Origin of the sequence: Shewanella sp. POL2, assembly GCF_000282755.1 — a bacterium.
Lineage (GTDB): Bacteria > Pseudomonadota > Gammaproteobacteria > Enterobacterales > Shewanellaceae > Shewanella > Shewanella xiamenensis.
The window spans coordinates 1-57,671 of sequence record NZ_AKZL01000018.1; the positions used below are offsets into that span (position 1 = coordinate 1).

The 57,671-nt window shown below is 45.8% G+C and carries 52 protein-coding genes and 4 pseudogenes (1 of these 56 running past the window's edge); 22 read left to right on the plus strand and 34 right to left on the minus strand.

What is annotated here, in order from left to right; all coding sequences use genetic code 11:
* Positions 1–343: pseudogene (locus SHEWPOL2_RS06675) on the plus strand (IS4 family transposase); the annotation flags it as partial.
* A gap of 130 nt (positions 344–473) precedes the next feature.
* Here SHEWPOL2_RS06675 and SHEWPOL2_RS06680 read toward each other — a convergent pair.
* The 3 genes and pseudogenes from SHEWPOL2_RS06680 to SHEWPOL2_RS06690 form a co-directional block, all read right to left on the minus strand.
* Positions 474–1,482 (minus strand): annotated as a pseudogene (locus SHEWPOL2_RS06680) (patatin family protein).
* Between the two features lie 264 nt (positions 1,483–1,746).
* A complete protein-coding gene (locus tag SHEWPOL2_RS06685; protein WP_037427238.1) occupies positions 1,747–3,975 on the minus strand; it encodes a TonB-dependent siderophore receptor in 2,229 nt (742 codons plus the stop codon).
* A 292-nt stretch (positions 3,976–4,267) separates the two neighbouring features.
* Positions 4,268–6,058 (minus strand): acyl-CoA dehydrogenase C-terminal domain-containing protein, encoded by a 1,791-nt coding sequence (locus SHEWPOL2_RS06690; RefSeq protein ID WP_037427239.1) that lies wholly within the window; start codon positions 6,056–6,058, stop codon positions 4,268–4,270.
* 227 nt (positions 6,059–6,285) lie between these two features.
* Here SHEWPOL2_RS06690 and SHEWPOL2_RS06695 point away from each other — a divergent pair, with 227 nt between their 5' ends.
* Positions 6,286–7,134 (plus strand): D-hexose-6-phosphate mutarotase, encoded by an 849-nt coding sequence (locus SHEWPOL2_RS06695; protein ID WP_037427240.1) that lies wholly within the window; start codon positions 6,286–6,288, stop codon positions 7,132–7,134.
* A gap of 96 nt (positions 7,135–7,230) precedes the next feature.
* Here the strand turns inward: SHEWPOL2_RS06695 and SHEWPOL2_RS06700 are convergent, their stop codons facing one another.
* The 11 genes and pseudogenes from SHEWPOL2_RS06700 to yceD form a co-directional block, all read right to left on the minus strand.
* Positions 7,231–8,106 carry an NAD(P)-dependent oxidoreductase gene (locus SHEWPOL2_RS06700; RefSeq protein ID WP_037427241.1) on the minus strand — a complete coding sequence of 292 codons (876 nt, stop codon included), beginning with the start codon at positions 8,104–8,106 and terminating at the stop codon, positions 7,231–7,233.
* 326 nt (positions 8,107–8,432) lie between these two features.
* A complete protein-coding gene (locus tag SHEWPOL2_RS06705) occupies positions 8,433–8,912 on the minus strand; it encodes an acyl-CoA thioesterase (protein WP_037419717.1) in 480 nt (159 codons plus the stop codon).
* 116 nt (positions 8,913–9,028) lie between these two features.
* On the minus strand, positions 9,029–9,397 hold the full coding sequence (locus tag SHEWPOL2_RS06710) for a hypothetical protein (RefSeq protein WP_037419714.1): 369 nt from the start codon (positions 9,395–9,397) through the stop codon (positions 9,029–9,031).
* 178 nt (positions 9,398–9,575) lie between these two features.
* Complete coding sequence (gene fabF, locus SHEWPOL2_RS06715; protein WP_037427243.1) at positions 9,576–10,814, minus strand: beta-ketoacyl-ACP synthase II; 1,239 nt, start codon at positions 10,812–10,814, stop codon at positions 9,576–9,578.
* Positions 10,815–11,023: 209 nt separating this feature from the next.
* Positions 11,024–11,257 carry an acyl carrier protein gene (gene acpP, locus SHEWPOL2_RS06720; RefSeq protein ID WP_006081231.1) on the minus strand — a complete coding sequence of 78 codons (234 nt, stop codon included), beginning with the start codon at positions 11,255–11,257 and terminating at the stop codon, positions 11,024–11,026.
* 163 nt (positions 11,258–11,420) lie between these two features.
* Positions 11,421–12,167 carry a 3-oxoacyl-ACP reductase FabG gene (gene fabG, locus SHEWPOL2_RS06725; protein WP_037427245.1) on the minus strand — a complete coding sequence of 249 codons (747 nt, stop codon included), beginning with the start codon at positions 12,165–12,167 and terminating at the stop codon, positions 11,421–11,423.
* A gap of 9 nt (positions 12,168–12,176) precedes the next feature.
* Positions 12,177–13,103, minus strand: a complete 927-nt coding sequence (gene fabD, locus SHEWPOL2_RS06730) for an ACP S-malonyltransferase (RefSeq protein WP_037427248.1) — start codon at positions 13,101–13,103, stop codon at positions 12,177–12,179.
* Between the two features lie 104 nt (positions 13,104–13,207).
* Positions 13,208–14,166: pseudogene (locus SHEWPOL2_RS06735) on the minus strand (beta-ketoacyl-ACP synthase III).
* Positions 14,167–14,175: 9 nt separating this feature from the next.
* On the minus strand, positions 14,176–15,204 hold the full coding sequence (plsX, locus tag SHEWPOL2_RS06740) for a phosphate acyltransferase PlsX (protein ID WP_037427251.1): 1,029 nt from the start codon (positions 15,202–15,204) through the stop codon (positions 14,176–14,178).
* Positions 15,205–15,219: 15 nt separating this feature from the next.
* Positions 15,220–15,390: a 50S ribosomal protein L32 gene (gene rpmF, locus SHEWPOL2_RS06745; RefSeq protein WP_011072715.1), complete on the minus strand. Its 171-nt coding sequence runs from the start codon at positions 15,388–15,390 to the stop codon at positions 15,220–15,222.
* 17 nt (positions 15,391–15,407) lie between these two features.
* The gene (gene yceD, locus SHEWPOL2_RS06750; protein ID WP_011072716.1) at positions 15,408–15,932 is read right to left on the minus strand and encodes a 23S rRNA accumulation protein YceD; all 525 of its coding nucleotides are present in this window, start codon (positions 15,930–15,932) and stop codon (positions 15,408–15,410) included.
* A 284-nt stretch (positions 15,933–16,216) separates the two neighbouring features.
* On the opposite strand from yceD, the gene SHEWPOL2_RS06755 reads away from it, so the two are divergent.
* Positions 16,217–16,801 carry a nucleoside triphosphate pyrophosphatase gene (locus SHEWPOL2_RS06755; protein WP_082389611.1) on the plus strand — a complete coding sequence of 195 codons (585 nt, stop codon included), beginning with the start codon at positions 16,217–16,219 and terminating at the stop codon, positions 16,799–16,801.
* Positions 16,802–16,804: 3 nt separating this feature from the next.
* On the opposite strand, the gene SHEWPOL2_RS06760 is transcribed toward SHEWPOL2_RS06755, so the two are convergent.
* Positions 16,805–17,548 carry an HAD-IA family hydrolase gene (locus SHEWPOL2_RS06760; RefSeq protein ID WP_037427255.1) on the minus strand — a complete coding sequence of 248 codons (744 nt, stop codon included), beginning with the start codon at positions 17,546–17,548 and terminating at the stop codon, positions 16,805–16,807.
* Positions 17,549–17,586: 38 nt separating this feature from the next.
* Positions 17,587–18,546 carry a 23S rRNA pseudouridine(955/2504/2580) synthase RluC gene (gene rluC, locus SHEWPOL2_RS06765; RefSeq protein ID WP_037427257.1) on the minus strand — a complete coding sequence of 320 codons (960 nt, stop codon included), beginning with the start codon at positions 18,544–18,546 and terminating at the stop codon, positions 17,587–17,589.
* Positions 18,547–19,141: 595 nt separating this feature from the next.
* On the opposite strand from rluC, the gene rne reads away from it, so the two are divergent.
* The gene (gene rne, locus SHEWPOL2_RS06770) at positions 19,142–22,426 is read left to right on the plus strand and encodes a ribonuclease E (protein ID WP_050991321.1); all 3,285 of its coding nucleotides are present in this window, start codon (positions 19,142–19,144) and stop codon (positions 22,424–22,426) included.
* Positions 22,427–22,568: 142 nt separating this feature from the next.
* Entirely contained in the window at positions 22,569–24,128 is a 1,560-nt protein-coding gene (locus tag SHEWPOL2_RS06775) for a SulP family inorganic anion transporter (protein WP_037427309.1), read from the plus strand.
* A 337-nt stretch (positions 24,129–24,465) separates the two neighbouring features.
* Here SHEWPOL2_RS06775 and SHEWPOL2_RS06780 read toward each other — a convergent pair whose 3' ends face one another.
* The 3 genes from SHEWPOL2_RS06780 to SHEWPOL2_RS06790 all read right to left on the minus strand — a co-directional run bounded on the left by SHEWPOL2_RS06780 (position 24,466) and on the right by SHEWPOL2_RS06790 (position 26,634).
* A complete protein-coding gene (locus tag SHEWPOL2_RS06780) occupies positions 24,466–24,675 on the minus strand; it encodes a cold-shock protein (RefSeq protein WP_011072720.1) in 210 nt (69 codons plus the stop codon).
* A gap of 305 nt (positions 24,676–24,980) precedes the next feature.
* Positions 24,981–25,796 carry a 23S rRNA (guanine(745)-N(1))-methyltransferase gene (gene rlmA, locus SHEWPOL2_RS06785; RefSeq protein ID WP_037427260.1) on the minus strand — a complete coding sequence of 272 codons (816 nt, stop codon included), beginning with the start codon at positions 25,794–25,796 and terminating at the stop codon, positions 24,981–24,983.
* Between the two features lie 34 nt (positions 25,797–25,830).
* Entirely contained in the window at positions 25,831–26,634 is an 804-nt protein-coding gene (locus SHEWPOL2_RS06790; protein WP_037427311.1) for a hypothetical protein, read from the minus strand.
* A gap of 174 nt (positions 26,635–26,808) precedes the next feature.
* Here SHEWPOL2_RS06790 and sbcB point away from each other — a divergent pair.
* Both sbcB and cdd read left to right on the plus strand, forming a co-directional pair.
* Positions 26,809–28,222, plus strand: a pseudogene (gene sbcB / locus SHEWPOL2_RS06795) (exodeoxyribonuclease I).
* A 173-nt stretch (positions 28,223–28,395) separates the two neighbouring features.
* Complete coding sequence (gene cdd, locus SHEWPOL2_RS06800; RefSeq protein WP_037419666.1) at positions 28,396–29,286, plus strand: cytidine deaminase; 891 nt, start codon at positions 28,396–28,398, stop codon at positions 29,284–29,286.
* A 72-nt stretch (positions 29,287–29,358) separates the two neighbouring features.
* Here cdd and SHEWPOL2_RS06805 read toward each other — a convergent pair whose 3' ends face one another.
* From SHEWPOL2_RS06805 to SHEWPOL2_RS06815, 3 genes are all read right to left on the minus strand, one after another.
* Positions 29,359–29,568 carry a DUF1289 domain-containing protein gene (locus SHEWPOL2_RS06805; protein WP_037427261.1) on the minus strand — a complete coding sequence of 70 codons (210 nt, stop codon included), beginning with the start codon at positions 29,566–29,568 and terminating at the stop codon, positions 29,359–29,361.
* Positions 29,543–29,893 (minus strand): VOC family protein, encoded by a 351-nt coding sequence (locus SHEWPOL2_RS06810; protein WP_037427263.1) that lies wholly within the window; start codon positions 29,891–29,893, stop codon positions 29,543–29,545. The genes SHEWPOL2_RS06805 and SHEWPOL2_RS06810 overlap by 26 nt, the downstream gene beginning before the upstream one ends.
* A 79-nt stretch (positions 29,894–29,972) precedes the next feature.
* Entirely contained in the window at positions 29,973–30,677 is a 705-nt protein-coding gene (locus SHEWPOL2_RS06815) for a hypothetical protein (protein WP_037419658.1), read from the minus strand.
* Between the two features lie 348 nt (positions 30,678–31,025).
* On the opposite strand from SHEWPOL2_RS06815, the gene SHEWPOL2_RS06820 reads away from it, so the two are divergent.
* From SHEWPOL2_RS06820 to SHEWPOL2_RS06830, 3 genes are all read left to right on the plus strand, one after another.
* A complete protein-coding gene (locus tag SHEWPOL2_RS06820) occupies positions 31,026–31,406 on the plus strand; it encodes a VOC family protein (protein ID WP_037419655.1) in 381 nt (126 codons plus the stop codon).
* A gap of 249 nt (positions 31,407–31,655) precedes the next feature.
* Complete coding sequence (locus SHEWPOL2_RS06825) at positions 31,656–34,892, plus strand: DUF748 domain-containing protein (protein WP_037427265.1); 3,237 nt, start codon at positions 31,656–31,658, stop codon at positions 34,890–34,892.
* Positions 34,893–35,109: 217 nt separating this feature from the next.
* Positions 35,110–35,466 (plus strand): glutathione S-transferase N-terminal domain-containing protein, encoded by a 357-nt coding sequence (locus SHEWPOL2_RS06830; RefSeq protein ID WP_037427267.1) that lies wholly within the window; start codon positions 35,110–35,112, stop codon positions 35,464–35,466.
* Between the two features lie 30 nt (positions 35,467–35,496).
* On the opposite strand, the gene SHEWPOL2_RS06835 is transcribed toward SHEWPOL2_RS06830, so the two are convergent.
* On the minus strand, positions 35,497–36,186 hold the full coding sequence (locus tag SHEWPOL2_RS06835) for an energy-coupling factor ABC transporter permease (protein ID WP_037427312.1): 690 nt from the start codon (positions 36,184–36,186) through the stop codon (positions 35,497–35,499).
* Between the two features lie 212 nt (positions 36,187–36,398).
* On the opposite strand from SHEWPOL2_RS06835, the gene SHEWPOL2_RS06840 reads away from it, so the two are divergent.
* Complete coding sequence (locus SHEWPOL2_RS06840; protein ID WP_037419646.1) at positions 36,399–36,863, plus strand: hypothetical protein; 465 nt, start codon at positions 36,399–36,401, stop codon at positions 36,861–36,863.
* Between the two features lie 117 nt (positions 36,864–36,980).
* Here SHEWPOL2_RS06840 and SHEWPOL2_RS06845 read toward each other — a convergent pair whose 3' ends face one another.
* The 4 genes from SHEWPOL2_RS06845 to SHEWPOL2_RS06860 are packed head-to-tail and all read right to left on the minus strand — an operon-like array spanning position 36,981 to position 42,317.
* Positions 36,981–37,160 carry a Trm112 family protein gene (locus SHEWPOL2_RS06845; RefSeq protein ID WP_037419644.1) on the minus strand — a complete coding sequence of 60 codons (180 nt, stop codon included), beginning with the start codon at positions 37,158–37,160 and terminating at the stop codon, positions 36,981–36,983.
* Complete coding sequence (gene lpxK, locus SHEWPOL2_RS06850) at positions 37,150–38,157, minus strand: tetraacyldisaccharide 4'-kinase (RefSeq protein ID WP_037427268.1); 1,008 nt, start codon at positions 38,155–38,157, stop codon at positions 37,150–37,152. The genes SHEWPOL2_RS06845 and lpxK overlap by 11 nt, the downstream gene beginning before the upstream one ends.
* Positions 38,158–39,963 (minus strand): lipid A export permease/ATP-binding protein MsbA, encoded by a 1,806-nt coding sequence (msbA, locus tag SHEWPOL2_RS06855; RefSeq protein WP_037427269.1) that lies wholly within the window; start codon positions 39,961–39,963, stop codon positions 38,158–38,160. It lies immediately after the preceding gene.
* A 32-nt stretch (positions 39,964–39,995) separates the two neighbouring features.
* Positions 39,996–42,317: a DNA internalization-related competence protein ComEC/Rec2 gene (locus SHEWPOL2_RS06860; protein WP_037427271.1), complete on the minus strand. Its 2,322-nt coding sequence runs from the start codon at positions 42,315–42,317 to the stop codon at positions 39,996–39,998.
* Between the two features lie 32 nt (positions 42,318–42,349).
* Between SHEWPOL2_RS06860 and SHEWPOL2_RS06865 the strand changes: the two genes are divergently transcribed.
* The 6 genes from SHEWPOL2_RS06865 (at position 42,350) to SHEWPOL2_RS06890 (ending at position 46,407) form a co-directional block, all read left to right on the plus strand.
* Complete coding sequence (locus SHEWPOL2_RS06865; RefSeq protein WP_037419631.1) at positions 42,350–42,859, plus strand: DUF2062 domain-containing protein; 510 nt, start codon at positions 42,350–42,352, stop codon at positions 42,857–42,859.
* Between the two features lie 288 nt (positions 42,860–43,147).
* Positions 43,148–44,323: an NnrS family protein gene (locus SHEWPOL2_RS06870; RefSeq protein WP_037427273.1), complete on the plus strand. Its 1,176-nt coding sequence runs from the start codon at positions 43,148–43,150 to the stop codon at positions 44,321–44,323.
* Between the two features lie 152 nt (positions 44,324–44,475).
* Positions 44,476–44,880: a phosphate-starvation-inducible PsiE family protein gene (locus SHEWPOL2_RS06875; protein WP_011623180.1), complete on the plus strand. Its 405-nt coding sequence runs from the start codon at positions 44,476–44,478 to the stop codon at positions 44,878–44,880.
* Positions 44,881–45,030: 150 nt separating this feature from the next.
* Positions 45,031–45,333 (plus strand): PilZ domain-containing protein, encoded by a 303-nt coding sequence (locus tag SHEWPOL2_RS06880; RefSeq protein ID WP_037419625.1) that lies wholly within the window; start codon positions 45,031–45,033, stop codon positions 45,331–45,333.
* 77 nt (positions 45,334–45,410) lie between these two features.
* Positions 45,411–46,079, plus strand: a complete 669-nt coding sequence (locus SHEWPOL2_RS06885; protein WP_011623182.1) for an AAA family ATPase — start codon at positions 45,411–45,413, stop codon at positions 46,077–46,079.
* The gene (locus SHEWPOL2_RS06890) at positions 46,066–46,407 is read left to right on the plus strand and encodes a hypothetical protein (RefSeq protein ID WP_037427275.1); all 342 of its coding nucleotides are present in this window, start codon (positions 46,066–46,068) and stop codon (positions 46,405–46,407) included. Before SHEWPOL2_RS06885 ends, SHEWPOL2_RS06890 begins: the two co-directional genes overlap by 14 nt.
* Positions 46,408–46,516: 109 nt before the next feature.
* Here SHEWPOL2_RS06890 and SHEWPOL2_RS06895 read toward each other — a convergent pair whose 3' ends face one another.
* On the minus strand, positions 46,517–46,768 hold the full coding sequence (locus SHEWPOL2_RS06895) for a YecH family metal-binding protein (RefSeq protein WP_037427277.1): 252 nt from the start codon (positions 46,766–46,768) through the stop codon (positions 46,517–46,519).
* A gap of 128 nt (positions 46,769–46,896) precedes the next feature.
* On the opposite strand from SHEWPOL2_RS06895, the gene SHEWPOL2_RS06900 reads away from it, so the two are divergent.
* The 4 genes from SHEWPOL2_RS06900 to SHEWPOL2_RS06915 all read left to right on the plus strand — a co-directional run bounded on the left by SHEWPOL2_RS06900 (position 46,897) and on the right by SHEWPOL2_RS06915 (position 51,424).
* The gene (locus tag SHEWPOL2_RS06900) at positions 46,897–48,579 is read left to right on the plus strand and encodes a sensor histidine kinase (protein WP_037427279.1); all 1,683 of its coding nucleotides are present in this window, start codon (positions 46,897–46,899) and stop codon (positions 48,577–48,579) included.
* Entirely contained in the window at positions 48,576–49,286 is a 711-nt protein-coding gene (btsR, locus tag SHEWPOL2_RS06905; RefSeq protein WP_037427280.1) for a two-component system response regulator BtsR, read from the plus strand. Before SHEWPOL2_RS06900 ends, btsR begins: the two co-directional genes overlap by 4 nt.
* A gap of 195 nt (positions 49,287–49,481) precedes the next feature.
* A complete protein-coding gene (locus SHEWPOL2_RS06910) occupies positions 49,482–50,930 on the plus strand; it encodes a carbon starvation protein A (RefSeq protein WP_037427281.1) in 1,449 nt (482 codons plus the stop codon).
* Positions 50,931–51,055: 125 nt separating this feature from the next.
* Positions 51,056–51,424 (plus strand): VF530 family protein, encoded by a 369-nt coding sequence (locus SHEWPOL2_RS06915; RefSeq protein ID WP_037427282.1) that lies wholly within the window; start codon positions 51,056–51,058, stop codon positions 51,422–51,424.
* Between the two features lie 211 nt (positions 51,425–51,635).
* Here SHEWPOL2_RS06915 and SHEWPOL2_RS06920 read toward each other — a convergent pair whose 3' ends face one another.
* Positions 51,636–52,745, minus strand: coding sequence for a PQQ-dependent sugar dehydrogenase (locus SHEWPOL2_RS06920; protein WP_082389610.1), 1,110 nt, complete (start codon positions 52,743–52,745; stop codon positions 51,636–51,638).
* 164 nt (positions 52,746–52,909) lie between these two features.
* Here SHEWPOL2_RS06920 and SHEWPOL2_RS06925 point away from each other — a divergent pair, with 164 nt between their 5' ends.
* The gene (locus SHEWPOL2_RS06925; protein ID WP_037427284.1) at positions 52,910–53,362 is read left to right on the plus strand and encodes a FlxA-like family protein; all 453 of its coding nucleotides are present in this window, start codon (positions 52,910–52,912) and stop codon (positions 53,360–53,362) included.
* 39 nt (positions 53,363–53,401) lie between these two features.
* On the opposite strand, the gene SHEWPOL2_RS06930 is transcribed toward SHEWPOL2_RS06925, so the two are convergent.
* The 5 genes from SHEWPOL2_RS06930 to nrdD all read right to left on the minus strand — a co-directional run.
* Positions 53,402–54,286: a hypothetical protein gene (locus SHEWPOL2_RS06930; RefSeq protein ID WP_037427286.1), complete on the minus strand. Its 885-nt coding sequence runs from the start codon at positions 54,284–54,286 to the stop codon at positions 53,402–53,404.
* 113 nt (positions 54,287–54,399) lie between these two features.
* Positions 54,400–55,011, minus strand: a complete 612-nt coding sequence (ribA, locus tag SHEWPOL2_RS06935; protein ID WP_037427288.1) for a GTP cyclohydrolase II — start codon at positions 55,009–55,011, stop codon at positions 54,400–54,402.
* A 263-nt stretch (positions 55,012–55,274) separates the two neighbouring features.
* Entirely contained in the window at positions 55,275–55,631 is a 357-nt protein-coding gene (locus SHEWPOL2_RS06940; protein WP_037427290.1) for a YibL family ribosome-associated protein, read from the minus strand.
* Between the two features lie 125 nt (positions 55,632–55,756).
* Positions 55,757–56,218, minus strand: a complete 462-nt coding sequence (gene nrdG / locus SHEWPOL2_RS06945) for an anaerobic ribonucleoside-triphosphate reductase-activating protein (RefSeq protein ID WP_037427292.1) — start codon at positions 56,216–56,218, stop codon at positions 55,757–55,759.
* A gap of 115 nt (positions 56,219–56,333) precedes the next feature.
* Positions 56,334–57,671 carry the 3' portion of an anaerobic ribonucleoside-triphosphate reductase gene (nrdD, locus tag SHEWPOL2_RS06950; RefSeq protein ID WP_037427295.1) on the minus strand. The gene runs 780 nt beyond the window's last position, so 1,338 of the gene's 2,118 nt are visible here — the last part of the coding sequence; its start codon lies beyond the right edge, outside the window — the gene reads right to left on this strand; its stop codon occupies positions 56,334–56,336.

Here is a 57,671-nt window from a genome sequence, read left to right on the forward strand (position 1 = left end):
TCTGGAGCGTATGAGTGTGATACTGGCTTTTATCGCCACACGCTTACTCCAGCTTCGCTTTATGAAGGTATCCAAAGCGGAAGTGGCAGCACAATGTTGTGAAACGCTATTGGGTCAGAAAGCGTGGAAATTACTTTGGCTGAAAATGGAGGGACGTCCGTTACCTCAACAGGCACCCGATATGCAGTGGGCGTACGAGCGTCTGGCCAGATTAGGGGGTTGGAAAGATACCAAGCGGACAGGTCGAGCTTGTGTAGAGGTATTGTGGGAAGGATGGTTTAGGTTACAAACCATCCTTGAGGGTTACGAATTGGCCATGTCTCTCAATCACGAAGACTTGTGATCAAGAGACAGCCCTCGGGTGGCTTTATTACCTTTAACGCTTTGCCCCATTCATTTAGCTTTGCCAAGCAAGCTAAAATACGGCCGAGCAATAATACCTTGAGTGATTCAAGAAGAAGCGAACCAATGACCTAGGCCGATATTGCCAATGGTAAAACTGGCGTCACATCTTTAGCCTTAGAGATTTGCCAAGAGAACCCAGCAAGAAACGCCTTTCCCGCCTTTATTCCTTGCAGGTAATCAATCCGTAAATCCGCATCTGTGCTACCTAACAGCTTACTCTGTAATGGTGACTTCGCAAAAATCTGCACAATTTCAACATCATCGGGAGGATTGGCAATAAAGTCTAGCTCGGCCTGATAGGCCTCTTCATGCTGCACTAAGTAATCAATGGTCTTAGGGCAAAAACCTGAGACGCAGATCCACGACTTGAGTTTATGTACCCAAGCGGATTGGGCTTGAAAATCCTCATTCACCGTTCTGACCACCACAATTTTACGGGCGCCGCGTCGATACGCCTCACGCACAGGTAGCGGCGCAGCTAAACCACCATCGAGATAAAAATCCTGCTCTGGCTCAGCCATAACTTCGGCATGATTAGCAGATTCAATCGCTAACCAAGGTGTTAACTTCACCCCTTGTTTATATAAAAAAGGCAATGCGCTAGAGGCTTTAAGTAGTTCACGCCAGTGTTCGTGGTTGGTTGGGCTCAAGAAATACCCTTGGCGATCGCTGACTCGCGTGGTGGTGATAAGAAGTTCTCGCCCACGGAGGGATTGACTCGCCGCGGCTAAATCTAGCTTAAAGCTGCCACGTTGAATCTGGTCAAAATACCAGTCGAGATCGATCACATTGGCGCCAATCAGACCTCGTCCTAATTGATAGAAGCGTTTATGACGCGTTAAGCCACGGATAAGTTTTTTAGCGTATCCCTTTTGCCTAGCTAAGAAACTCGTCAAGTTTTGCGAGCCAGCGGAGGTACCAATCAATAAATCGAAAAGGGTCGAACTCCGCATCAAGCCAAGCATCGAGTACGCCTGCGGTAAAAATACCGCGCTGACCACCACCCTCTGCAATTAACGCCACTTTAGGCGCGGTAACAGATTGAGAAGCTGAGGATAAATGGTTAATCGGCGGCATAACTGACCTTATCGCAATGGAGAATAGATAAGCCCAGTCTAAACAAAGAAAGTCATAGTAAAAAACGGATAGAATCTATTGTTGTAATCGATAAATAAATATAAGAAGCGTTTTGCGTGAATTAAAGCACTTTAGCAACGATGCAATACTCGCATACATAGTTAAAAGCTATAGGTAAAGTTGCTTGTAGATACAATGCGTTGCATATGCAATCTACGCCCGCGAATCGTCACGCTGGCTTAGATTGCACTTGGTTTCTTAACGTTAGAACTTATGGGTTAATTCAAGCGTGACATTGCGCGGCTCACCGGGGAAATGGCCATTGCGCTCACTAAACCCGCTGACAGCATATTCCTTATCGAAGATATTCTTCAGATTTACGCGCACTTGGGTTTGGTCCCACTGGGTCGTCCAGCTCATATCAAACACTGTATGGGGTTTTACCGTTTGACCATTGAGGCTAAATTGCTCACCCACATAGTCCATCCCAAAAGCAATGGCGGAATCAATCGCTTGAATATCGTAGCGCGTCCATAGCCCTGCTTGATGGCGCGGCGCATTGGCAAAGTGTTTGCCGTCGCCAAAGGTGTTGGTTAGGCTGTCGTTGGTCACGCCCTTGATCACTTCCGTATCGTTATAGGCATAGTTAGCCGTTACGGTAAGGTTATCTGTGAGATCACCCACCAGCGTCCATTCCACCCCTTGGCTACGTACTTCGCCAAAATTAACTAAATTCGGAATACCATCGTCATCCCCAGTATCTAAAGGGTTAGCCTGGGCCACATTTTGTTTTTCAATGCGATAGAGTGCAAGCGTGGTCATAAACTGGCCATCGAGCCACTCGTTTTTCATCCCAAGTTCTATTTGATTACCAGTTTCGGGATCGAGTGCGCCGTCACTTTTGATGCTCTCTTGATCAGACAATGCTGCCGGATTGAAACTCTCTGAGTAGTTCAAGTAGAAAGACATCGCATCGATTGGACGATAATTCAATCCAGCCCTTGGGGTAATGGCATTATCGCTAAAGGAGAATCCGGTCTTTTTATCGTAATCATCAAACTGGCTAAAGCGTAGACCTGCAATTAAAGACCACTGCTCGTTGAAATGCAGATGCTCTTGCAAATAGAGGCCAAAACGGTTGGCACGGGTACCGTCGGTATCCATGTCTTTTAACTGATAAGCACTTGGGTTTGTTTCACCGTAATTCAGCTCAAAGATATTCAGATTACCCACGCCTTCCTTACTGGTCGCCAACTTGTAATGGTATTCGGTTTCGACGTAGTGATAATCACCACCAAACAGGAACTCATGCTCAAAACCTAAGGCATTAAAACGATAGACAAAATCATTGGTTAAACTGATTTCGTCATTGGCACGGGATTGGACACGATATTCACGTTTGATCGTACCATCTGCGCTGTTTGCCTTGCCATCACCATTCACATCGACCCAACCACGGGATTCGTGATATTGCTGATCGGATTCATTATTCAGGTAACGAATTTGAGTTTTTACCGAAAAATCATCACTAAATTGATGATCGAGAATCGCTTGCAGCACCAAGGCATCCATTTTCTGGAAATCGCTTTTCTCGTTGGCATTGTAGGAAGGATCGACAAGGAAATTACCCGCATCATCCACGGGTACACCACGGAGTCGATTGCCACCCAAATCCTGCCTTATCAGATCGAAGGTGGTGGTGACCTTGGTATCTTCACTGATTTCATAGAGTAAACCACCTGCCACTTCGGCATTTAAGCTATCGGCATTGTTACGAAAGCTATCTTCCTGCTGATAGTAGCCCCCCAATCGATAGGCTAAATCCTCAGTTAAACCGCCAGTGAAATCCAGCGAGCCGCCCATCATATCGTAGCTACCCGTGCTTAAGGTGAGCTCTTTACGCTCGACAAAGGTCGGTTTCTTCGTCACATAGTTAATCATTCCGCCGGGTTCACCGCCGCCATAGAGTGCCGATGCAGGGCCTTTTAATACTTCAACCCGCTGTACATTGAACAGTTGTGGCACCGAAAATCCCGAATACGGGTCGCCACGTACACCATCGTAAAACACGTTTGCATCATCGCGAAAGCCACGAAAGGTCACGCCGGAATAGCTAAATTCACTCACACCGGCAATGGAGCGGTATAAGTCAGTGATGTTACGAGCGGCTTGATCGTCAATCAGTTGCTCGGTCAGCACTTGTACAGACTGCGGCAATTCCATCACATTGATTGCCGTTTTAGTGCCGATTTCAGTCTCTTTATCAACATACATTTGCATGGCGCGACCACGCACGACAATTCGCTCTGGCGCCTTAGTCTCAGCTTGTGTGCTGGCTTGCGCTTCGGCCTGTGTGTTGGTTTGTATATCGGCTTGTGCCGTTGAAGCACTTTCTTGCTCGGGTTTACTCTCTTGAGCGTTAGGCGCAACCGCAAAGACCAAATGCGGCATCAGGGCAAGCGTTAGTATTGAATAGGCAAAACGTGATTTCACAAAGTCCCCCAACCTTGAGCAAACCTATGGTTTACCCATGTCATCTAAAATGTGCCGTCATTATAAAGTTTGATTGTTAGATGACAATAATTCTCATTTAAATTTACATCGGTCAGGATTTGTAACAATTGTAAAGAGAGTCTACTCGTTATGTGTGGATATAGCGGCATGACTCTTAGTGCATAGCACTTACTGAATGGCGTTTAACGAAAGCCATCTCCAATAAAAAAGCCAGCATCACGCTGCTGGCTTTTTACTGTTTTTAGTGGCTATACGCTTTGAATATAAAAACTTAAAAAACAGCCTCATCAAGCGTGGTTAGCATCTCACTCGCCTGCTCCAACTGTTTACGCAGGCTGCGGCTCTGCACAGCCCAATACGCCATATAAAAGTCCGCCGTTTTTAGTTTAGCCTGGTAAAACTCCGCCTCTTGCGTGCCATTTGCGAGCGCAGTTAGCGCAATCTTGGCCATACGCGCCCACATCCATGCCAGAGCCGTAATGCCAAATAACTCCAGATACGCCATCGATGCCGCGCCGATAATGTCGGGATTGCTGGCTGCATGGCTCGCTAAATAACCGCTCGCCTTTTGTAAATCGGTGGCGCAATCCATTAGCCCGCTCACATAGGGCTGCATTTGCGCATCTTTGCCCTGTGATTGAATAAATTCAGTGACCAGCGTTGACCATTGCTGCATTGCGGCGCCGCGATCGCTCAGCAGTTTACGTCCAACTAAATCGAGCGCCTGAATGCCGTTAGTCCCTTCATAAATCAGTGCAATACGGCTATCACGCACAAATTGCTCCATCCCCCACTCGTGGATATAACCATGACCACCAAACACTTGCTGCGCATCCACGCAGGCATTAAAGCCTCGGTTTGTGATAAACCCCTTCACCACTGGCGTAAACAAGGCCGCTAATTGCGAGGCCGCTTTAGCTTTTGCAGGATCACTATGGCGCTCAGCCTCATCAAGCCACAGCGCCTGCTGGCCAACAAGTGCACGGGCACCTTCATTGAAGGCTTTTTGCGATAACAACATCCGGCGCACATCACCGTGTACCAAAATCGGGTCGGCAGCTTTTTCAGGCGCTTTAGCGCCACTAATGGCGCGGCTCTGCAATCTGTCCTTGGCATAGGCTAAGGCATTTTGATAGGCGATTTCGGACACGCCTAATCCCTGCATTCCAACCCCCAAACGCGCTTGGTTCATCATGGTAAACATGGCGCGCAGCCCTTGGTGGGGTTCTCCCACTAACTCACCGAGTGCATCCTCAAATACCATCACACAGGTTGAGTTGCCGTGGATGCCCATTTTATGCTCAAGCCCACTGGCATAGAGGCTGTTCGCCTCACCTAAACTGCCATCACTGTTCACTAACACTTTGGGCACAGCAAACAGCGAAATGCCCTTAACCCCTTCGGGCGCATCGGGCAAGCGTGCTAACACTAAGTGCACTATGTTATCGGTAAATTGATGGTCGCCCGAGGAGATAAAAATCTTCTCACCTGTTATCGCAAAGTAGCCGTCCGCCGCAGGCACGGCCTTAGTACGCAATAGTGCTAAGTCGGTTCCGGCATGGGATTCGGTTAGGTTCATGGTGCCAGTCCATTCACCACTCACTAATTTGGCTAAGTATTTCTGTTTAAGTGCCTCACTGCCGTGGGCATGAATGGCCGCATAGGCGCCGTGGGTAAGGCCGGGATACATGGCAAAGGCCATATTAGTCGAGGTTTGCATCTCGGTGGCGAAAATCCCGACTACTTCGGGCAGCCCTTGGCCACCGTATGCAGGATCGCAGGTCAGTGTCGGCCAACCATTGTCGACAAACTGCTGATAGGCGTAGGCAAAACCTTCGGGGGTAACCACTTTGCCATCCACGAGTTTGCAGCCCTGCACATCCCCCACGCTATTTAACGGCAACATCACCTCAGTACTGAAATCCGCCATACCCTGTAGGATGGCATCAACCAGATCGGGGTCGATCTCATCGAAGCCTTTTAGGGCATCTTGCTGATAAATATGCAACATTTCATCGAGGATAAATTGATAGTCACGCAGTGGTGCTTGATAGACTGGCATAATCGCTTCCCTTTCTTGTTTTATGGCAATGGACTAAGTGCTCTGACCACTTTAGCTAAATCTGTTGAAAAAGGAAGCATCTGAGCCTCTGTGCAGTGACTTTTGTTTGCACAATCGAACAGCAAAACCGTAAATTGATCGCAACAAAGGCTTATGCTCAAGTGCAAAAGTTTGTAAGCTAAGTGTCTGTATTGCTGATACGTCATCAGGTTGAGGATATTGTTACTATGGGTTCTGTTACCACCAAAAAACACGCAAACGGGCTCGATTATGTCGAAGTGAACACTGCGTTATGCCAAGCAAGAATTTTTTTACAGGGCGCGCAAATCGATCATTTTCAACCCGTAGGTAAGCCCCCCTTGTTATGGGTGTCTTCAGCGGATGACTATCAACCCGGTAATGGGATCCGTGGCGGAGTGCCCGTCTGCTGGCCTTGGTTTGGTATGAGCAATCAAGCTAATTTCCCACAACATGGTTTTGCCCGTACCCGTATTTGGACACTCGAGTCGGTTGAGATGCGTAATCAACTGGTGGATTTACGTTTTAGCTTAGCCATCAGCGAAGAAGACAAGGTCTTTTGGCCGCACCATACCCAAGTCAACGTACTCTTTACCTTAGGTGAAACCTTAAGTATCAGCTTAGTTAACACTAACCTTGGCGATGTGCCGGTTACACTCACCCAAGCGCTACACAGCTATTTTCCGATTGAAGATATTCACCAGCTTAAAGCCACTGGTTTTAGCGGTGCTCAATATATTGAGTTTTCCGAAGGGCCTTACCCGCAAACGACGGATGACGTGCTATTTGACCGCGAAACCGACCGCGTTTACACCAACCTAGGTCCAGTACAACACTTACATACGCCCAAAGGTGTGATTGAAGTGAGCCGTGAAAATAGCCACTCGGCCGTGCTGTGGAACCCTTGGATTGAAAAATCGATCCGTCTTGCCCGCTTTAATGACGATGACTATCTCACCATGGTGTGTCTCGAAGCTGCCAATGTGCTTGAAGATAAGTTAACGCTGGCTCCCGGCGAGAGCCACAGCTTAGTTACCCATATTCGCTGGGCAGACTAATCGGTCTTTATCACCTCATCAATGAAAAGCCCTGTGCATGACTGGGCTTTTTTATGCCATCAAATCCACGATGGCCAGCTGTTTGGCAATAACCGCCTACTTAGGGTTTTTCTCAAAACGGGCTAACAAGCTTGAGGTGTCCCAGCGATTACCGCCCATGGCTTGAACTTCTGAGTAAAACTGATCCACAAGCGCGGTTAAGGGTAAGTGCGAGCCATTGCGGCGAGCTTCTTCTAGGGCAATGCCTAAATCCTTACGCATCCAATCGACAGCAAAACCAAAATCATAGCTTTGGCCCCACATGGTCTTGTAGCGATTTTCCATCTGCCAGCTTTGCGCCGCACCTTTACTGATCACTTCCACCACTTTTTCACCGTCAAGACCGGCCTTACGAGCAAATTGCAGCGCTTCGGCAAGGCCTTGAACCACACCTGCGATACAAATTTGATTGACCATCTTAGTGAGTTGGCCGGCACCAACCTCACCTAAGCGCTCAGCGCAACGCGCAAACGCTTCGATAACGGGCTTAACACGCTCGAACACGGTTTGATCGCCCCCAACCATCACGGTCAGTACGCCATTTTCGGCACCAGCTTGGCCACCCGATACAGGTGCATCGAGAAAATCGACGCCTTTTTCGGCCAGCATTTTATGTAATTCACGGGCCACATCGGCTGAAGCCGTCGTATGGTCAACCAATACAGTGCCTTGAGCCATACCATGAATGACGCCATCATTGCCTAATACCACTTCGCGCAAGTCGTTATCGTTGCCTACGCAGGTAAAAACAATATCTTGGCCGATTGCCGCCTCTTTAGGCGTTGGGCAGCAGCGACCGCCGTAGTTCTCGACCCAGGTTTGTGCCTTGGCAAAAGTGCGGTTATACACAGTAACCTCATGGCCCTTGTTGAGTAAGTGTCTTGCCATGGGGTAACCCATTACGCCTAAACCAATAAATGCGACTTTTGCCATGAGGAACTCCTTTAATTGATAAACAAGGTGAAACGTTTTACACCACACATTTGCACTGCGTTCATTTAACCTCACTGAATTAACACAATAGATTAACGACACACAGGATGCGCGCTTATGTTACTCCGAGAAAGACCCTACCCAAACTAAAAAAATGCGAGCAAGTGTTTCAACTTAAAAGGTCAATCTGTAGCTAAAACGGTGGCGGCAGTGTAGCACTCGATTAGGCGAGCGTCAGAGTAAAAATGCACTTGGCAACAAACGCAGTGTTCGACAGAAACAACAAAGGCGCACAGAGGCGCCTTTGTTTTTATAACTAACCCAAATCACTTTTGTACGTGTGCTTCCATTTCGGCGCCAATTTTCTTGCGCATTTCCATTAAGCGCAGTGCGGAATCACGCAGATGAATATCATACTCAGTCTGCGGCACCCATTCAGGCACGGGTGTAGGTTGACCATTTTCATCCACGGCAACCATGATGACAATACAGTGAGTGGTGAGATGACGCTCAGAGACCTTAGGATCCCCTGCCCGCACATCAATACCGATGTGCATAGAGGTCTTACCGGTATAAATCACCTTAGCGCTGACTTCGACGATATTTCCCACGAGGATAGGCTGAACAAATCGAATTCCACCCGCATAGGCGGTAATACAATATTTACCACTCCAGCCCGCAGCACAGGCATAAGCCGCAAGGTCAATCCATTTCATCACAGCGCCACCGTGAACCTTACCACCAAAATTCACATCTGCGGGTTCTGACAAAAATCTCAGGGTAATTTGTCTATCGATACCAGCCATATAACCTCAACTTATTCAGCCTCTGTGGCTCAATGATTTTGCAATAAGTTGAGTTTACGATAGAAATGCGCAATAGCGTAAAGATAATTACGATTGTCCCAGTGAAGAGAACCGATTTAGCCAAAGTAACTTATTAGCCCACAGGAGAGTAATAATCCCGGCAACGCCAGGCGATACAACCACAGCTGTAATTGACTGCTAACAAAGCGAGTGCCCTTGCCATAAGTGTAAACACCCAACCCAGCCAAAAACAACCCAATCACTTCAAATCCCGATGACATATGGTTACTGCCACCGACACTGATGGCGGTCACCAATAAGGCGAACCACACCAACACATATGCCGCAATCGCAAAGGTGAAGGTCTTCATGCCGATATCCATATTAGGATGCCAAGCTTTGGATTCACCACGAATTAATTCGGTCAAATTTGCGGTTACGGCACCAACGATAGGCACAAGCGGGATCACCAGAGGGTTTAACATGACAGATTTCCTTTTAAATAGAATATGCCTGTCATTATCGGCGGCAAAGGGCATTAAACAAGCTTGATGAACAAAGGTTAACTATTTGGATATCAGCAGGTTAGAAAGTGATATTAGGCACAATTCGAGCATAAAAAAATGCGCCAGTAGGCGCATTTTTTATCGAGCTAACCGCTGTTTAGACTTTCTTAAACAGCAATGAACCGTTAGTGCCACCAAATCCGAAGGAGTTACACAGAGCATACTCTAACTTTACATCACGGGCAGTGTGCGCCACGAAGTCTAAATCACAGCCTTCATCTGGATTATCGAGGTTGATGGTCGGTGGTACGGCTTGATCGCGCAGCGCAAGCAGAGTGAAAATCGCTTCAACCGCACCCGCAGCGCCCAGCAAGTGACCCGTCATAGACTTAGTCGAGCTTACAAGCAGGTTGTAGGCATGATCGCCAAACACAGATTTCACCGCTGCCGCTTCAGCTTTATCACCCGCAGGCGTTGAAGTGCCGTGCGCATTGATATAACCAATTTTTTCAAATGGCAGCTTAGCATCATTCACTGCATTGACCATAGCGGCCGCAGCGCCCGCTCCATCACTTGGAGGCGATGTCATATGGAACGCATCACCACTCATACCAAAGCCGACGAGTTCACCATAAATGGTCGCACCGCGCGCCTTCGCGTGCTCGTATTCTTCCATCACCATCACACCCGCACCATCACCGATGACAAAACCATCACGGTCTTTATCCCATGGGCGACTGGCCGCCGTTGGGTCATCGTTACGGGTTGACAGCGCTTTGGCCGCACCAAAACCACCAACACCGAGTGGACAAGTCACATCTTCGGCGCCACCGGCAACCATTACGTCAGCATCGCCATAGGCAATAGTGCGCGCCGCAAAACCGATATTATGCACACCGGTAGTACAGGCGGTAGTGACGGCAAAGTTAGGGCCCGTCATACCGTACATAATCGATAAATGGCCGGCAATCATATTGATAATGGTGCTTGGCACGAAGAAAGGCGAAATTTTACGAGGGCCACCACTTAATAGCGCGCTGTGGTTTTGTTCAATCAACCACATACCGCCCATGCCAGCACCGATTGCGGTACCCACACGGCCAGGGTTTTCTTTGCTCATATCCAGACCTGAGTCTTGGATAGCTTGGATGCCCGCAGCCATACCATACTGAATAAAGAGGTCCATTTTGCGGGCGTCTTTTTTAGTTAAGTACTGCTCAACATCGAAATCTTTTACAGAACCACTGAAACGAGTGGTAAATTCGCTGGCATCAAATTTGGTTATGGGCGCAATCCCACTCTTACCCGAAAGCAGGGCTTTCCAAGTAGTGTCGACAGTATTGCCCACGGGCGTTACTAACCCTAAACCGGTTACCACTACACGACGTTTAGACACGGCAGTCACCTTTTGAATGCTAAATAGATTAAGTTATGACAGACAAATGCAGTTCTATCATTAAAATGTCTTCGCCAATCTGCGGCGAGCATCTCATGGATAAATTCAACACAGCTTCCAGAGACGATTGAATGGCACTATTGCAGAATTAGGCGGGGATAAAACAAAAACAGGCGGCATATTTGCCGCCTGTTCTCTAGAATTCAGAATTACTGATTCTTAGAAACGTAATCGATCGCTGCTTGAACAGTAGTGATCTTTTCAGCTTCTTCATCAGGGATCTCGGTATCAAACTCTTCTTCCAGAGCCATAACCAACTCAACAGTGTCCAGAGAATCTGCACCCAGATCGTCAACGAAAGATGCCGCTGGTTTAACGTCTTCTTCTTTAACGCCCAGTTGCTCTACAATGATTTTCTTTACACGTTCTTCGATGTTGCTCATTAGTTTTCTTTCCTATTCAAATTACGCACTTGCGTAAGATTGCGAGTAGTTTATTAGATTTGGCTGACAATGCAAGCTTAGTTTTCGTGGTCTAACCACGAAATTTAGCGACCAATTGATACAGATCACTACTCAGTTGCGACAGTATCCCTGCCATCCGCCCTTAAACCATGTACATTCCGCCATTCACATGCAAAGTCTCGCCTGTGATATAAGCGGCAGAGTCCGACGCCAAGAAGAGTACGGCATTGGCAATTTCTTGCGCTTGCCCTAATCGTTCCATCGGAACCTGAGACATGATAGCTTTTTGCTGATCTTCGGTCAGCTCATCAGTCATATCGGTCTGGATAAATCCAGGAGCGATAGCATTAACTGTAATTTGACGAGATGCAACCTCTCTTGCAAGAGATTTTGTAAATCCGATCAAACCAGCTTTTGCTGCCGAGTAGTTAACTTGACCTGCATTGCCCATAGTGCCTACCACTGAACCGATATTGATGATCCGGCCGAAACGCTTTTTCATCATGGTACGCATCACAGGTTTTGATAGTCTGAACAATGATGTCAGGTTGGTATCGATGATATCGTTCCATTCATCATCTTTCATTCGCATCAGCAAATTATCACGGGTGATACCCGCGTTGTTGACTAGAATATCAACATCACCCGCTTTTTCTTTGATCGAATCGAATAAATCGGTGACGGATTGACTATCGGTAACATTAAGCACTAAACCAAAACCTTTGTCACCCAGATATTCTTGAATTGCTTCGGCGCCCTTCTCACTTGTGGCAGTTCCAACCACAATCGCACCGGCTTCGACTAAGGTTTCGGCAATCGCACGGCCAATACCACGACTCGCGCCTGTCACTAAGGCAACTTTGCCCGCTAAACTCAGATTGATACTCATACAAACTCCTTATTCAGTTAACGCGGCAAGGGATGCAACGTCATTAACTGCTTGGGCAGAAAGAGATTTATTAATGCGTTTCGCAAGACCTGTCAATACTTTACCAGGACCGCACTCAACTAACTGGGTAATGCCTTTTTCGGCCATTAATTCAACAGTTTCGCTCCAGCGTACAGGGCAATACAGTTGACGCACCAGCGCATCTTTAATGTCGGCAACCGCAGTGGGTGATGCCACATCTACGTTATTAATAACGGTAATGCTCGGCGCATTAAACTGCACATCGTTTAACGCAAGAGCTAATTTATCAGCAGCAGGTTTCATTAATGCGCAGTGTGATGGCACGCTGACAGGCAAGGCTACCGCCATTTTGGCGCCCGCCGCTTTACAGGCCGCAGCAGCGCGTTCAACCGCATCTTTTTGACCGGCGATAACCACTTGGCCAGGGCTGTTGAAGTTAACTGGGCTTACCACTTCGCCTTGAGCGGCTTCAATACACGCATTAGCAATACCGTCATTATCTAAACCGATAATCGCGTACATAGCGCCAGTACCGGCGGGTACGGCTTGCTGCATCAATTGACCACGTAGTTCAACCAGTTTGATCGCATCTTTAAAGTCGATCACACCAGCACAAACTAATGCAGAATATTCGCCTAGGCTGTGACCCGCTAACATCGCAGGCATAGCTTTACCAGAGGCAACATAGGCACGCCAAATCGCCACACTTGCCGCTAATAAAGCAGGCTGAGTTTTATCGGTTTCATTTAAGGTTTCAACGGGGCCGTCTTGCACTAATGCCCACAAATCATACCCTAACACCTCACTCGCTTCGACAAAGGTTTGTCCCACGATCGGCTGTACAGCAGCCAGCTCGGCTAACATGCCAAGGGCCTGTGAACCTTGGCCTGGGAATACAAAAGCTACATTTTCCATATCAAATTACCTATGGCGAACTTAATTTATTGAACACTAAACCGTTATCTTGGACAGCTAACCAAGATAACGATGAGCAGGAATTTATTCGTATACAGATACGGTTAAAAACGGACGAGCGCACTGCCCCACGCAAAACCAGCGCCAAAGGCTTCGAGCAGCAAGAGCTGACCACGTTGGATCCGACCATCACGCACAGCTTCATCCAGAGCAATAGGTACCGAAGCCGCCGAGGTATTACCATGCTTAGCAAGGGTTAACACCACTTTATCTAAGCTCATGTCTAGCTTTTTCGCCGTGGCATTAATAATGCGGAAGTTAGCCTGATGCGGCACCAACCAGTCGATTTCCGACTTATCGATATTATTCAGGCGCAAGGTTTCAGTCACGACATGGGATAACTGAGTCACCGCCACTTTAAAGACGTCATTGCCTTTCATCGTCATAAAACCAACCGCTTCAGAGGTTTCCCCCTGACGTGGTGGGAAAGCGCACTTAAGCAAATCGCCTTGACGACCATCGGCATAAATATGGGTTGAAATAATCCCGGGCTCATCGGAAGCACCGATAACCGCCGCCCCCGCACCATCCCCAAACAGAATAATGGTGGTACGATCTTCCGGCTCACACAGACGGGATAATACATCAGCGCCAATCACGAGGACTTTTTTCGCGGTACCGTTTTTAACGAATTGGTCCGCAACCGATAAGGCATACACAAAGCCTGAACAAGCCGCCGCGATATCGAAGGCTGGAATGGTGTGCACACCGAGCATGGCTTGGATTTCGCAGGCCGCGGCAGGGAATGCATTTGCCGCACTGGTTGTACCGCAAATGATCATATCTAAATCTGATGCCTCAATACCGGCCATCTCTAACGCATTTAATGCCGCCTGATAGCCCATCGTTGAGACAGTTTCGTCTTGCGCTGCAATGCGGCGCTCTGAAATCCAGTGCGTTCAACAATCCATTGGTCACTGGTTTCCACCATTTTTTCCAAATCTTGATTACTACGCACCTGCACCGGTAGGTAACTACCAGTTCCGAGAATTTTTGTATGCATAAGGAGGAATCAGTTATTTATATCTAAAAGAATCGACTCCAAACGATCTTTTATCATTTCGGGGAGTCGACGTTGCGCTTCAGTCACTGCCAAACTAATTGCTTGTAAATAGGCAGTTTCATCCGCATTTCCATGGCTCTTTACAACTATGCCGCGCAATCCTATCAGACTTGCACCATTATAGTGGTCGGGGTTCATCTGGCTGAGAACCGCCTGAATGCGGGGGGCGATGAGTTTTGCCAAAAAACGCACGAAGAAACCTTGGGTTAGGCCCCGTTTTAACTGATGTACCAATAGCTTGGCAATGCCTTCAGAGGTTTTGAGCGTGATGTTACCCACAAAACCATCACAAACGATCACATCAACATTCCCAGAATAGATTTCATCACCTTCAATAAAGCCGGTGTAATTAATCTGATCAGTGTTTTGCAGTATTTGTGCCGCTTGTTGAACCTGATCGTTGCCTTTGATTTCTTCTGTGCCCACATTAAGGAGTGCGACTTTAGGGCGAGATTTTTTATCCACGGCCTCACACAGCACTGAGCCCATCACGGCAAATTGGAATAGCGTTTCGGAATCGCAGGAAATATTGGCACCTAGATCCAATAAATAAACTGGCTTTTGCGTCACGGAGGGTAAACAACTGACCAATGCAGGTCTGTCCACGCCGGGCAAGGTTTTTAACAGCACCTTGGCCATCGCCATTAACGCGCCGGTATTTCCCGCACTCACACACGCAGCAGCACGTCCATCTCGCACCAGTTCAATCGATAAACGCATCGAACTATTTTTACGAGTGCGCAAAGCGTGCACGGGCCTGTCAGACATACTCACCACTTCATCGGTGTGAATGACTTCAATACGGGAGAGTAACTCTTGTTCTGCTTGGTGCAGATAGACATCTATTTCAGTCTTATCACCGACTAAAATGATTTTAAGGGAAGAATGAGATTGTAGTGCCCGCAAAGCTGCAGGCACTGTGACGTGGGGGCCATGATCACCGCCCATCGCATCTAACGCGAGCGTCAGACTCGTCATTAGGAAACCAACAAATTACTTGTTGATTACCTTTTTACCGCGATAGAAACCATCAGCAGTCACGTTGTGACGCATATGGACTTCACCGCTGGTAGCGTCTACAGACAGCTGAGCAGTGCTCAGTGCGTCATGTGAACGGCGCATACCGCGCTTTGAACGAGATTTTTTATTCTGTTGTACAGCCATTGGCCCTGTCTCCTAGATTACTTGCTCTTCAGTTTTTCTAACACTGCAAACGGATTTGGACGCTCCTCTTGAGCGGGTTCGATCTCGCCTACAACTATATCCATTGACCCGATATTGCAATCAGTTTCTTCATGCATCGGGATGATGGGCATAGCGACTATCAATTCATCTTCGATCAATTGATGCAGACGTACTTCGCCAATCTCATTGCACTCAATTGGGTCATACGCATCCGGGAGCTCATCGATTTCTGCCTTAGTCCGGCATGGACCGAAGCAAAACTCGACCGTAACCTCAGTGGTAAATAGTGTCATGCAACGTTGACAAACCAGAGTGAGCTCCGTCACAGCCTTCCCTTTCAGGTAGACTATCCCCTGCAAATCTACGCCACATTCAAGCGACACTGCCACATCGGAACAGTCGCCGGCACATAACTCATTTAATCTTTTCAATTGCTGCCCGGGCACAATCCCCTCATAGGTAGAACGGCTCGAGGCGGCGCGAATAGGATCAATTGAAACCGGTATCTTTACTGTTTGCATAAGGCGCGCATATTATAGTTTGAAAACGCTAGAGTCAAAGAAAAATTTCTTACTTAAGTCCCAGTTTGCAACTTAAGCGATTCTCTAGCCCCAACATTGAATTAATGGAAGCGAAATTTTACCCAAGCAGGGGGCGGCACACAAGCGTAAGCCGTCTAAAATAGCCGCATTCACCGAAAGAATCCTCAATTACCTTCCTAAAGTGACGGCTTCTGTTACCACTGCTTGCATTCAATCATCCAGATTGGCGACAATAAGTGAAGTTTTCTAATGGATTATTAATGATGACGCCCCAGTTAATCCTCGCCTCCACCTCCGTATATCGGCAAGCACTGCTGAATAAATTAGGCTTACCCTTTGAGTGCTGCGATCCCAAGGTTGATGAAACCTCACTGCCTAATGAGTCAGCGCAAGCCTTAGTACAACGATTAGCGCAGGCAAAAGCAGAAGCTGGTGCAAAATATTGTCCTGATGGTCTGATTATTGGCTCCGATCAGGTTGCCGTGATCGATGGCAAGATCATCGGTAAGCCATTAAATCGCGATAATGCGATTAAGCAGCTTAGTCAAGCCTCGGGGAAAGCCATTACCTTTTATACAGGTCTTGCGCTTTATAATGCTCAAACGGGTGAAATGAATGCCCAAGTTGAGCCTTTTACAGTGTATTTTCGGCACCTTACAGCATCACAAATCAGTGCTTATGTGGATAAAGAGCAACCGTTTTACTGTGCAGGCAGTTTTAAAAGTGAAGGTTTAGGCATTGCACTCTTTAATCGTTTAGAAGGACGAGATCCTAATACGCTCGTGGGGTTACCTTTAATCTTACTCACGGAAATGCTGCTCAGCCAAGGCATAGATGTATTAGCGTAATGCTTATAAATGCAGAAGGAGCTGCTGCGGTGAATTAATCAATGCTATCGGCTTAGCTTGTCGTAATACCGCCTCACTATGGGCGCCGTAAGTCACACCGATGCTATCGATACCTGCGTTCGCTGCCATGGTTAAATCCAGTAAAGAGTCACCGACCATCAAAGCACGCTCAGGCTGAATGCCCAGCTCCTGCAATAGGCTGATGATCATCTCAGGATGGGGCTTACTCTGCGCTTCATCGGCGCAGCGGGAGGCAATAAAGTAATGCCCTAATCCAGATTGCTCCCACACGCGCACCAGACCAGCTCTCGCCTTCCCCGTCGCCACTGCTAGCTGATAACCCTTTGTAGATAATGCTTCGAGCAATTGTGGCGCTTGGTCGAAGATTGGCGTTGGCGTGGTATCAAGATGCAAATACTGCGTCTTAAACTCGGCGCGCATCGTGATGTAACACTCGTCAGTGCCAGTGCTGACAGTAGAAGCAGTAGACATATCCTCTTCAGGAAACGCCGAAAATCGCTGTGATGAAGACAATAATCCGCAAGGAAACAACACTTGTAACGCCTGCGTCATCGACAAGCCAATCACATTACGAATATCCGCCTCAGCAGGAACAGGCAGCGCAAGTGCCCTAGCCATATTCTCAATGCAAATAATGATCTTACCGATGGAATCCATCAAAGTGCCATCCCAATCAAAAATCACTAAATCATATTTACGCAGGCTAGAATGGTTGGCAGCCTTCATACTTCAAGGTTATCCACAGGTATATAGAGGAGCGGGAATTAAACCCGCTTTAACTTATTCAACAGTTGCTGCAGATTATCATCCAGTGGTGCAGAAACCCGCATCACTTCATCGTTTTCAGGATGGATAAACATTAATTCTGCAGCGTGTAAAAACAATCTACTCAAGCCAAGCGAGCGCATACTGTCATCGAAAGCTTGCTCACTGTACTTATCATCACAGGCAATGGGATGCCCGGCATATTGACAATGCACGCGAATTTGATGAGTACGTCCCGTGACAGGACTCGCCTGCACCAATGTACAACCTTGATAACGCTGCACAATTTTAAAACGCGTTTCTGATGGTTTGCCTTCTACATTGACCCGCACAATGCGCTCACCGGATTTAAGTGTCAGCTTTAATAAAGGTTGTTTGACCACTTTATCCTGCGCCGACCACTCTCCCTTAACTAAAGCTAAGTAATCCTTCTGCATTTTTTTATAACGCAGTTGATCGTGCATATGTTTAAGCGCACTGCGTTTTTTAGCGACTAACAGTACGCCAGAGGTATCTTTATCAAGGCGATGAACCAACTCTAAAAACTTCTGTTGCGGACGTAAGGAGCGCAGCGCTTCAATCACACCATAATCAACACCACTGCCGCCATGAACCGCAATACCCGCAGGTTTATTGAGCACAATAAGATGATTATCTTCATGCAAAATACGATCTTCGAGTTGCGACACTTTGCTCAAGTTAGCCGAAGGCGCAGTCCGATTATCAGACTCAGCCATTCTCACGGGTGGTACACGTACCACATCACCAATTTGTAATTTATATTCTGGCTTAATGCGCTTCTTATTCACCCGTACTTCGCCCTTACGGACGATACGATAAATCATGCTCTTAGGTACACCTTTGAGCGCTGTGATTAAAAAATTATCAATTCGTTGGTCGAGGTGGTCTTCGTCAATGGTGATCAACTGCACCTGTTGCTGTGGAGATTCTGTATTCATGATGTGCCATCTGCTTATAACGGCGGCCATTGTACAACAACTCACAAGAATTGTGCCTTTCCATTGCTGAATTTTTTGATTATTGCTATATTTCACCAGCGATTAGGGATAAGCCGTGAATAAAGTGTTCACAAACTCCCTGTCCCAAGTGAAAAGTTTTATAGATCAAAAAAGATTTTCTTGATAGCAAATCATTGATTTGCAAATCGTATACTGAGTAAAAATACCACAAATGCGTTTTTTACGATTAAATCGAGAATCTCACCTTACTTTATCAAGGTTTATCTAAAGCTTTTCTCACCGATTTCGAAATATATTTTAACTTGTCGTCAGACAAACCGATTCGACTTGGGCATTACCGGAACGAAATTAAAGAATTTATGGGGTTGGTTGATGTTTTACAACGAATTCCTTGTTTTTGTAATCATTAAAAAATAAGCCATAAATAGGATGCGACACGCAGCGACTGCGTCTAACAGTAATGCGCACCTTGCCTAGCTCACCAGCCGTGAGGCTTTGTTCACCACAGCTAGGCCCGTAATGCAACGAAACGCGATTGTTTGATGACCTCCATTTAAAGAAGAATGACGTCATCATGAAACGTATGTTAATCAATGCAACTCAATCAGAAGAGTTGCGTGTTGCCCTCGTTGACGGGCAACAACTGTACGACCTCGATATTGAAAGTCCTGGTCATGAGCAAAAAAAATCAAATATTTACAAGGGTAAGATCACCCGCGTAGAGCCCTCTTTAGAAGCCGCTTTCGTAGACTATGGTGCTGATCGCCACGGCTTTTTACCATTAAAAGAAATTGCCAGAGAATATTTCCCTAAAGGTTATTCATTCCAAGGTCGCCCAAACATCAAAGAAGTCGTCAGTGAAGGACAAGAAGTTATTGTTCAAATTGACAAAGAAGAACGTGGCAACAAAGGCGCGGCGTTGACCACCTTTATTAGCCTTGCTGGTTCTTACTTAGTGTTAATGCCAAACAACCCACGTGCAGGCGGTATTTCTCGCCGTATCGAAGGGGATGAGCGCACTGAATTAAAAGAAGCTATGGCCGATTTAGAAGTCCCTGCTGGTATGGGCCTTATCGTCCGTACCGCTGGTGTGGGTAAAGAGTCGACAGAGCTGAAGTGGGACTTAAAAGTTCTGCAACACCACTGGGCGGCGATCACTGAAGCGGCGCAAACCAAAGGCGCACCTTTCCTCATTCACCAAGAAAGCAACGTGATTGTTCGCGCCATTCGTGACTATTTACGCCGTGATGTCGGGGAAATTTTAATCGACCATCCACGTATTTTCGAAGAAGCCAAACAGCATATCGCACTTGTGCGCCCTGATTTTGTTGAACGTGTAAAACTCTACGAAGCTGAAGTACCGTTATTCACTCACTTCCAAATCGAGTCGCAAATCGAATCGGCGTTCCAACGTGAAGTGCGTCTGCCATCGGGTGGCTCAATCGTCATTGACCCAACTGAAGCCTTAACCTCTATCGATATCAACTCTGCCCGTGCCACCAAGGGCGGCGATATTGAAGAAACCGCATTAAATACCAACCTTGAAGCCGCCGATGAAATTGCCCGTCAATTACGTCTACGTGACTTAGGTGGCTTAGTGGTTATTGACTTTATTGATATGACGCCAGTGCGCCATCAACGTGAAGTCGAAAACCGCCTACGTGATGCCGTACACCATGACCGCGCTCGCGTTCAATTAGGTCGTATTTCTCGTTTCGGCTTGATGGAAATGTCACGCCAGCGTCTGCGTCCGTCATTAGAAGAATCCGCTGCACATATCTGCCCTCGCTGTCATGGCCAAGGCACTATCCGCAGTACTGAATCTTTAGCGTTGTCGATTCTGCGTTTGATGGAAGAAGAAGCCATCAAAGAAAATACCTCACAAATCGAAGCCATTGTGCCTGTCGATGTGGCTGCATTCCTGCTTAACGAGAAACGTAAAGCGATTCGTATCACCGAACAACGCCATGACGTGGAAGTCTATGTGATCCCAGATCCGCATATGATGACCCCAGATTATCGCGTGATCCGTCACCGCACCGACGATGAAATCGACGAATCCAGCTACAAGCGAATTGAACAGCCTGAAGCAAAATTGTACGAGCCACGTAAACTGGAACGTACTGCGGCGCCAGCTCCAGCCCTAAAAGGCTTTGCTGCTCCACAAAAAGTGGAACAAGACACTGCACCAGTTGCCAAAGTTGAAACCGCACAGCCGGGTTTCTTCAGTAAACTCTTCAGTGCAATTGGTGCTTTCTTTAGCTCAAGTGATAACGCAGTCGCAGAAAAGAGCACCGAGACTAAGAAGCAAGACAGTCAAGCCACGAATGCCAACCGTCGCAATCGTCGTAACGACACTCGCCGTACTCGCAATCCACAAGATACTGAAAAAGCGAAAGAAGGTACTCGCGAGCCACGTACTCGTAATGCCAAAAAAGTCGCCGATGCACCACAAGCTCAAGAGCGCCCAATCCGTGAAAAGGATGAAAGTGCGAAACGTGCTAAGCCTGAGCCTAAACCCCGCAATCAAGCAGTTAAAGAAGTGATTGCGGATGTTCAAGACGAAGCACCAAAGCAAGAGGTCGTCCGTGAACGTCGTCAGCGCCGTAATATGCGCCGTAAAGTTCGTATCGACAACACCACAGATGTTGTAGAAACGTCAATTCAGGAAGAAGCGATTTTAGCTGAGTTGGTTGCAATCAATGCGGATGTCACGGTAGAAGTTCAACCAGAAGTGAAAGCGCCGCGCCGCCGCCAGCCACGTAAAGAGGTTACGGTTGCGAATGAGGTCGGCGACACCACAGTATCAGAAGCTGCTGATGTCGTAGAAACTAAGCCAGCCGATGCTATTGTTGATATGCCTGTTGTTGAAAGCCAAGCAGACACTCAAGTGGATGCTAAGTTAGACACTCAACCAGCGGCCATTGATGAAGATAACGCCGAAGCAAATGTTGATGCAGATGACAAAGCCAAACGTGAATCCCGTGATGGACAACGTCGTAGCCGCCGTAGTCCTCGCCATCTGCGAGCTGCTGGCCAACGCCGTCGCCGCGATGAAGATGAACAAGGCACAACGGCTCCTGCGCAGTTCATTCCTAATGATGCGTTAGGCGAAGATCAAGACTATCCAGCACCAACTGCAGTTGTTGAAACGGCTAACTTAACAGAGCAAACCGTGGCTGAAACGGTTGCAGTTGAAGTTGAAGTGAAGAGTACAGCAACGCAGCCAGCGCCGATTGTGCACACTGCTGATGTGATTTCCTCAACTGAAGCCGCAGTCTCTCAAAGCATAGCGACTGAAAGCACGGTATCAGATACCACAGTAACTGAATCCTCCGCGGAAATTAAGTCTGATGCTGTTGTCGCTGAAGTCACATCTAAACCTGTAGTTAACGATAAGGCCGCTGAAACGGTTAAAGCATCTGATGCCGAGCCACAATCAGCAACAGAACCAGCAGTGCAAGCCACAGAGGCTATGCAAATAGTGACTGATATAACTCCTGAAGCAAAAGCCGAAGAAGTGACACCAGTGACAGAAAAGACTGAGCCGAAAGAAGCGGTAAAATCAGTCGCATCAGCACCGATGGCGAAACCTGCAGCGTTTGTTAAACCTCAGGCAAAACCTGTAATGGCGCAAGCTGCTACGGCTCAACCAACGGAAGTTGTCGTCAGCAAACCGAAAGCGTCTAGCCGTTTTGGTGCTATGGTGTCATCTGAAATGACTAAACCAACGGTAGAAGTCAGAGCGCAGGTTGAAGTGCCTAAAGGCCGTGAGTATGAAAATACCGCCACCGCTGAAGCCACTGAACCTAAGCTGAAACACAGCAATAGTGCTGAATCGGATATGGCTCGTCCATAGGACCCTTCCACAATCTAAAAAGCCATGCATCTGCATGGCTTTTTATTTTCAGCTAATTAAGGCATATTTCAAGTTTAGCTCAATCAGTTTATTTGATAGTATGCGCGGCTTATTTTGTCTACACACCAGTAACAGAGGTTTCATGTTCGATCTCTTCCGCCACAAAACATCTAGCTACAAAGCCGATATACTCTCAGGGCTAACCGTCGCACTCGCACTGATCCCTGAGGCCGTTGCCTTTGCTTTTGTTGCCAATGTCGAACCTATGGTGGGCCTCTATGCGGCTTTTATTATGGGATTGGTCACCGCACTGATTGGTGGTCGACCTGGGATGATTTCTGGTGCAACAGGAGCGATGGCCGTGGTCATGGTGTCCTTAGTGGTTGAACATGGCGTGCAATACTTATTTGCGGCTGTCGTGCTGGCAGGATTAATCCAAATCAGCGCTGGCATCTTTAAACTGGGGAAATTTATTCGCATCGTACCCTATCCGGTGATGATAGGTTTTGTAAACGGCCTCGCCATTGTGATTTTTTTGGCACAACTTGGCCAGTTTAAAGTAAAAGACACTGCTGGAAACTTAGTCTGGTTACCACCAGAGCCGTTGTTGCTGATGTTTGCTCTCGTAGCATTAACCATGGCAATTATTTATTTCTTGCCTAAGCTGACCACTGCAATACCGTCCTCGTTGGTCGCAATTCTTAGCGTCACGGCTATTGTCGTCAGCTTTGATCTTGATACTCGTAACGTATTGGATTTTCTCAAGACTATGAGTGGTGACGAGAATGCGACAATTGCAGGCTCACTCCCAAGCTTTGCAATCCCACAGGTACCTTTTAACCTTGAGACGCTCTATATCATTCTGCCCTATTCCTTTATTTTAGCCGCAGTCGGATTAATCGAATCCCTGTTAACCTTGACGGTTATCGATGAGATGACCCATACCCGAGGACGCAGCAATAAAGAATGTATTGGCCAAGGTGTAGGTAACATCACCAGTGGCTTTTTTGGGGCTATGGGTGGTTGTGCCATGATCGGTCAATCGATGATTAATATTAATTCTGGTGGCCGCGGCAGGTTATCAGGGATTACCGCGGCCATTGGCCTACTGGCATTTATTCTCTTTGGTGCAGCCTTTATCGAAATTATTCCGTTAGCAGCCCTCGTTGGGGTGATGTTTATCGTTGTACTCGGCACATTCGAATGGGCAAGTTTTAAGTTTATGGGCAAAGTGCCCAAACATGATGCCTTTGTGATCGTTCTTGTAACCACAGTAACTGTGTTTACTGATCTCGCCTTTGCTGTATTTGTGGGAGTGGTGGTATCCGCGCTGGTATTTGCTTGGCAGCATGCGAAACACATTAGCGTCAAAGTGACTCAAAACTCTCAAGGCTGGAAAGTCTATGAGCTTAATGGACCACTGTTTTTTGGTTCTGTCGCGAGTTTCCTCGAGTTATTTGATGCTTCACAGGATCCACAGGATGTCGTAATCGATTTTAAGTTTTCTCGCGTAGCCGATCACTCCGCCTTAGAAGCGATTGATACGCTTGCAGAGCGTTATGTGTCCATAGGCAAAAGACTACACTTGGTGCATTTAAGTGCTGATTGTAAAGCCTTACTTCATAAGGCAGGTGATCTTGTTGAAGTGAATCTGTTGGATGACCCACATTATAAAGTCGCGGATGATAAACTCGACTCCTAATGAAGTCACTATCCATCCTTAAGCAACGGTCCACGGCACTGCAATATGGCTGTGGGCTGACAGTTATCGCCCTGAATGTTCGCGTACGTAAATAGTCAGTTTTCAAGCCAAGCTTATGTATTTATTAATATCGTTAACAGCGAAATAAACAAAATTCACGGGAAAAATGATAACAGCTAACAGCAGATTAATCTGAACGAGGTCTTAAAAATGAGAGAAATGATAGAAATGAGAGATGTAAGTATTAAGATAAAACAGCACAAATAAAAAGAGCTATGGTAAAAACCACAGCTCTTAAATCCATCGCTATTAGCGCCTAGGCTAACAGCACTGAAAATTAACCGATTACGGTTACGTTTTCAGCTTGAGGACCTTTTTGACCTTGGGTCACAGTGAAAGACACTTTTTGACCTTCATCAAGAGTTTTGAAACCGTCAGAGTTGATTGCACGGAAGTGAACGAATACGTCTGGACCAGATTCTTGCTCGATGAAACCAAAACCTTTGTCAGAGTTGAACCACTTAACTACACCAGTTACTTGAGACATGATATAAATCCTGTAAATAAAAAATTAAAGCCTTAACGGCGGTGGAGCTGGAAAATGCCGGTATTACTTATGTTTACAGGACGAACGGGTCGTATTGAACACATAAATATAAGCCCAACCTTCAAGCTAGTAAAACTATAAACCATTCTAAAGATAAGTCAACATACTGCGACACTTTGAAAAATTTATTTAAACAAAGCCTTTTAAGGTTTTGCTACCGGCTCGCAGAACAATATGTTCTTACGGCTTAAGCGTTGACAGTAAAGCATTTTAAATAATTTATTTCAATAGGTTAAAATCAGCCCCTAGACTGAAATGCGATGTACTTCAATCTGGAAATCTAACTCACAGCTTAATCCGCGCTGAGAAAATGCTTGTTTCTGCTCTGCGGTAAACTTCCACGCATAGGGAGTCATTTCGAGAAAATTGCCGATATCTTTACTGTCATTAAGATCGAGTTGCGCGCTAAGCCGCTCTTGATGTAGGCATTCAAATCCATCAACTCTGGCCTCAGACTCAGGATGCAATCTTGGCTGGTCATAAATCTGTTGTTTTAGCGCAAAATGATGCAAAGGCCCTGGCGATACCGTGATAAGAATGCCGCTAGGTGCCATGATCCGCTGAAGTTCTTCTACTTTTGATGGTGCATAAATTCGAATCGCTAAATCAATGCTATTAGATGGGATCGGCATTTCATAGGCACTCGCTACACAAAAGCTTAAGTTAGGATAGCGCTTGGCTGCATATTTTATTGCCGACTTAGAGATATCAACGCCCTGTAAATAACAAAAATGATGAGCAACAAGGGCATTATATAAACGATGACTGTAGTAACCCTCACCACAACCTATATCAAGGATCTGCTGTGCACTACTGGCATATTGGAGTGCCAGTTGATTAACTCTATCACTTAAGATTTGATAATAACCCGCATTTAAGAACTCCCGACGAGCAAACATCATTTGCTGATTATCACCCGGATCTTTCGAGTTTTTTTTCTGAACGGGAAGCAAATTGACATAACCTTCTTTCGCCATGTCAAACTTGTGTGCCTGCGGGCATCCCCAAGTTCGTTGTGTTAGGGTGAGGGGTAACGCGCACAAAGGACATATATATTGCATTGATTAACTCTATTTAAAATGGGGGATGTCAAGCTTATATCTCATCTTCCATTAATCGCTCGACCATTTGCAGTAATTCAGGAGAAGCGAGTAGCTCAAAACACTCAAGTTTCCTTAAGGCTTTGTCGATATTCTGACTATCATTTGCGGCGCGACTAAAGCTCGGGCGCTCAAACATGTGGGTATAAGTTCGAAAAAGCCATTGGCGCTTCTGTTGTAGTAATGGATCTAATCGTACGGCCTCTTCAGCTAAGCCAGTATGGTATTGACCGAGTTCACCCCGTAAAAATGCTTGTAACTCCAATCTTATCTGCTCAATTTCGGTGAGGTAAACCGCAAGGGATTCCGATGTCGCACCGTAATCGTACTCCCTAGCAAGAATAGCCTTAGCCATCATCAGTACTCTCGGCTCATGTAAGCCTCTTACGTCGGATTCAAGTGTTACAAACTCGAACTTTGATGCCGATTGCAAAGAGAATGTTACACTTTCTCTCACATCAACTTTAATTAAAATTCCTGCCCGAAGCTCTTGGGCAACAAATTTAGGGGCAGTCCCCATTCGATGATAAAGCCGTACGCCTTGACCCAAGCACCTTGATACAGGAGCACTTAGCCCTGCGTCTGCAACTGAAGTTGTGTTTAGTGTTAGCCCTAAAATCGGTTGAAGGCGCACTGCAATCTGTGGTGGAGTTTGTGAAACGACAATCAGCTCAAGTAGGGGAGCTCCCATCGTTTCAAGCACAATAAAATCACTCATGTTGCTTGGTAACGTTATGATCAATGACGACGTCTGTGCGACATCGAGTATCATAGGTTCATTGAGATATTGATGATGCATAAGACTGATCCCCTGTTCAATGGGAATTGTAACTGCCAATCGTGGTAAAGATCACCTGTTAAGCGCTTCTCTTTTCAATATAATTTATCCATCAAGGTTTTTGCTGATCAATATTGGGGTGAGTTTAACGGCTAAGATGCTATCATTCGACAAAACCGTCATTTGATTGAAATTATGTATACAGCATCTCAGCCAAGTATTTTTTGGCACGACTATGAAACATTCGGTGCCAACCCAGCCCAAGATAGACCCGCCCAATTTGCCGGGGTCCGTACCGATTTAGATCTTAACATTATCGGTGAGCCAGAGACTTTTTACTGCAAACAATCAACGGATTACCTGCCCTCACCCGAAGCGATTTTAATTACAGGGATCACGCCACAACTAGCCAATTTAAAAGGTTTACCTGAAACCGAATTTATGGGTCGCATCCATACTCTCTTTAGCCAAGCCAATACCTGTGTCGCAGGCTATAACTCGTTACGATTTGATGATGAAGTCACCCGTTATGGTTTTTACCGTAACTTTATCGATCCCTATGCCCGCGAATGGCAAAATGGCAATACGCGCTGGGATATCATTGATTTAGTTAGGGCTTGTTATGCCTTTAGACCAGATGGGATCCATTGGCCATTAAAAGAAGACGGTTCACCCAGCTTTAAGCTGGAACATCTGACCCAAGCTAATGGTTTAAGCCATGAAAAAGCGCACGATGCCATGTCAGATGTTTACGCCACCATCGCAATGGCAAAACTGATAAAAGAAAAGCAACCTAAGTTATATCAGTACTATTTTGAATTGCGCCGTAAACAAGCCGTCAGCGCGCAAATTGACGTATTAAATATGCTACCGCTTGCCCATGTCAGTTCGAAGATAAGTGCAATGCACGGTTGTACAACCCTTATCGCCCCCGTTGCACACCACCCAAGTAACAAAAATGCCATTATTTGCGTGAATTTAGCGATGGATTTAAGCCCACTGTTTGAGCTGGATGTCGAGCAGATAAAAACGCGCATGTACACGCCCAGAGCGGAGCTTGCCGGGGATGAGTTACCCATCCCAGTTAAACAGGTGCATCTTAACAAATGCCCTTTTATTACTTCGGCCAAAATTTTAGATGATGTGCAGGCAGAAAGACTCAACATTGATAAAGCCTTTGCCAGAGAACAATACAAACGCTTAAAGTCTCACCCGGAATTACGGGAGAAGCTGGCGCAACTGTTTGAGCATGATGGCGAAGTAACCACCACGGATCCTGACTTAATGTTGTATTCGGGTGGATTTTTCAGCCCTGCCGATAAAGCCAAGATGGAGATCATTCGCCATACCTTACCTCAAAATTTAGCCGCACTTGATTTGCAATTTGATGATGGACGCATCCCAGAAATGCTATTCCGTTATCGGGCGCGCAATTATCCCGAATTACTTGATGATCAAGAGTCCCATCGCTGGCGCACCTTCTGTCAGCAGCGTTTGGCCGATCAGGATTATCTGCTCAAAACTTGAAAATTTGTTGCAAGATACCGAAGGCGATGAGCATAAACAAAAACTACTCGCCGCCCTGTGCCACTATTTGCGTGGATTGTAGACCACAAAATAGCCCATGTTTTTTGTTGATTTAGCGTCTATGATTGATAACTTCTTTCAGATGTTAACTAACAGGCGCTTAATTGAACCATAAACGCGAACTAACTCGCATTTATACTGTAACAAAATTACTAGAATGTTCTTCCATGAACTTAACAAACAAGGAGTCGGGAAATGCAAGATAGATTTATCCGAAGCATAACCCAGCTGCCAACCCCATTGGCTGACGCATTAATTCCCTTATTACATCAAGGTTTTGCGGGACATATCGATGCACAGCAACTGGCAGAGTTAGTCAAAAGCAGCAATATGACCGAATCAGAGGTGTTACTGGCTTTGTTACCTATTGCCGCCGCCTTGGCCAAACCACCGATTAGTGAGTTTTATGTTGGTGCAATTGCCAAAGGAAAAAGTGGCGACATTTATATGGGTGCCAACTTAGAACTGCCTGGCGAAGCCCTCTTCCACTCAGTACACGCTGAGCAAAGCGCTATTAGTCACGCGTGGCTTAGCGGCGAAAGCCAGATTGTGGATATGATAGTGAACGCCAGTCCCTGCGGTCATTGCCGTCAGTTTATGAATGAATTAGTCGAAGGCGGCCAAATCAAGATCCATTTGCCATCACAGGATAGCCATTTACTATCCTATTATCTGCCCTATGCGTTTGGACCAAAAGACTTAAATGTTCAGTCACCGCTATTAGTCAAGCAGGAAACTGAATTTGCACTCGATAGCAGTGATCCTATGGTAATTGAAGCCTTAGATCATGCGGGCTTAAGCTATGCACCTTATACCCAAAGCTATGCGGCGGTTGTATTAGAAACCGCGGATGGCGCAACCTACTGTGGTCGCTACGCTGAAAACGCCGCGTTTAACCCATCGATGCTCCCAATGCAAATGGCGCTATCGAATCTGACTCGGCATAATCGTGATTTTGGTGAGATCCGCCGCGCGGTATTGGTGGAATCCTCCCAAGGTAAAATCAGCTTAGTGGGCGCAGCGATGGATGCATTGCATGCTGTTGCCGCGATAGAACTCGAACATATTGTGGTTGATCCTATCTAGCCAGTTAACGCGGCGCTTCTGTTTTTATACTTCGGTATTGACTTAAGTTGCGCCGCGATGCTTTGGCCTATTTTAGCTACTGGGGCGTTTTGACATAAAAACGACTTTGCGCTCAGCCATTTTAAGATAACATGCGCTTCGCTGCTCCTCTGTCATGTTTCGCCACGCCAAAATCTCCTCAAGATGCCTAAAACACCCCATGCAGATATCCTGCTGATCGAGACAGCAATTTCGTACACAGGGCTGATAAATACTGTTATTCTGACCAGACCGCATATTCATTGCCCGCAGGCTCGATAAAATGGAAACGTCGACCACCTGGGAAGCTAAAAATCTCAGTGCTAATGGCGCCGCCAGCCGCGATCACGGCGGCTAAAGTTTCTTCCAAGGTCTTACTGTATAGCACAATCAGGGGACAGCCCTTTTCTAGGGTAAAACAAACCTCAGCTTGATAAAAACCGCCCGTCATTCCCGCATCGATAAAGCAACTGTACTGTGGGCCATAATCCTCAAAATGCCAACCAAATACGGTATTGAAAAACGCTTTAGAACAATCAATATCAGATGTTGGAATCTCTAAATAATTGATAGTGTGATGACGATTCATAATCTTCCCTGCCCAATGAATAACTTAATCAATAAAAAAGGGAGCCATTGCTCCCTTCGCGATAGTGGCTAATCTCAGATTAGCCCTGTACTAAGGCGGCGACAAGTCCGATGGCACCACCAAACACACCGCCCCACACCACGAGCCAACCTAAATGCGTTTGGATCATCTCCTGAACTATCTGCTTAACCATTTGCGGGGTTAATTCATTTAAGCGTTGCTCAACGATATTAGCAATCTTCTGTTGTAAATCGGCCATCACATTTGGCTGTTCAAGCTCTTGCTTCAATAGGCCGCGGAATTGTTCACTCTCGGCCATATCGACCAATGAAGCTTTCATCTTCTCAATAAAGGGTTCTTTTAGCGGCATTAGCGCCTCAGTCCCCCCAAACATGGCTAACATGCCACCAAATGAAGATTGTGCCACAGTATTGACTAAGGCATCGAAAGACGGTGCTAAGTCTACTTTCTCAATCACAGGCGCCAAATCGATTTGGCTTATACCTTCTTTTTCAGACAAAAAACGATCAATGTTTTCAGCGGTAAAAAACTGTTTCATCATCAGATGAGCAATGCCGAGTTTAAATTCTTCAAACCGCGAAGGCACCACACCAGAACCATACAAACCAGGGACTTTTTCAAACAACATATACACCGCAAGCCAGTTGGTTATCGCACCAGATAATGCAAACAACCCAACATTAAATAGAATGGGTAAGCTCAGTACGTATCCCAAGATCACACAAATGGCTGCCAACACATTGGTCACTAAACTCTTATTCAATCGTTAATCCCCCCTATTACGCAATTTCATCGATTGCAAATGGCGCTAGTTTAGCAAGCGAAGGGGAGTAAGGTCTAATGCTGTAAAACAATACTAACACCACCAATCAGCCGCAAAACAGAGCGCAAACTCAGCAAATACTCAGCGGAGCAGCAGAAGCACAACATCAAGACAAACTCGATAAACAGATTTTTGTTATTTCATTAATTAACATTAACTTAGTTTAATGATTTACAGCAGAAATAATGTCACATTTCTGGATCTGCTTAGGAATTATTGAAAAGCATCGTCTACACTCAAAATACTAATAGCCTCGCCACAAGGCTCAATAACATAAAGGACGCGCTTATGGACTCTGCATTTAATACCGCTGGTGCCTTAGGCTGGCATGAACTCACAACCCACAACACTGAAGAGGCCATGCGCTTTTATGGTGAAGTATTTGGCTGGCAATTTAGAACGGTCAAGATGCCCCATGGTCAGTACCACTTGATTGAAAACCAAGGTGTAGGTATCGGCGGTATCACTGATAATCAGCTCCCGACGCTACCTTCGCACTGGACAGGTTATGTCACGGTCGCCGATGTCGACTTGGTCGCGATTAACGCTAAAAAACTTGGTGGCGATATTCTGTTTGGTCCAGAAGATATTCCGAAAGTGGGTCGCTTTTGTTGGATAAAAGATCCACAAGGCGCCGTCATCGCCGCGATAAGTTATCTCACCACTTAAACTAAGCTATTCGTATTAAAAAGCTTAGTGGTCATAAAATGCCCACTGGAGACACAACATGTTACCCTCGTAAAGCAGGGGTTATGAGTTAACATACATTCTGACTCACATTGGTTGCTATACGGTAACACTCAGATTTAATTGACAAAACACTAAAAAAATCATGCAGAGATAAGCATTATTCGCTAGAATAACCACATTTATTGATAGATTTCGCGCCAGCGTGCGTATTGGAGCATTAATCTGACTATGCTAACTCAACTATCACGGTTAAAACTCGCGTTTTTTAGTCGCCCCCGATACCAACGAGTTCTCGTCTATTTAACCATTACCTACTTAAGTTACCTTATCGCCCTCGGATTAATACTCCCCAAGGCTATCGTCGCCTTCGCCCCAGAGAAGCTTTCACAGCTATTAGGGCGTCCGGTCAGTTTACAGGGGATGCATATCAATCCTTTTAACTACCGCGTCAATATCGACCAGCTCGCCGTTAAAGAGAAAGATAATCGGGATTTTGCCGGATTAGCACAGCTCCAATTTGAGGTGCATTTTTGGCAGTCTATATTCAATCAAGCCTTAGTGATTGATCATATTCAGTTGCAAACGCCCTTTGCTCATATCCAACGGTTTCAAACTCATGGGGCAACTCAGTTTAATTTTGACGACATCGTTACCACACTCAACCAAGCTAAAACAGCCAGCGAACCAGACACGAGTGCTGAACAAGCACGTCCTTTGCGCATCATCTTAGGTGAGTTAACCGTCAGTGCTGCCCAGTTCAAATTTGATGACAAGATAACCAAGGCGCAAATTGATTACCCCAATATCAACTTCAAACTCAGTCAATTAGATACTGAATACCTGATGTTACCTAATCCTGCTAGCGTAGCTAAGACGTCATCAACCAAAGATGCGGTGACAAACAAAGCCGTTCCAGCAACAACTACGGCGAATACTACTCCAGCAACATCGGCGGCAAATGCCACTACGACTATCGTGCATAACCAATTTGTCGCCCAGTTGCAGGATGCCCACGCAGGTGAAGTGAGCCTTGCCGGACAATTTCAGCTCTTTCCCTTTAAGCTCGTCGGGGATGTACAGCTTGCCAAACTCAAACTTGTGCCGCTCTGGCAATTTGTTGCCGATCAATTCAATGTCAAACTGGGGACAGGTGAGCTCAGTATTAACGCCCATTACCAAGTAGATTTACCCGAGCAAGGTGAATTACAACTCACTGCCGAACGTGGACAAGTGATTGTTGAAAAAGTGAATTTGCTCAATGGTGACCAATCAGTTATCACCTTACCTTTGCTGGCTGTAGATGGGATCAGCGCTAATCTGGCCAAGCAGCGGGTCAATATTAAGCAAATCCACACTGAAGGCTTAAGTCTTAAGGCCAAGCTAGATGAACAAGGTATTGATTTAGTACCACTGTTGATGCCCAAATCGATGGCAGCGACCTCTGGTACACCAACACCCTCTGATGCAACTGAAGCGTCTGAAGCGATAGTCGCTAACCCCACCACTTCGCAAGCTGTGGCAAATAACAGTGCCACAGAAAACCCTAATGGATGGCTTGTCACCCTGGGAGGGCTGAATGTCAAAAACTATGATATTCAGCTTGAGGAGCACAAACTCAGCAAAACGGCGCAGCAATGGCGAATCTATCCATTAGATTTTGCGACTGAAACCATAGTGAGCGATTTAAAAGCCCCGATTGAATACCAACTCTCCTTTGGACTAAACGATAAAGGCCATTTTACCTCCAAGGGGCAAGTCGATGTCCTTGGGCAAGCCATCAGCGCTAACCTCAAAGTGGAGCAGTTGGCCTTAGCCCAATTTCAACCTTACCTTGAGCCCTATGTCAATATGCAGCTAAAAAGCGGCCTATTCAGTAGCAATGGCGAGGTTCATGCCGATGGCAAAGGCAAAGCCATTTATCAAGGTAACGTTGAGCTGGATGATTTGAATATCCTCGACAGCATCCGCAAAGCGCCATTGGTGAAATGGCAAAAAATGCATATTAATCAGCTCGATTTTGACCAGCAACAGAATCAAATCAAGATTGATCATTTAAGTTTTGAGCAACCTTATGCCAAGGTTGTTATCGCGAAGGATCGTACAACCAATATCAGCAATCTGATTATTGAACAGCAAGCCATTGCCGAGCCTAAAGTCACTGGACAAATGGCGCAAACTGGCATTCAAGCCGAAATCAGCACCAATACAGTTGCACCATCCCAAACCGCAGCTAAAAAGCCCGAGTTAAGCTTAGATATTCAAAAAATTAGCTTTAACAAGGGATCGGCATTTTTTGCCGATAATTCGCTAACACCTAACTTTGCCTCAGGCATCGAGCAGCTAGAAGGTTATATCAGTCACCTATCCTCCAAGCCGGGTACTAAGGCATCTGTCGATATTAAAGGCAAAATTGACCGCTATGCACCAGTGACATTAAAGGGGGATATTAATCCCTTGTTAGATAAACCTTATCTTGATTTAGACTTAGTTTTTAAGAGTGTTGAGCTGACGTCAGTAAACCCATACTCTGGCACCTATGCGGGCTATTACATTGATAAAGGGCAATTGTCGTTAGCACTTAACTACAAACTTGAGCAAAACCAACTCAAGGGCAGCAACCACCTAGTGATTAATCAACTCAAACTGGGGAAACGCAGTAACAGTGATTTAGCCACCAGTTTGCCCGTAACGTTAGCGATTGCATTATTGCAGGATCGCCATGGCGTGATTGACCTAGGAATGGAAGTCTCTGGCGATCTAGACTCACCCAGCTTTAGTGTTGGCAGCATCATCATGACAGCCATTACCAATGTGATTACTAAAGCCGTCACAGCCCCCTTCTCTTTCCTTGCAGGTCTCATTGGCGCTGATGATACCTTAGATAAAATCCCCTTTAATCCCGGGCAATTTACCCTCACTTCCCGTGAGCAAGAAAGCCTAGATAAGCTCGCCAAAGGATTAGAGGATAGACCCATGCTACAGCTCAGTCTTGAGGGCAGTGTCGATGCAATAAACGATAGCCAAGCAATTAGCGAGCGTATGATGAAACGCAAGCTGGCTGCCTTAACGAATATTCAGCTGACGGAATTGCCGGCAGATCTCAGCCCGAGTCAGTTTCCGACTCAAGGACCTCTAGCCGATGCCCTTCTCAAACTCTATGAGCAGGAAGTTAAAGCCAATCCTGATGATGTGAAAGACAATATTATTGCTGAAACCAAAGATACACCACTGAGTAAAGAGGAACTGACCACCCGATGGCATATCGCGCTTTATAACCTTTCGCTAAAAGCGCAAACGGTCGGTCAAGACAGGTTGGGAGATTTAGCGCAGGAGAGAGCGAAATCAGTCAAGGCCTACCTTGTTGATAGCAAGGGCATCGCACCTGAACGCATTTTCCTACTCGAAAGTCGCGTCACCCTCAATCAAGATGCTGCCCAAGTGAATATGAGCATCGAAGCTAAATAACGCGCTGTACAAGACCATAGAGAATCAAATGCCCAGTATTCACTGGGCATTTTTATTGGTTGATTAAGGTAGTGCCCCCTCGTTCTATTACTTGGCCTAAAACATCCATTAGGTTAAACTCTGCGGCTTTATGCGAGCGGAATCACATTCCGCGCGTCAATCCCCTTTCGCATAGCCAATATTTCGGCGCGCTAAAACACTTTTACTCGAGGTAGTTATGTTCATTATTCGCTGGATTTTAGGCCGGATCATTTTGTTGCTTAACTTTGTGTTCGCCCCAAAGAAACTCAAACGCCCATCAGCAGAACAACAAAAAATCGATGCGCAAACTCAAGCACTGGCGCTATATCAGTACAATGCTTGTCCTTTCTGCGTAAAAGTGCGCCGAGCTATGCGCCGTCAAGGGCTGAATATCCAAACCTTGGATGCAAAAAAATCCCCACATAGAGACGAGCTCATCGCCCAAGGTGGCAAGCAACAAGTGCCCTGTTTACGGATTGAAGACAATGGTCAAGTGCAATGGCTATATGAATCTAAGGATATCATCAGCTACTTAGAACAACGTTTTGCCTAGCACAACAATGCGCGCCCCACGGCGCGCTTTTCATTTACGCCACAAGTACTCACGGTCAGAATAATCAAACAACCATTGGGGTTGATACACCACCAACAGCGTCACCGCCATGCCGTTGAGCAACGCCTCAGGAAAGGCTAATAACGGGATTAACATCAGATAGTTATCAACTAACATGCTCCAGTCATAATCCGCCGACAACCAAAGCCAAAATGCCCAACTAAATTGATGAAAAACCGTCGATAATCCTGCATTAATAAAGGCGCCAACAAAAATAAACACAAAAAGATGCTTAGGAAATAAATGGTAACTGCGGCTGTAAAGCATAAACGCACAGAATAACGGGAAGGCTATTGCAAACAAGCCAAATGCACCAAACTCACCAGGCTGCTTTAGGACAAATATGCTGAAAAACGCACTTGGGAGGAGTAAGGCAACCGTCGCTAAGCGCCAACCAAACATCAATAGACAAGTGACTATCCCTAGAAAATGTAAATGAATTCCGACTTGAATACTGGCATTGAGGAGCCATAAGGTATTTACCGCAATCAGCGTTAACAACAACCGCCATTGCAAGCCTTTATCCTTAACAACCTGCAGTAACTCTTCCTTAGGCCAAATAGCATAAATCCACAGTCCCAGCAGTAGCAGGCTTACCCCCTGTAATGGGCTGATATTCCAGTCTATTTCAGCAAATCGCTTGGCCCAAAAATCCAGCATCAGTAAGGCTCCGGAGTAGATGCCCATTCAACCTATCGCGACAAGTTTCAGAGCAGATTCAAGTTGTTTCGGTATTAGGGTGATTAACCAACCTATTCGGGCGAATAAACTTCTTTACCAGTATATCGCGAATAAAACCGATAATTGCATGATATTGAGCGACATATTAAGGTATTCTTCGCTAAGTAAATCATCTAAGAGTAATCCTTGATATGCCATTGAGATCGATAAGCCTGACATTATTGAGCTGCTTAACATTACTCGCTTGCAGCAGCGCTCCGATAGACCCCTCTGAATTTGCAGGTAAATTTAAAGACAAACTCACCACTGATATCCGCGCAGATGGCCTTAAACTCTTTACCTATCAGGCAGGTTTTGCGGAGGAATACTCACCAAGAGATGTCACCGAACGCCCCTTCCCCCACGAAGAACGTATGCGTCAAGTCGCGCAAGATCCCCGCGAGCAGCGTCGTTTATACCAACAACAAGCGGATGCACTCGATATCTGGGGCAGACAAGTTGAATTGGGACTCGAGAAAACCTTAGAAATGACAGGTTACTGCCGCGAAGGTTACTTTGAGTTGAGCCGAATAATAGAATCAGGACGGGGAGAAATACGTGGTGAATGTAAAGAAGGCGCCACTGAGGAAGATAAACAAAAGTTTGTGCGCTTTTAAGTCATGAAAAGGGCGAGATGATCGCCCTGTTCTCTACACTTATGCACGGCGGTGTCGCAAGTACACGACTTAGCTCAAACCGTTAAGTTCAATAACGCTGAGTTTTATGCCTAAAAATCAAACTGCTTCATTTAACGGTAAGGCACGATTTTCCAATAACACTGGGATGCCATCGGTAATGGGATAAGCTAATTTGTCCGCTTTACAAATCAATTGCTGCGCCGCCTTATCGTACTCCAACTTTCCTTTACATACTGGACAAGCAACGATATCTAACAGTTTTTTATCAAACGCCATGGGATTTTCCTTTTTTAGCTGCAGCCACAGAGCGTAATCGGCTCAGCAACTGTTGATCAAATTGTGGCGATAGCTTGGCATCGACAGCCAAATACCACCAGTTTTCTTGTGCAAAATCGCGACATTTAACCGCATCTTTTTCAGTCATCATCAAGGGGCGAGATGCTGCAAGCTCGCATAACACGTGTTTATCGTAGGCTTGGTGGTCATCAAAACCATGGGATAACGCGAGTTGAAAACCTTGCTGCGTTAAGGTTTCAAAAAAACGCGCCGGATGACCAATACCCGCCATTGCCACCACGGGCTGGGTCGGATCAAACACGGCCTCAGCCTTAGGATTTACCGGCAACACCGCACTTGGGCTCAGCTGCATCTCATATTGATTCGCCTGCGCGGGTCCACTATTGACCACCACAAAATCCACTTGATTAAGACGCCAAGCACCTTCCCGTAGTGGGCCTGCTGGAAGCAAATGACGATTCCCTAAACCGCGCTTTCCATCAATCACCACCAGCTCAATATCACGGCCGAGGGCGTAATGTTGCAAGCCATCGTCACAGATAATGACATCCACGGCAAACTGCGCCAGCAAGGTTTTTGCGGTATCAACACGTTTAGGGCCCACCACCATAGGCACACCAGTACGCGCCACAATCATAGCTGGCTCATCGCCCACATCAGTTGCAGCATCCTTTACGCTAACGACTTTTACCCCTTGGATATGCGCGCCATAACCACGGCTGATCACACCCGGATTAAACCCCTGTTGACGCAGCAGTTCAATCAAATAGATGACTGTGGGGGTTTTACCACTACCGCCAACGGTAATATTGCCCACCACGATCACGGGGACTGGCAGTGTGGTTTGTGATTTAATCCCTAAGCGAAATAAACCACGGCGAATTGCGGTAATAAGCGCAAACAACGCAGAAAAAGGCAGTAAGAGCCACCGTAATGGGTGGCCTTGATACCAAATTTTATTCACTAACGCCTGCATTTAGCTACCAAACTGCATTTGGTATAACTTGGCATACATGCCGCCAAGTTCGAGTAGAGATTTGTGGGTGCCACGCTCAACGATGCGACCTTGATCGACCACTAAAATTTGATCGGCACTTTCAATCGTTGATAACCGGTGAGCAATCACAACCGAGGTGCGGTTTTGGCGTAAATTGTCTAATCCCTGCTGAATCGCTTTCTCAGATTCAGTATCAAGGGCCGATGTCGCTTCATCCAAAATGAGCACTGGTGCATCACGTAACATTGCCCGCGCAATCGCAATCCGTTGCCTCTGACCGCCTGACAATAGCACGCCGTTTTCACCGACTTGGGTATCTAAGCCATCGGGCAATTGCACAATAAATTCCATCGCATGAGCTAAGGTCGCCGCCTCAATAATCTGCTCGCGGGTGACTTCGCCCGGATAGGCATAGGCGATATTATTGGCAATAGTATCGTTAAACAGTGTCACTTGCTGCGATACCAAAGCCACTTGACTACGTAATGATTTCAATGAGTAATCATAAATACTCACATCATCAAGCAGAATATCGCCAGACGCTAGTCCGGTGTAAAAACGAGTCACCAAGCTTGCAATCGTCGACTTCCCCGACCCAGAGCGCCCGACTAAGGCTAAGGTTTGCCCTTGGGACACTTCAAAGTCAATTTTATCTAAAGCGCGGCGCTCCTGGCCTTCGTAACTAAAGGAAACATTATCAAAACGTAAGTTGCCCTTAGCACGCTTGACGGTATAAGTACCAGTATCCGATTCTGGCAAAGTGTCTAACAGTTCAAATACTGTGGTGCACGCTGCAATACCACGTTGAAATTCGGCATTCACACGCGTGAGGTTTTTGATGGGTTGCAGCATGGCCATCATCGCGCCCAGAATCGTCGCGAAGGTACCTGCGGTCAAATCGGCTTTCATGCTATCTAGGCTCGCCGCATACAGCACAAAGGCCAAGGCAAAGGAGCCAATCACCATGATAAGCGGCTGGCTGATAGCCTGTGCGATCGCAAGTTTCATATTTTGATGACGGTTTCTGTCATTAATTTTGGCAAAGCGAGCCGTTTCTGTTTCTTGTCCACCAAAGGCCAGTACGTTTTTATGACCTTTGATCATCTGCTCCGTTGCGGCACTGACATCCCCCATCGCCGTTTGGATTTGTTTCGACACCTTACGGAAGCGGCGACTCACAATAGTCATCACTAATCCCATAATCGGACCTATCACTAAAATACACAGGGAAAGCTTCCAAGAGTTATAAAACATCAATCCCAGCATACCGATAACGGTCACACCGTCACGAACAATCGAAATCAAGGCACTGCCCGATGCACGGGCAATTTGCTCGGTATCGAAGGTCACTTTTGAAATTAAATTGCCCGTGTTTTCCTTATCCATGTAACTCACGGGTAAACTTAGATAATGTTGAAACACTTGCTGGCGCATATCCATAATTAACCTAGCGCTCATATAAGAAATGCCGTAGGTGGATACGAAGTTTGCAAAGCCGCGCAGGGAGAACATTAAAATAACCACGATAGGCGCCATTAATAGCACTTGGTTATCGGCATGAAAGCCTTGGTTCGTGGGGAGTGCAATACCGTTACTTATCGCTGGTGTACTGCTGGAAAACCCTTTATCGATAAAAGGGCCAATAAAAGAAATAAAAGCCGCATCGACAAGCCCATACACAATAAGGCCAGCAACTGAAAGCAAAAACATGCCCTTCATCGGTTTGAGATAGGCCAGTAATCGCTTGAATACGGTCCACATTTCGTCTTTAGGATATGCTGTCATCGGTAACACTAAATTATGGCAAAGTGCTCATTCTACTCTGGATTAATCAAGTCACCAAATCTAAACAAGCGGTTATACCAAAATGGAGCTAAATCTTGCCGATAGGTTTTTACGTCGAGTCGCCCTTGTTCAAAAGTAACGCTAATTTGTCCTTCAATCCCGGTGGTTAAGTGGTTTATCTGCAAAGCTTGGTAGCGGGCAACGACATCGGCTTTAGGAAAGCCATAACGATTATTCAACCCCGCTGGAAACAGTACTAACTCCGGTGCCACCTTTTCAATAAATGCCAGCGTAGATGAGGTGCGGCTTCCATGGTGTGGAGCAATAAGCACCTGACTTTTAAGTATAAAGCCCGCTTGCACTCGCTCAATCAATATACTCTCTGTTTCCTTTTCAATATCACCGCTCAGTAATAGACTTTGCTGACCATCATCAATCCGCAGCACACAAGAAGCATTATTGCCACCCGCCTGGGTTTGTGGGGAAATAAAGCGTAAGGTAAGTTGTTGCCAATCAATCTGTTGTGGCAAACAAGGCTGAGCATTTAAGTGGTCAACATCAGTAATCCATTTTGCCTGAGGATACGCTTTTGCCAGTACTTGAGCGCCTCCAGCATGGTCGTTATCGCCGTGGCTGATCACAATAAAATCGATATCAGTTAATCCTCGAGTATTAAGAAAAGGGATAACCACACGGTCACTGTAGCTAAAATCATCGCCAAATGCGGCGCCCGTATCATAGATAAGTGCCCTATCATCCTTTTCAACCACCACGGCTAATCCTTGCCCTACATCAAGTAAATGTAGCGTCCATTGAGTGGTTTTCGATGCTGTAATGCGCTGAAAAACAGACAATGCCAGAGGAAGAAACAGTAACCCTATCAACAAATGCCAGTGCCAATATTGGCGCCGATGAGGAACATATCGCCACAGAATCAACGCAAAAAGTGTGCACAGGCCGCCTGCTAATAATGTCTCGGAAACCACATGCCAATGGACGGGTAAATCGACGCTGAGTTCGAGTAACTTGCCGTAGGGTAATAGTGCTAAATCCGCCAAATTGAATAATCCCAGCCACGATTGCCCCAAAAATGTACCTAACCACCAGATGATAAAAGCCAGCATCGATAGCGGAATGACGATAAGACTAAACCAAGGCACCACCAGCATATTCATCCACAAACTATGGATACTCACACCACCAAAAAAGATGGCTTGCAGCAGTCCCAATATCAGGCTTAAGCGCCATTGTATTGACCAAAACTGTATGACTCTGACTCGCGACTTGGCTAAAAAAGTTGTTTTACTATCAACAGACTGTGTAAATTTGGCACTTTCTAAGGTATATAAAATAATCGCCAAAGCACAAAAAGAAAGCCAAAATCCCGCACTCAAACAAGCGAGAGGATCAATGAGTAACACCACAAATAAGGCAAACAGCAAACGGTCCCATGCGCTTGAGTAGCGTCTTAATAAACTCAACAGCATAACCAATAAAATCATCACTAACGCCCGCTGTGTTGACACGGCAAAACCGGCTAAATAGCTATAAAATAGAGCACTCACTCCTGCAAAAATGAGCGCAATAACTATATTTCGCCGACTTGGATGCGGCGCCAAACGCGTAAGAAAAAACAAAGCGCAAGCATAGACCCAAGCGGTGATCACTGATAAATGTAATCCCGATATCGCCACCAGATGGCCCGTGCCCGTTTGCCTTAGCGCCTGCCACTTAGTTTGCGAGATAAGTTGTTTATCCCCGAGGATTAACGCCAGCAGAATATCCCCCTGTGTTAACGCAGATAACTTTGGAGCAAGTCGTGTGATTAAGTGATGTCTTAACGAAAAACGCTCAGCTTGAAGCCTTGCATGCATAACGCGGCCTTTACCGACAATATGCTGACTAATCAATTGCTTTTGTTCGTTATATCCTCCTTGATTGAGTACACTGGATATACTTTTAGGCATAAAAGTGAAATCCCAAACTTGCCCAACTTGCAGTGTCGCCTCGGATTGCCAGGTTAAACGCAACTTAGCCGTTGGCCCAAAGATTAAATTTGGTTTATCGACAACAATATCGAAGCTAACCCAGTCGCTGTTTTGACTAACTAGTGATATGATTTCGCCCCTCACCTGTATAGGCTTTTGGGATAAAGGAAGATCCTGCCGAGATAACACTAAGCAAAATCCTGTTAGCCAGAACATCGCAAAGAGTGTGCCAGATAAGCTAGGTGCTTTTTTGAATAAGATGAGAGCCCCAAAGCAAAAGTAGGGTAGATAAGTAATTGGCGGCAGCGAAGGCCATAACATCGCTGACAGTAAGGTGGCACTAAAGCCAAACATGAATCCATTCATAGTGAATTAAGTTAAGACAGCAATTTCAGCCTATGCCAAAAAAATTAATAAAAAGATTTATGCCTAAGCCTGAAACCCTGCGTGAGCACAAACACCTACGCATTTTCGGTCGCTTATTACATAATCCTAATCTTTGGGCGCTTAATCGACGCTCTGCACCGGGGGCCTTTGCCATAGGCTTGTTTGTCGCTTGGATCCCAATGCCTTTTCAGATGGTGGTCGCCGCGGCCTTTGCAATCCTTTTTAATGTCAATATTCCCGTTTCCGTCGCTTTAGTCTGGATCACCAATCCACTTACGATGCCAGTTATGTTTTATGGGGCTTATTTATTAGGTGCAAAAATTCTGGGCCACGCACCGCAGGAATTTGCCTTTGAGGCAAGCTGGCAATGGATAGAAGCCTCATTAGCCACAATTGGGCCAGCATTCCTACTAGGTTGCCTAGTATTAGGGATCGTGTTTTCCACTGTAGGATATTTAATGATCAGTAACCTCTGGAAATACTCGATCATGTTTAAGTGGCAAAAGCGTAAGACCAAATAAATGCGGCTTGCAGACACAATGGCTTAACTTGTTTTATGTTAGAGAAATTAACTTTCCTAATTGAACAAGTTAAGCATTAACACCTTTTTAGCGTTTGCATCCCTGTATTTCCTTTACGTCCTCTATTGCAATTTATTATTACCTTATCAATAGATTAAACCACGGCGATAAGACTATCTTTATCCCTTCACCCGGACACTTACTTACAAGCTACTCATAAGTAGATATATACATTCATTTAATTTGCAGCTTAAAATACTTTTCGTGTTTCACTACTACGCTGTCACTATGTTGAATATTGATGAACCTGCACATTTACAACCTAAACTACCGCTTTTCCGCTTAGGTTTTAGACCTTTCTTCTTATTTGCGAGTCTATTTAGTCTATTAAGTTTAGGGATCTGGGGAGGATTTCTTTCCGGTCTGTCATTACTTCCTAACAACATCAATCCTTTATGGTGGCATGGTCATGAAATGATTTTTGGGTTTGCCTGTGCCGTCGTCGCAGGTTTTTTACTCACCGCAGTGCAAAACTGGACAGGGCAACCTGGGTTGAAAGGCTTACCTCTTATAGGGCTATTTACGGTCTGGTTACTACCAAGGCTTTTATTTATATTGCCGCTAGATATTCCGTTTGTGGCGATCATGATCATCGACTTGATGTTTTTACCCTTAACCGCAGTTGCATTATCAATATCTGTGGTTAAAGTACGCCAATGGCGTAACTTTGTGTTTATCCCTATTCTCAGTTTACTCACGCTTTTTAATGGATTTAGCTATTACGGTTTAATAACTAATCAATTACAGTGGGCTAATAATGGTCTTTATGCAGCAGTCATCCTTGTTGGGGTAATTGTTGCTCTGCTTGGTGGTAGAGTGATCCCATTCTTTACTGAGCGCGCCACCCAATGGCAAAGACACTCCGCCATTCCCGTACTGGAGTGGTTAAGTTTTGCCAGCCTATTAACGCTTGTTGCGAGTCTCTTTTTACCGCAGATAATATTACTGACGCGCGCTCTGGCTGGTATTGCGGGTCTGGTGCTGTTACTACGTTGGTCTCGTTGGGGATGGCAGGCAAGTTGGTCTGTGCCGCTGTTATGGTCACTGCATTTAAGTTACTTATGTATTCCCATTGGTTTGATACTGATTGCTACAGGACTACCACTTTCCGTAGGAATGCATGCCATTACTGTTGGAGGACTTGGCGGCATGATCCTCGCAATGATGTCGAGGGTATCGCTAGGCCATACCGGCAGACAACTAAAACCCGCTAGGCCAATGACACTGGCTTTTGGGTTAATATTACTGGCTACAGTGTTCCGTGTCTTAGCGGGTTTACCCAGTGCATGGTTTATCGAATTAATGCTCGCAGCCATTATTTGTTGGATGCTGGCTTTTGGGTGTTTCTGTTACTACTACGCACCAATGCTTTGTCGCGTCAGAGCCGATGGACGGCCAGGCTAAGCAAGGTGACTCGAGAAAACTCATGGCGCGGTACCTATAGCAGACAACCAATTACTATCTTGTGAATTGAGTCACAGAGAATCGCGTCTCTTTTCCCTACCTAAAGTATTTTTACTGTTACTATTTACAAAAATATTGAGTAGGGAGTACCCATGCCATTTTATCGTCAATATGGTGCCAAAGGCTTAAAAGCAGTTGAGCATCTCGTCTTAATCATCATAGCAATAGCGACTGTGGTTGCTATTGGTCAAGAAATTGTCCATGTATTTAATGTCGGCGCAGTCGCCCTTGCCGATCTGTTGTTATTGTTTATTTATCTCGAAGTACTGGCCATGGTTGCTAATTATGCAGAATCGGGAAAATTGCCCGTGCGCATGCCGCTGTATATTGCCATTGTTGCCCTTGCACGTTATTTGATCTTAGATATGAAGAGTATGGATGACTGGCGCATCGCCGCAATTTCGCTTTCAACCTTGATCCTTGCGGCAACGGTCATCGTGATCCGTTGGGGCCAATTAAAAATGCCCTATCCTAAAAATCAAGAATACGATAACTAATGACTACTGGGCGCCATTGCCAACCAAGCTCAATGGCGCCATTCTTTACCTGCAAAATCCTTCCAAATCCCTCGCTTTCAGATTGGTATTCTGCCAAAAAGCAATTATGCTAGTTTTACTGAGATCAATTATTTACGGGACAATTGAGTTATGGGTGAACATCCAGTTGGATTTGAAGAAAAACGCAGCTCACTTCGAGTAGATATGGAAGCTGAACGCGTGCTCTTGCATTGGACTGATAAGAATGGCGTTGAACATACAGACGAAGGCGTATGTATCGATTTAGCCCGCAGAGGCATTCTGTTTGATTATAAAAACCCATTTGAACTCGGTGAATTAGTTAACGTGACATTCAATCCAGAAACATCCCGACAAAATAGCGTAAAAGGCCAAGTTTGCCGCTGCTCTAAACGTCATGATCAAAGTTATCATGTCGCGATGCAATTGCTTTAATTTCAATCTAGCTACGCAGGGTCGATTGAGCTGTTCTACACTGAATTAGTTGAACTATTCGTACAAAGGACATTGCTATGATATTGCTGGTGGGTGGAGAGAAAGGTGGCAGTGGCAAGAGTTGCCTCGCGCAAAATCTTGCGGTTTATATAAAGCAAAAATTTGCCGCCAATGTACTAATGGTAGACTGCGATCCCCAACGTACAACATCCGATTGGATCCAAGCTCGAAACAACGACCCTAGCCTCCCTGCAATCAATTGTATTCAGCTCTACGGCAAAATACGTAACGATCTGCTCAGTCTTAATGAACGCTTCGACTACGTCATTGTTGACTGTGGCGGTCAAGATAACCTTGCTATGCGCGCCGCCATGTCGGTGGCCACTTACGTAGTTATCCCACTTAGACCCAAACGTCGCGATCTTAAAACCTTACCCCATATGGAAGATATGCTCAGCACCTGTAAGATGGTTAATCCCAAAATGGTGGCAACCATTGTGCTAACCCAATGTCCCGCTTTGCCCACCCAAGTAAAGCGTATTTTAGAGGCCAAAGAAGTGGTCCAATCCTTTGGATTACGCGTACTCAATTCGGTGACTTTTTGCCGAAATATCTACGATGACAGTGAGGAAAAAGGATCGTCCGTAATGGAAATTGAGCCAGATGGGAAAGCGGCCGACGAGATCCGCGCCATAGTGGATGAGCTGTTCACCTTACCACCAGAAAATAGTTATGAGCTTAACTGATCTTAAACGCAAGAAACCAAAACAAGTTATCAAAACGGTTTCTATTGAGGATTTTATCGAAGATGCCAATAACTATGCTTTAGGTAAAGCGAGTATTTTAGCGGTCCCTCCCGCAGAGCCAAAAGGCTTAGATAAAAAGTCAGCCAAAATTTATCGCCATGCCACCTTTACCTTAACGGAAACCAGTATTACCCAATTAGATGGGCTCGCCAAAGGAACTAAAATCGCCAAATCACGCTTATTGCGGATCTTGATTGATGAATTCAGTCAAAAAACAATTGCAGAACAGCTTGAAGTGGTAAATAAAAGTAAGCAGGATGAGCATTAATCTTTATGGCATCAAGGTAAACCAATCCGTTGATCGCCCTTTCTTTAACAGCAAGTGATGGCCTATGACCCCAAGCTATTGCGCGGCTCATAGACCAGATTAGCCATACTTAATGATCAGAATGATGACACTGCCGCCCAGCAACAAGGGCGAGCCCTTGCGCTGATTCTGCCATTTTCCCTTTACTCAACAACAAAAAAATTAACTCCTCCGCAGTAAGGTTTTCGGCACTACAAGTGTGATAACGCGCTGCTTCACCAAAGGTTTCAGTCATCAGAGCAATAAACTGAGGCTTTAAAACGGGATGAGCTTGCGCTACCATCAGCGCCATAACGTCATGACCGTGAACAGAATCGGACATAGTCTCTCCAAAAGATGCAAATAAGATTAGGCTTTATAACCGAACTGTTGAATTTTAACCCTGATCTCGCGCACATACTGCCAATGTCAATAACTGCGCTGACCGCTGTGACGATAAAGTGAGCCACTATGTCCTTGATCTTGCTACTGACCCAACAGATGTCACTCTATTTAGTGATTGTTTATTTAGTCAGTAAAACACCTCTTTTTAAACTGTTTGCAGAAACATCACCGCGCCTACCTCATAAAATATTTATTTATCTGGTTTTTTCTAGCTTTTGTATCATGGCGACCTATTTTGGTGAGCAAACTTCAGGGGCCATTGCCAATACTCGCGCCATGGGTGCCGTGCTAGGCGGTTTACTCGGCGGTCCTGTCACCGGATTTTTAGTCGGATTCACTGGCGGTTTACACCGCTACAGCATGGGTGGCTTTACCGATTTAGCCTGCGCGATTTCAACCACTCTCGAAGGACTCTCCGCGGGAATGCTCAGTTTTTACCTACGCCGCGCGGGTAAAAGTGAACTTATCTACAATCCTCTCTTAGTCTGTTTGGTGACCTTTTACGCCGAAATGATGCAAATGAGCATTATTTTGCTGATTGCACGCCCGTTTGATGCCGCATGGGAATTAGTGCGGCAGATAGCTCCGCCTATGCTGTTGGTTAATTCCATTGGCGCAGCGCTGTTTATGAGCATGATCCGCGACCAAAAAACCATGTTTGACAAGCTCTCCTCTAGTTTCTCAACCAAGGCGCTTAAAATTGCCGAGCGCAGTGTTGGGCTGCTTTCTAAGGGGTTTAACGAAGAAAGCAGCGGCAAGGTCGCGCAAATTGTCATTGAAGAAACCAATGTGGGTGCTGTTGCCATTACGGACAGAGAAAAACTTTTGGCCTTTATCGGTATTGGTGCCGACCATCATATCCCTGGAACACCGATTTCCTCAAAAATCACCCTTGAGGCCATAAACCAAAACAAGGTGATGTTCGCCGATGGGGTGGAGATGCCCTATTCCTGCTCGATTTCGAGCCAGTGTAAACTCGGTTCGAGCCTTGTGATCCCACTTCGCAGCGACACCGAAGTCATTGGCACCATCAAGTTATACGAGCCAAAAAATAAACTATTTTTGAACATTAACCGCACCTTAGGGGAAGGGATTGCTCGGCTATTGTCGAACCAGATCCTCTACGGCCGTTTTGAACAGCAGCAAAACCTACTCACCCAAGCGGAATTAAAATTACTGCAAGCTCAAGTGAATCCACACTTTTTATTCAACGCTCTCAATACCATCAGTGCGATTATTAAGCGCGATCCCGATATGTCAAAACAGCTATTACAGCAATTGTCGCAATTTTTACGGATCAATTTAAAACGCACCACGGGTTTAGTCACTCTCGGGGATGAGCTCGATCACATAGCGTCTTATCTCACCATTGAGAAAGCGAGATTTATTGATAAATTACAGGTCAACATTGCTATACCTGAATCACTTTACCACTGTAAAGTGCCTGCATTTACCCTACAACCCATCATTGAGAATGCGGTAAAACATGGCACCTCCCATATGATTGAGCAAGGACAAATCAAGGTCACTGGACGTATGGATGACCATATATTAGCCCTTGAGGTGACAGATAACGCTGGCCTTTATCAACCCTCAATAGATTCTGAGGGATTGGGGATGAATTTAGTTCATAAACGGATACAAAATCTGTTTGGCGAACAGTATGGCATCCAAGTTGAATGCAAACCGGATGAATACACCAAGGTGACCATCCGCTTACCCATAGAACAGACGGAAACTAGCACGTGATCACTTGTTTGATTGTCGATGATGAATTGTTTGCCCGCGAGGAACTTGCGGATTTGCTCGGCCAAGAAGCCGACATTGAGATTATTGGCCAATGCAGCAACGCCATAGAAGCATTGCAAACCATTGCCAAAGAAAAGCCTCAATTAGTTTTTCTCGACATCCAAATGCCACGTATTTCAGGCATGGAACTGATTGCTATGCTCGATCCCGACACCTTACCTAAAATCGTGTTTGTCACTGCATTTGATGAATTTGCCGTCAAAGCCTTTGATAATCATGCCTTTGATTATTTACTTAAGCCAATAGATGCCGATCGACTCAGCCAAACCCTAAAACGTGTTCGTAAGGACCTCACTCCGCAAGCCGTGAATCTGATCGCGCCTCGATGCCTCGAGCACCTACCCTGTTACAGCGGTAGTAAATTAAAAGTGATCCCCATTCAAGATGTTGAGTATGTTTTTAGTGATTTAAGCGGTATTCATGTCGCCTGTACCAAGGGCAAAGTCCATACCCAACTTACCCTTAAAGTGCTGGAAGAAAAAACACCGCTAGTGCGTTGCCATCGCCAATATCTGATTTCACCCAAAGCCATTGCCGAAATAGAGCTGCTCGATACTGGCGCCGAAGTCACGACTCTGCTTGGCGACAAAGTGCCCGTTTCTCGCCGTTATTTAAAAAGTCTTAAGCAATTGTTCGGCTTCCAATAGCCCCATTGTTAACCACTAATGCGCGTATCTAAGCCGCTGGAGGCGGTTAATACTTATGAATGACATCCTCATACAACCGCTCGCCCCATTCTATTGCCGCTGAGTCAGCATTATCGACCTCTCACCCAGTTACCCCTGTTTTATGTAAACAACTTGTTTACACTCTGCACAACTCAAAATGGGGAGATAACTAAAATGATGTGGTTCCTACTCTGTGTCGGTCTATTGATCGGCGGCTACTTTATCTACGGTACCTTTGTCGAAAAGGTATTTGGTATCAACGAAAAACGTCAAACACCGGCTTTTACCCAAACCGACGGTGTGGACTATGTGCCTATGTCGAAAGGCAAAGTGTACTTAATCCAATTATTGAATATCGCAGGTGTGGGTCCAATCTTCGGTCCAATCCTCGGGGCGCTCTACGGTCCTTCAGCGATGTTGTGGATTGTGATCGGCTGTATCTTTGGAGGAGCGGTGCACGATTACTTCTCCGGTATGTTGTCGGTCCGTAATGGTGGTCAATCTGTACCAAACCTTGCTGGTAAGTATTTAGGCAAAAGTGCCAAGCACTTTATGAATGTGTTTGCCATCATTCTATTATTGCTCGTAGGTGTGGTGTTTATCTCTGCGCCAGCAGGCCTGTTAGGCAAGCTAACGGGTTGGGATGTTAGCATTTTCGTTGCGATTATCTTCGTTTACTACCTGATTGCCACTGTGGTACCTGTCGATAAAATTATCGGCCGTTTATATCCTTTCTTTGGCGCGCTGTTGTTCTTCATGTCATTTGGTTTAGCCTTTGCGATCATGTTATCAAGCGAACATACGCTACTGCCCAATGTGCAAGCGGGCGACTTCTTCCAAAATTTAAACCCTAAAGATATGCCATTATGGCCTGCGCTGTTTATCACCATCGCTTGTGGTGCGATTTCAGGCTTCCACGCCACGCAATCACCACTGATGGCACGTTGCGTTGAAAACGAAAAGAACGGTCGTTTTGTGTTCTTTGGTGCCATGATCGGTGAAGGTATCATCGCCCTACTCTGGTGTGCGATTGCACTGTCTTACTTCCACGGTGTTGAAGGATTAAGCACAGGCATGGCGGGTAACCCTGCAAACGTTGTATACGAAGCATCAACTGGTCTGTTAGGCGCAGTGGGTGGCTTTATGGCAATCCTTGGTGTGATCATTCTGCCAATTACTTCAGGCGATACGGCTTTCCGCTCTGCTCGTCTGATTTTGGCTGAATTCTTTAACATGCCGCAGGTGGCTTTACCTAAACGTTTAGTGTTAGCTATTCCATTGTTTGTGATTGGTGGCTTACTGACTCAAGTCGACTTCGGCGTGATCTGGCGCTACTTCGGTGTGGCTAACCAAGCGACAGCTGTATTAATGCTCTGGACGGCCTCAGCTTACCTACTGCGTCACAATAAACTGCACTGGATCACCACCATTCCAGCCATGTTTATGACCACAGTAGTTATCACCTTCCTACTTAACTCTGCAACTTTAGGTGCAGGCTTACCGATGACCTTATCCACCATCGCAGGGACTGTTTCAACGCTAGTCATCACAGGCTTACTGATTGTGAAAACCAAAGGTAAAGGTGAAGTTGATAGCGACAGCGAATTACCCGATGAAGCTTAATTTCCAACAATATTGATATACAAAGCAAACGGGCACTGATGAGTGCCCGTTTTTTTATCTATGATTTTAGTCAATCGGTATAATACTGGTATAATCCGATTATTGTTCACGGTAATTTATACAAAATGACTCAAGAAAATAACCCATTACACGGCATCAAACTGGAAACCATAGTCACACAACTCGTTGAGCACTATGGCTGGGAAGAACTCGGAGCTCGCATCAAGATCCGCTGTTTTACCGAAGATCCGAGTATCAAATCGAGTCTACGATTTTTAAGAAAAACCGATTGGGCACGGGAAAAAGTAGAATATTTATATTTAAAAACCAATAAACTGCCGTTGCCCGCCGCGAAAACATCCAATGCACCAGCGAAAACATCGGCCAAAAAACCTGCAAAACCAGCACAGAAACCAGCTCAGGCAAGTACGGTTACATCGATAGCCGCAACAGATGGCCAGATTAATAGCCATATCTGGGGCAAGCGCGACTAAATTTCGCTCGAATATTCAAACGCATATTCACAGGAACAGACAAAAATGCGCGGAATAATTAATTCAATTATCCCGCGCATTATTTTTTAATCTGTCTATCAGCTAGATTAGCGCCAATCCAATATCCTTCGGTGGGCAACCATGATTGGCAAGAGTCCCCTGCTAATCAAGCCAACGGCTAAGAATAAGCGTTTAAGACTTCACCTATTGGCTATTTTGTCTGCGGATAAGTGACGCGATAGATTGCCCCTGCATAATCATCCGACACGAGTAAACTGCCATCGGCCAATTCAGCAAAGGCCACTGGGCGACCAAAGGTTTGCTCGCCCTGCATAAAGCCAGTTAAAAATGGAGTGTATTTGACCACCTTGCCTTGCTCTATCGTCGCCACGGCCACTTTATAACCCGCTTTCTTAGTGCGATTCCACGAACCATGCTCAGCCACAAACAACTGCTGTTGATAATCGCTAGGGAACTGTTTACCAAGATAAAAATGAATGCCTAGTGGCGCCACGTGAGCCCCTAAGGAGAGCGCAGGAGCGGTGTATTTGGCAGGATCTTTACCTTGGCCAAACTCAGGGTCAAGAATTGTACCTGCATGCACATAGGGGAAGCCAAAATGTTCACCCAAGTAACTGACCTTATTGATTTCGCAGGGAGGAATATCATCGCCCATCATGTCGCGGCCATTATCGCTAAACCAAAGGGTTTGAGTGCCGGGCTGAAAATCAAATCCGACCGAATTACGAACTCCTTGGGCAATGGTGGTTAATTTTTTAGTCTCGAGATTGAGCGAGAAAATACGTCCATAGCGTTCATTCTCCTCGCACACATTACAAGGCACGCCTACAGGAATGATTAACTCGCCTGTCGGTGAAACCCCTAGTACTTTCCAGCCATGGTGGGTTTCAGTTGGAAACCCATCAAAGACCACCTCAAATGTTGGTGAGTTTAAGTGGTTATCAATATCCTTGAAGCGAATGATGCGCTCCACTTCGGAGACATAGAGGTCGCCATCTTTGATCACCACACCTGATGGTAGCTTTAGTCCAGAGGCAACCAGAATTTTCTCATCGGCAACACCGTCCTGGTTACTGTCGATAAGGGCATAAACATTCCCGGCCTTCATCGAGCCCGCATAGACAATGCCCTTTTCGGATACGGCAATTGCGCGCGCATTGTCAACATTATCTGCAAATAAGCTCAGGTTAAAGCCTTCTGCAACGGTCAGTTTATCTAAAATATTTTTAGCCATCGCAGGCACACTTATTCCACTCAAAGCCAAAAATGCAGCGCATGTTATTTGTAGTTTACGAGCCATATCTTTCATATCCTTATCAGTCAAAAAGTGAACGACCTTAACCATTAATCCCCTAACCTATCCTAGATACGCCTTTTGTATCAAATAGGATGCTTAGCACTTAAGTTTTTTATCTCAAGGCCGATAATTCGATAAATAACCTTCAGGTACTTATGGAGCCTATCGTGAACATTAATGGATTAAATACGACCGCAAATAGCAGCGCCTTCAAATCTGTTTCCAGCGCTTATATCACCACTACGCCAACAGCTAGCTCAGCTTCTGAGAATTCGTCGGCAGAGACCAGCACGCAAGAAACGGTCAATATATCCAATGCCGGAAGACAAGCTCTCGCTACCGAAGTAGGCGCTTCTCTCAGAGGTCAAACCGCGGAAAAACGGCAACAGACGGAAAGTGCTGAGAATGAAGAACCCAAATCTATCATTGATGAACAAATTAAGCGTCTGAAAGAGCAAATCAAAGCTTTGCAGGAGATGCTCACGAAACTGGAAGGAGATGATTCGAAGGCCGCGGCTCAGCAACGTAAGCTATTGCAGGAACAAATTATGCAACTCGGTAACCAAATTGCCGTGTTAATGGACCAGAAAATGCGCGATGCACAAAAAGCCGCAGGCTAAGCTGAGTACAGAATCATTTTCAATCTTGGTAGCTGTAAACTAGATTGGGAAACTAAACAATAAACGCCAAATATTTAACCCGTCGCCGGTTCGATAACTGATGCCAATTCTATCTATGCCGAGGAGATCGCCGCCCAAAGGCTTAGAAAATGCCAGTGTGGCACCAAACTCATAGCTTCCAGAGACAATGGTTTCATCTTCAGTATCTTGGCTAAAATCCAGCTCGTTGAAGTACCAATAACCGACCGCAAATAATCTAGGTTGCATCTGGATATTCAGCCATTGCCAGCGCGGCGAAAGGCCAATATCTACCCCGGTTTGCAATACCGCAAATTGGTCGGTTAATTTTCCTACCCGCTCACTATAGCCCGCAAACTTTAACCTCGATACCCAGACGCTGTCTTCACCCGCAAGACTAAAATCATACAAGGTACTTACACCTGAGGCTAAAATCGCCACATTCGCATCGGTCTCAAAATTTGTCCCAAAGCCCACATCCAAATAGGCTTCCATCCGCGTATTTGCCGTTGCCTGCCAATGGTGCTCGATGCCGGGCGTTATCGTCATGGTGCCAACTGACGATGGCAATTCGCCGTCGGTGATGTCTTTGGCTAAGTAGTCAAAAAAACCGAAAGATAAGGGTAAACGCAGCCAAGTCTGACTACTATCATCCTTCAAAAAATCAAAGTTTAACGGAATACTAACGACGGTGGCATTTTGCTCAGCAGCTCGATATACCCCTGTGCCAAGGTAGCTGCCAAAGGCATAAACAGAGTTAGGATTATTTTTCCCATCAATCGGCGTTTCAGGGCTAATCTTCGAAAACGCTTGGGAAGATTGGGGGGCAAATGCTGCAATATCTTGCGGGTGACTGAAGTTTGAAACAGGCTCTGTCGACGCCAACAGCGGGAAAACAATTCCCATTGATAGCGCCGAAATGGAGCTGAGGTTGACGATAAACCGACTAAAAATGATATTCAATTTACGCAAACAGATCCTAATTTGCAGCCTAATCGGTAAATTTATTGCACTAAGAACTACTGTTCATCCGTAAAATGATACTCAGACATCATATGCCCAAGCTCAGTGGACTTAGTCTTTAAGTAAGCCTCATTATAGCGATTTTTACCGACTTGTAAGGGTACGCGCTCAACCACTTCGATGCCGATTTCTTTCATCGCTTTGACTTTGCGAGGATTATTGGTCATTAAGCGTACATGCTTTACGCCAATCTGCTCAAGCATAGGCTGGATCATATCGTATTTACGCATGTCCGCAGGGAAACCTAACTGTTCATTCGCCTCAACCGTATTGGCGCCTTTATCCTGCAACTCATAGGCGCGGATCTTATTTAGCAGACCAATACCACGACCTTCCTGACGCAAATATAAGATAAACCCACTGCCGGTCTCGGCAATGTTTTGCATCGCGGTTTGCAGCTGGAATCCACAGTCACAGCGTAAGCTGAATAAGGCATCGCCCGTGAGACACTCAGAGTGAATACGGCCTAAAACAGGAGCATCGCTACTTAGGGTGCCAAATGTGAGGGCAACATGCTCTTTACCGGTTTCGGTATCTTCAAAACCGTGCATGGCAAAAACGCCCCAGGGAGTGGGTAATTTTGACGTCGCGACATATTTTATCGACATGACTTAACCTTAACGACAACTCTCATTCCATGAGACGGAAGGAACATCCATAAACAAAACAATGATTAGGTACTTAGCCTACGGCGCACCTATTCTAAAGTGTTTTCAGCAATCACGAAATACTTTAGTAATTTAATCAACTACAAAACTAAGCTATTAACTGGGTGACTCATTCAGCTCAATGGGTAATATGTCGAGCCAAGGCGCTGCAAAATAGATAAGTGTTCTATTTTGCAACTTATTGAATAACTTAGCAATGTAGCTTAAAATTTTGCTGGTGCAAAACCTGTTACTTCAGTCAAGCCCATTTCGCGCCCTAAAGCAGTCATTGGGTGCACAACAACTAAGCCTTTTACTGACTTTTTCAGTTGACCCATATCGGCTTGCTCGGCTTTGGTGAGGGCGCGGTGAAATGGCAAGTGCTGAATATCCACCCCTTGCTTTTGTAATAAACGCGACTGCTGCATTTTTACGCTATTGATTTGCTTAGTAACAGCCTCAATCTCGCGTTTAAACTGCGCCACGATGACAACATCGCCACGTTGCTCTGCCGCCGCCAGTTTACGACGAAACTTATCTAACTTATCGTTTAGCTGCTGCAGTTCTTGCTTTAAATTCATTATGTTACCTTAAATTACTTTAGCGAATCCCAGTCGATATTTACCTAATCTTTGGCCTGTTTGTCTGGGTCACTGTGTCAAGGTGTGGGATTATAACAGCAAGTTAGCGATCCTCGTTACCGCTTTTATAAGAAACGGATCACCTGATTACTGCTACCCCGATATGGAAGGCTCGGATCTGCAAGATTTTGCTCGAATTTGCCATCCACCAGCACATCTACATATTCCAGCACCGCACGCTGTTTATCGCTCAATTCATTCCATATATAGCCCGTCCACAGCCAAATATCTTTACCGGGACATTCAGCTTTCACGCGCTTAACAAGCGCCAAAATCCCCTCAAGATTGGCGGGTAAAAGTGGATCGCCGCCAGAGAGTGATAAGCCACGGCGAACGATCCGCGTATCCTGCAAATCGGCGATGATATTATCTTCCATTGCCTTATCAAATAAATGGCCAGAGCGCACATCCCAAGTACTTTGATTATAGCAACCACGGCATTGGTGCTCACAGCCTGAAACAAATAAGGTGGCCCGAGTGCCTGGGCCGTTGACCACATCAACGGGATAATATTGCTGATAGTTCATTGTATAAGTCCAATACGAAATACAAGGAGCGCCAGACTGGCTAAAAATCAAAGCACAGTCCCATGCTAAGCGACTGTGCTGATATCAGTGTAACAAACACAACAAGGCAAAAATGTTACAAGTGTTTGATCCTACGCTTCACTTCTTCTTGCTTACCATGGTTGAACGGTCTGGCATCGGGACTGCCTAAGTAACCACACACACGGCGCGTAACAGACACTCGACTTGGCTCATGGTTGCCGCATTTAGGGCAAGTAAATCCTTTACTAGTACAGCTAAATTCGCCGGTAAAACCACAATCATAACATTCGTCAATCGGCGTGTTAGTACCGTAGTAAGGTACACGGCTATAGCTGTAATCCCAGACATTTTCGAGCGCTTCGATATTGTGCTGCATATTAGGATATTCGCCGTAGCAAATAAAACCACCATTGGCGATGGCGGGATATGGCTGCTCAAAATCGATTTTATCGTAAGGATTCACGTGCTTTTCCACATCTAAATGGAAGCTATTGGTGTAATAGCCCTTATCGGTTACACCCGCAACCACACCAAACTGGCGCGCATCGAGCTTACAAAAACGACTGCAGAGACTCTCACTTGGGGTGCTATAAAGGCTGAATCCATAACCCGTTTCGGCCTTCCATGCGTCGGTAGCCGCTTTAAGGTGCGCAACAATCGCCACCGCTTTTTCACGAAGCTTAGCATCATCAAACACATGGGTTTCAGTGCCATAGAGCGCATTAATGGTTTCATGTAAACCGATATAACCTAATGAAATCGATGCCCGACCATTTTTAAAGATTTGGGCGATATCATCATCGGCACGCAAGCGCACGCCACAGGCACCTTCCATATACAAAATCGGCGCAACTCTGGCTTTCACTCCGTTTAACCGTTCGATACGCGTATCTAATGCGCGGCGGGCAAGTAATAGCCGCTCATCCAGAATACGGTAGAACTCAGCCTCATCGCCATTCGCTTCTAGCGCAACACGTGGCAAGTTTAAGCTAACAACGCCAAGGTTATTGCGCCCTTCATGGACGAGTTCACCATTTTCTTTATAGGAACCTAAAAAGCTGCGGCAACCCATAGGGGTTTTAAACGACCCCGTCACTTTTTCCACTTGCTCATAGTTCAAAATATCTGGATACATGCGCATACTGGCGCATTTAAGGGCCATTTGTTTTACATCGTAATTGCAATCGCCGACTTTGTGGTTAATACCATCACGGATGGCAAACACCAATTTAGGGAACACCGCTGTTTTACGATTTTTACCTAACCCCGCCATGCGTACTTTCAGCATCGATTGTTGAATTAAACGCGACTCCCACGAAGTACCTAGACCGAAACCAAAGGTCACAAACGGGGTTTGTCCATTAGCGGTATGTAAGGTATTCACCTCATATTCAAGGGATTGGAAAGCATCGTGGCATTCTTTTTCAGTCTG

What these genes read in the sequence shown, in the direction of transcription:
- SHEWPOL2_RS06690 (WP_037427239.1), bottom strand. Translation starts at nt 6,058, where the DNA reads ATGCCAGTCTATCAAGCACCACTGCGTGACTATCAATTTATCCTCGAT.
- SHEWPOL2_RS06695 (WP_037427240.1), top strand. Translation starts at nt 6,286, where the DNA reads ATGGGTTCTGTTACCACCAAAAAACACGCAAACGGGCTCGATTATGTC.
- SHEWPOL2_RS06700 (WP_037427241.1), bottom strand. Translation starts at nt 8,106, where the DNA reads ATGGCAAAAGTCGCATTTATTGGTTTAGGCGTAATGGGTTACCCCATG.
- SHEWPOL2_RS06705 (WP_037419717.1), bottom strand. Translation starts at nt 8,912, where the DNA reads ATGGCTGGTATCGATAGACAAATTACCCTGAGATTTTTGTCAGAACCC.
- SHEWPOL2_RS06710 (WP_037419714.1), bottom strand. Translation starts at nt 9,397, where the DNA reads ATGTTAAACCCTCTGGTGATCCCGCTTGTGCCTATCGTTGGTGCCGTA.
- acpP (WP_006081231.1), bottom strand. Translation starts at nt 11,257, where the DNA reads ATGAGCAACATCGAAGAACGTGTAAAGAAAATCATTGTAGAGCAACTG.
- fabG (WP_037427245.1), bottom strand. Translation starts at nt 12,167, where the DNA reads ATGAGTATCAATCTGAGTTTAGCGGGCAAAGTTGCCTTAGTGACAGGC.
- fabD (WP_037427248.1), bottom strand. Translation starts at nt 13,103, where the DNA reads ATGGAAAATGTAGCTTTTGTATTCCCAGGCCAAGGTTCACAGGCCCTT.
- plsX (WP_037427251.1), bottom strand. Translation starts at nt 15,204, where the DNA reads ATGACGAGTCTGACGCTCGCGTTAGATGCGATGGGCGGTGATCATGGC.
- rpmF (WP_011072715.1), bottom strand. Translation starts at nt 15,390, where the DNA reads ATGGCTGTACAACAGAATAAAAAATCTCGTTCAAAGCGCGGTATGCGC.
- yceD (WP_011072716.1), bottom strand. Translation starts at nt 15,932, where the DNA reads ATGCAAACAGTAAAGATACCGGTTTCAATTGATCCTATTCGCGCCGCC.
- SHEWPOL2_RS06755 (WP_082389611.1), top strand. Translation starts at nt 16,217, where the DNA reads ATGACGCCCCAGTTAATCCTCGCCTCCACCTCCGTATATCGGCAAGCA.
- SHEWPOL2_RS06760 (WP_037427255.1), bottom strand. Translation starts at nt 17,548, where the DNA reads ATGAAGGCTGCCAACCATTCTAGCCTGCGTAAATATGATTTAGTGATT.
- rluC (WP_037427257.1), bottom strand. Translation starts at nt 18,546, where the DNA reads ATGAATACAGAATCTCCACAGCAACAGGTGCAGTTGATCACCATTGAC.
- rne (WP_050991321.1), top strand. Translation starts at nt 19,142, where the DNA reads ATGAAACGTATGTTAATCAATGCAACTCAATCAGAAGAGTTGCGTGTT.
- SHEWPOL2_RS06775 (WP_037427309.1), top strand. Translation starts at nt 22,569, where the DNA reads ATGTTCGATCTCTTCCGCCACAAAACATCTAGCTACAAAGCCGATATA.
- SHEWPOL2_RS06780 (WP_011072720.1), bottom strand. Translation starts at nt 24,675, where the DNA reads ATGTCTCAAGTAACTGGTGTAGTTAAGTGGTTCAACTCTGACAAAGGT.
- rlmA (WP_037427260.1), bottom strand. Translation starts at nt 25,796, where the DNA reads ATGCAATATATATGTCCTTTGTGCGCGTTACCCCTCACCCTAACACAA.
- SHEWPOL2_RS06790 (WP_037427311.1), bottom strand. Translation starts at nt 26,634, where the DNA reads ATGCATCATCAATATCTCAATGAACCTATGATACTCGATGTCGCACAG.
- cdd (WP_037419666.1), top strand. Translation starts at nt 28,396, where the DNA reads ATGCAAGATAGATTTATCCGAAGCATAACCCAGCTGCCAACCCCATTG.
- SHEWPOL2_RS06805 (WP_037427261.1), bottom strand. Translation starts at nt 29,568, where the DNA reads ATGAATATGCGGTCTGGTCAGAATAACAGTATTTATCAGCCCTGTGTA.
- SHEWPOL2_RS06810 (WP_037427263.1), bottom strand. Translation starts at nt 29,893, where the DNA reads ATGAATCGTCATCACACTATCAATTATTTAGAGATTCCAACATCTGAT.
- SHEWPOL2_RS06820 (WP_037419655.1), top strand. Translation starts at nt 31,026, where the DNA reads ATGGACTCTGCATTTAATACCGCTGGTGCCTTAGGCTGGCATGAACTC.
- SHEWPOL2_RS06825 (WP_037427265.1), top strand. Translation starts at nt 31,656, where the DNA reads ATGCTAACTCAACTATCACGGTTAAAACTCGCGTTTTTTAGTCGCCCC.
- SHEWPOL2_RS06830 (WP_037427267.1), top strand. Translation starts at nt 35,110, where the DNA reads ATGTTCATTATTCGCTGGATTTTAGGCCGGATCATTTTGTTGCTTAAC.
- SHEWPOL2_RS06835 (WP_037427312.1), bottom strand. Translation starts at nt 36,186, where the DNA reads ATGCTGGATTTTTGGGCCAAGCGATTTGCTGAAATAGACTGGAATATC.
- SHEWPOL2_RS06840 (WP_037419646.1), top strand. Translation starts at nt 36,399, where the DNA reads ATGCCATTGAGATCGATAAGCCTGACATTATTGAGCTGCTTAACATTA.
- SHEWPOL2_RS06845 (WP_037419644.1), bottom strand. Translation starts at nt 37,160, where the DNA reads ATGGCGTTTGATAAAAAACTGTTAGATATCGTTGCTTGTCCAGTATGT.
- lpxK (WP_037427268.1), bottom strand. Translation starts at nt 38,157, where the DNA reads ATGCAGGCGTTAGTGAATAAAATTTGGTATCAAGGCCACCCATTACGG.
- msbA (WP_037427269.1), bottom strand. Translation starts at nt 39,963, where the DNA reads ATGACAGCATATCCTAAAGACGAAATGTGGACCGTATTCAAGCGATTA.
- SHEWPOL2_RS06860 (WP_037427271.1), bottom strand. Translation starts at nt 42,317, where the DNA reads ATGAATGGATTCATGTTTGGCTTTAGTGCCACCTTACTGTCAGCGATG.
- SHEWPOL2_RS06865 (WP_037419631.1), top strand. Translation starts at nt 42,350, where the DNA reads ATGCCAAAAAAATTAATAAAAAGATTTATGCCTAAGCCTGAAACCCTG.
- SHEWPOL2_RS06870 (WP_037427273.1), top strand. Translation starts at nt 43,148, where the DNA reads ATGTTGAATATTGATGAACCTGCACATTTACAACCTAAACTACCGCTT.
- SHEWPOL2_RS06875 (WP_011623180.1), top strand. Translation starts at nt 44,476, where the DNA reads ATGCCATTTTATCGTCAATATGGTGCCAAAGGCTTAAAAGCAGTTGAG.
- SHEWPOL2_RS06880 (WP_037419625.1), top strand. Translation starts at nt 45,031, where the DNA reads ATGGGTGAACATCCAGTTGGATTTGAAGAAAAACGCAGCTCACTTCGA.
- SHEWPOL2_RS06885 (WP_011623182.1), top strand. Translation starts at nt 45,411, where the DNA reads ATGATATTGCTGGTGGGTGGAGAGAAAGGTGGCAGTGGCAAGAGTTGC.
- SHEWPOL2_RS06890 (WP_037427275.1), top strand. Translation starts at nt 46,066, where the DNA reads ATGAGCTTAACTGATCTTAAACGCAAGAAACCAAAACAAGTTATCAAA.
- SHEWPOL2_RS06895 (WP_037427277.1), bottom strand. Translation starts at nt 46,768, where the DNA reads ATGTCCGATTCTGTTCACGGTCATGACGTTATGGCGCTGATGGTAGCG.
- SHEWPOL2_RS06900 (WP_037427279.1), top strand. Translation starts at nt 46,897, where the DNA reads ATGTCCTTGATCTTGCTACTGACCCAACAGATGTCACTCTATTTAGTG.
- SHEWPOL2_RS06910 (WP_037427281.1), top strand. Translation starts at nt 49,482, where the DNA reads ATGATGTGGTTCCTACTCTGTGTCGGTCTATTGATCGGCGGCTACTTT.
- SHEWPOL2_RS06915 (WP_037427282.1), top strand. Translation starts at nt 51,056, where the DNA reads ATGACTCAAGAAAATAACCCATTACACGGCATCAAACTGGAAACCATA.
- SHEWPOL2_RS06920 (WP_082389610.1), bottom strand. Translation starts at nt 52,745, where the DNA reads ATGGCTCGTAAACTACAAATAACATGCGCTGCATTTTTGGCTTTGAGT.
- SHEWPOL2_RS06930 (WP_037427286.1), bottom strand. Translation starts at nt 54,286, where the DNA reads ATGGGAATTGTTTTCCCGCTGTTGGCGTCGACAGAGCCTGTTTCAAAC.
- ribA (WP_037427288.1), bottom strand. Translation starts at nt 55,011, where the DNA reads ATGTCGATAAAATATGTCGCGACGTCAAAATTACCCACTCCCTGGGGC.
- SHEWPOL2_RS06940 (WP_037427290.1), bottom strand. Translation starts at nt 55,631, where the DNA reads ATGAATTTAAAGCAAGAACTGCAGCAGCTAAACGATAAGTTAGATAAG.
- nrdG (WP_037427292.1), bottom strand. Translation starts at nt 56,218, where the DNA reads ATGAACTATCAGCAATATTATCCCGTTGATGTGGTCAACGGCCCAGGC.